The organism is Kitasatospora sp. NPDC059973 (genome assembly GCF_042737525.1).
GTDB lineage: Bacteria > Actinomycetota > Actinomycetes > Streptomycetales > Streptomycetaceae > Kitasatospora.
Genome location: NZ_JBHWUI010000028.1, coordinates 1 through 55633, shown reverse-complemented (window position 1 = coordinate 55633; position 55633 = coordinate 1). Strand labels below are relative to the sequence as shown.

The window sequence follows — 55633 nt, the reverse complement described above, 5'->3', positions numbered from 1 at the left end:
CGGGCCGTAGAGCAGCACGCCCTTCGGGATCTTGGCGCCGACCGCCTGGAACTTGGCCGGCTCCTGCAGGAACTCCTTGATCTCGTGGAGCTCCTCCACCGCCTCGTCCGCACCGGCGACGTCCGAGAACGTCGTCTTCGGCGTGTCCTTGGTGAGCAGCTTGGCCTTCGACTTGCCGAACTGCATGACGCGGGACCCGCCGCCCTGCATCTGGTTCATCAGGAACAGGAAGACCAGAACGATGATCACGATGGGCAGCATCGACAGCAGGAGGCTGACGAAGGTGCTCTGCTTCTCCGGGCTGACGGTGTAGCCCTCGGAGAGCGAGTTCTGGTCGTTGTCGTTGATCTGGGCCTGGAGCTTGTCGGCGAGCGCGACACCCTGGTCGCCGATGTACGAGGCCTGGAACTTGCTGCCGGACGGGGTCTTGCCCGTGCCGGCGTTGGACAGCGTGGCGCCGTCCTTCAGTTGGATCTTGATCGTGTTCGAGTCACCAGTGGTGATCTGCGCCGACTTGACCTGCTTGGCGTCGATCGCTGCGACGACCTGCCCGGTGTCCACCGTCTTGTAGCCGTTCGAGTCAGAAACGACCTGCATCAGCACGATGACGGCGAGGACGGCCAGCACGATCCACATGATCGGCGCACGGAAGTATCGCTTGACGTCCATCCATGCGGGGCGTTGCCGCCCCGTCCCTCCTGCCACTCGACGGCGCCGCGGGGCCTGGGCCGCCGGCGCATCCGGTTCTGCTCATGTGAAGAGCGGTTTTATTGGACCGTACCGCAGTCCGACCCGCCGGTGGCGGGAGCACAGCGACACGACCTACTTCTATTTCCCCCGATGCAACGGGCGGGAACGGTCCACTGTTCCCGTCCGTAGCCCGAACGGGCCCCGAAACCCTCAGCCGCCGTAGACGTGCGGGGCGAGGGTGCCGATGAAGGGGAGGTTGCGCAGCTTCTCCGCGTAGTCGAGCCCGTAGCCGACCACGAACTCGTTGGGAATGTCGAACCCGACGTACTTGACGTCGATCTCGACCTTGGCCGCGTCGGGCTTGCGCAGCAGCGTGCAGACCTCCAGCGAGGCCGGGCCGCGCGAGCCCAGGTTGCCCAGCAGCCAGGACAGCGTCAGCCCGGAGTCGATGATGTCCTCGACGATCAGGACGTCACGGCCGGCGATGTCGGTGTCGAGGTCCTTGAGGATCCGCACCACACCGGAGGACTTGGTGCCCATCCCGTACGAGGAGACGGCCATCCAGTCCATGGTCACCTGCGAGTGCAGGGCCCGGGCGAGGTCGGCCATCACCATCACGGCACCCTTGAGGACGCCGACGATCAGCAGGTCCTTGCCTGCGTAGTCCCGGTCGATGCGCTCGGCCAGCTCCAGGAGCTTGGCGTCGATCTCGTCCTTGCTGATGAGCACCTTCGCGAGGTCAGCGCCCATGTCGTTCTGGTCCACCGGGGATACGTCCTCAAACGTTCGGGGTCTGGATGGCCGGCGGCCCGGCGCCCCGGGAGCATGCCTGCCCGTCAGTCGCCCTGCCGCCGAAAGACCAGCGTGCCACACCTACGGGTGGCTTCGACGCCCCCGGGTAGGTGCAACGGCCCCTGGCCGCGCCAACCGGTGACCAGCAGATCGATCGTTTCGAGGTGGCGCGCGAAGAGGTCCCCGGCCGGGCAGCCCGCCCGCAGCGCGGCCCTGCGCAGTACCCGGCGGCGCACCGCGGGCGGCAGCTCGGCCAGCTTCCCGACGTCCAGGGTGCCCTCGCCGGTACGGAGATCGCGCTCGGCGAGCGCGGCCCACTGGTCCAGCGCGTCGGCGTCGTCGCGGAACAGCCGGGCGGTCCGGGCCAGCGCCTCGACCACGCCGCCGCCCAGGTGCTTCTCCAGCACCGGCAGGACCTCGTGCCGCACCCGGGAGCGGGTGTAGGCGGGGTCACAGTTGTGCGGGTCGTCCCAGACCGGGATCGCCTGGGCGGAACAGGCCTGGCGGGTGGCGGCCCGGTCGAGCTCCAGCAGCGGGCGGCGGTAGCGGCCCTTCTGGGCCGGCATGCCGGCCAGCGAGCGGGCACCGGAGCCGCGGGCGAGGCCCAGCAGGACCGTCTCCGCCTGGTCGTCGCGGGTGTGGCCGAGCAGGACGGCCACGGCGCCGTGGCGCTCGGCGGCGGCGTCCAGGGCGGCGTAGCGGGCGTCCCGGGCGGCGGCCTCGGGGCCGCCGGCGCGGCCGACCCGGACCGGCACGGCCTCCACCGGGTCGAGCCCGAGCGAGCGGAGCCGCTCGGCGACCTGGGCGGCGCGGTCGGCGGAGCCGTTCTGGAGACCGTGGTCGACGGTGACGGCGCCGACCCGCAGGCCCAGCTTGGGGGCCTCGAAGGCGGCCGCGATGGCCAGCGCCATCGAGTCGGCGCCGCCGCTGACGGCGACCAGGACCAGCGGCGAGCCGGGCGCGGCCGGGGTGCGCGGCAGACCGGACGGGTGGCGGTGGGCGTTGCCGATCAGGGTGGTCCCGACGGCGGCGCCGACCAGAGGCGCACCGCTGGGGCGCTCGCGGGGCTCGCGGGGTGCGGCGAAGGTGGTGCCGGCCTCGGCGGCGAGGTCGGTGAGCGTGCGGCGTACGGCCAGGCGTATCGCGGCGACAGCGGGGTGTGGGCCCACGGCGGACGACTCCTTGACGGAGGGGACGGGACGGCGGTGGGCGCGGCGGGGGCCGCGCATCTGTGAGCGCCGTGTTACCGGGCGCTCACAGATGGTGGCAGAAAGGAGGCACCCGCTACGCCACCCGCGCCACCGGTACGACCACCGTCCCACGTACGGGTGAATGGAGAAACGTATCTTCACCCGCCATCTGCACGATTGGACCACTCGTACGAACGGCTTTGACCGCTGCCGACCGCCCCCGGCCCCGCCCGAAGTGCGTGCACGGAGAGCGACCGCGCGAGTCCCCGGCCACCCCGGGCCGAAGGGACGCTCCGGCGGGCGAGTCACCTCGCGACGCGGGCCACCCAGGCGGCGGGGTCGTGGATCTCGTCCTTGGTGGGAAGGGTGTTCGGGGACGTCCAGACCCGGTTGAAGCCGTCCATCCCGACCTGCTCCACCACGCCCCGCACGAAGACCGCGCCGTCCTGGTACTGGCGGAGCTTGGCGTCCATGCCGAGCAGTCGGCGCAGCACCAGGTCGAGCCGGTTGGCACCGCGGTCCCGGCGCTGCTGGAACTTCTCCCGGATCTCGGCCACGCTCGGCACCACGGCCGGGCCCACGCCGTCCATCACCACGTCCGCATGGCCCTCCAGCAGCGACATCACGGCCGTCAGACGGCCGAGGATCTCGCGCTGGGACGGCGACTGGACGATCTCCAGCAGTCCGGTCGACCCGGACGCCTCGCCCCGCCCGCCGAGGCCGGGCAGGCCGCCGAGCGTGCCCGCCGCGTCCCGCAGCCGGTCCAGCAGCGCCCCCGGGTCGACGTCCGTCTCGGCCAGGAAGGACTGCACCTCGGACTGGATGTGGTCGCGCAGCCACGGCACCGCGGTGAACTGGGTGCGGTGGGTCTCCTCGTGCAGGCAGACCCAGAGGCGGAAGTCGGCCGGGTTCACGTCCAGCTCCCGCTCGACGTGCACGATGTTCGGCGCCACCAGCAGCAGCCGGCCCGGGCCGGGGCCCTCGGGGCCCAGCCGGGGCTTGTCGAAGAGCGCGGCCGGGCTGTCCGGCGCCTCCAGCGAGGGCTCGGCCGGGGCGAAGGTCTCGTACTGGCCGAGCACCTTGGTCGCCAGGAACGCCAGCAGGGCGCCGACCTCGATGCCGGTGGCCTTCTCCCCCACCGCGCCGAGGACCCCGGCCGCGGCGCTGCCGCTCCGGCGGGCCTGGAGCTTCTCCACCAGGGGCTGGACCACCGTCCGGAAGCCCGCGACGTTGGCCCGCACCCAACCGGGGCGGTCCACGATCAGCACCGGGGTCGCGGTGGCCGCACCGAGGCTGCTGGAGCGCATGCCCGTGAACGCCCGGACGTGCTCCTCCGCCTCCAGGGCGTGCCTGCGCAGTTCGGCGACCACGGCCGCCGCCTCCGCGCGACTCACCTCCGGCCCCGGCCGTACCAGCCTGGTCGCGGTTGCGACCGCGAGATTCCAGTCGACCATGTCAGCACCGCCGCTCGCGCTCGTCATGCCCTCACCGTACGTGCTCCGGCCCATCGGGGGGAGCCACGGGAGCCCACGTCCTGCCGGACGGGTGCCCGGACGGCCGGACTCCGGGCGGCGGCCGTGCGGGGCCGAACCCCCCGCCGGTGTACGGGGATCGGCCCCGGTCGGCGTCGCCGAGGGTGACTCAGTGGCAGCCGCAGGCCGCCAGTCTGGCCACGACGCGGTCCATCGCGGCGCGGGCGGTGTCGGCGGCCGCGGTGGTCTTCGTCATCACGGCGAAGGCGAGCAGCCGGCCTTCGGCGTCCACCACCGTGCCGGCCAGGGTGTTGACGCCGTTCAGGCTGCCGGTCTTGGCCCGGACCAGGCCGGCCGCCTCGGCCGCGCCGGAGCCGGCGCCGAAGCGCTTGCCGAGGGTGCCGGTGAATCCGGCGATCGGCAGGCCGGTGAGCACCGGACGCAGCGTCGGGTGCTGCTCCGAGGAGGCCAGCGCGAGCAGTTGGACGAGGACGGCGGGCGGGATCGCGTTGCCCGTGCTCAGCCCGCTGCCGTCGCCCAGCACCACCCCGGTCATCGGCACGCCGAGCCGGGCGAGCTCCTGGGTGACGGCGGTGGCGGCGCCCTCGAAGCTGGCCGGCTGGTGCGCGGCGAGCGCGGCCTGACGGGCGATCGCCTCGGCGAGGGTGTTGTCGGAGGTGGTGAGCAGGCGCTCGACCAGCCGGGCGACGGTCGGCGAATCGACCCGGCCGAGGACCGGCGCGGTGGCGGCCGCGGGGGCGGCGGCGGGCTTGGCCTTGCCGTCCACGGTGATGCCCTGGGCCTTCAGCTGGGCGGCGAAGGCGTCGGCGGCCTGGCCGGCCGGGTCGGCCACCCGGGCCGGCGCGTCCTCGCGGCTCTTCGGGTCGACCTTGCCCTCGTCGATCATCAGCGGGGTGACCAGCGCGATGTTGGCGGCGTCGTAGTTCTTGTGCTGGGGGCTGCCCGCGTAGAGCGAGAGGTCGTAGTCCAGCTTGACGGCGGTGGTGCCGGCCGCCTTGAGGGCGGCGGCGGTCTGCCGGGCCAGGGCCTCCAGGGAGGCGGGGGCGGTGTCGGCGTCGGCGGGCGCGCCGCCGATCTGCACCTGGTCGGCGGGCAGCGCGGTGAGGGTCGGGTCACCACCACCCACGAGGGTGATCTCGCCGGGGTTCGCACCCTTGACGACCCGGGTGGCCAACCGGGTGTCCCCCGGGATCAGCGAGAGCGCCGCGACGGTGGTCGCCAGCTTGGTGGTGGAGGCCGGGGTGGCGGGCGCGTTCTCCCCCGAGCCGTAGAGCACCCGGCCGTCCGCCGCGTCCGCGACGGCGAAGCTGACGGTGCCCAGGTTGCGGTCCGCGAGCGCGGCGGCGAGCGCCTGCTGGAGCCCCTGGGCGGTCGGCAGCGCGGCGCCCGGTCCGGCCTCGGCCGAGGCCAGGACGGCCCCCGCGACCGGGGCCGGGCGGCCGGCGGCCGGGGTGGCGGACGTCCCCGTGGGCGAACCGGCGGGCCCGGCGGGCGGGGTGCCGGGCGGCGGGGTGGTGGACGGCCCGGCGGCCCCGGTCGGGCCGGTCGGCTCCGCCGCTCCCACCCGGTTCCGGCCCTGGTCGCCGCCGCGGTCGTGCCCGCGGTCGCCGCCGCGGTCACCGTCCCCGCCGTCGTGCTTCTTCCCGTCCTCGCCGTGGCCCGCGCTGTGCCCACCGGCCGGAGGGGAGGGCTGGGCGTACGCGCCGCCGCCCGAGCCCAGCACCGTGCCGGCGACCAGTAGTGCCGCCCCGAACAACCCTGCGGCCGTCCCCCTGCGGCGGTCTCCCGCCCCGACCACTGCTCCCACCGACCGGCCCCTTTCCTGAGCACCCGCTCCCGTAGGAGACACTTGGATTCTGTCAGTCCCTACCTTGGAGGAACCGTTGGAGTTCGACGTCCTTATCGAAATCCCTAAGGGCTCGCGCAACAAGTACGAGGTCGACCACGAGAGCGGTCGCCTTCGTCTTGACCGGATGCTGTTCACCTCGACGCGCTACCCGGCCGACTACGGCTATGTCGAGGGCACCCTGGCGGACGACGGCGACCCCCTGGACGCCCTGGTCATCCTGGAGGAGCCGACCTTCCCCGGTTGCCTGATCAAGTGCCGCGTCATCGGCATGTTCAAGATGACGGACGAGGCCGGCGGCGACGACAAGCTGCTCTGCGTCCCGGCGACCGACCCCCGCTGGGAGCACCTGCAGGACATCCACCACGTGTCGGAGTTCGACCGTCTGGAGATCCAGCACTTCTTCGAGGTCTACAAGGACCTGGAGCCCGGCAAGTCCGTCGAGGGCGCCAACTGGGTCGGCCGCGCCGAGGCCGAGGCCGAGGTCACCGCGTCGATCAAGCGGCTTGCGGAGCAGGGCGGTCACTGAGCCCTCGTACCGATCTCGTTCGCAGGGCGGTTCGAGGTAGGTCGGGGCAGTCGGAGGCCGGGGTTCGCGGATTCGTCCGCGACCCCGGCCTTCGCCGTTCCCGGACGCGCCCGGAGGCTCCCGCGCCGCTCCCGGACCGACTTTGCCGACACTCTGTCGGTATGACGGCCACTTAGGTTAGGCTAACCAAAAAATCGGGGCCCGTTCCGATCCCTGGAGGCCGCATGCCCACGCCCGAGCAGCCCGTCCCGTTCTCCACCGTGCTCCGCACCGCCAGCAGCGAGGAGCACGAGGCCGCGGAGCAGTCGTCCTTCATGAGCCGCCTGCTGGGCGGACGGCTCGGCATCGACGCCTACGCCGACCTCACGGGCCAGCTCTGGTACGTCTACCGGGCCCTGGAGGGCCGGACCCCCGAGCTGGCGGACCACCCGGTGGCCGGACCGTTCATCGACCGGGCCCTGCTGCGCACCGCCGCCATCGAGCGCGACCTGGAGCACCTGCGCGGGCCCGGCTGGCGCGAGGGGCTGGCGCCGCTGCCCGCCACCGCCGCGTACGTGGCCCGGGTGGAGGAGCTGGCGGCCGAGTGGCCGGCCGGGTACATCGCGCACCACTACACCCGCTATCTCGGCGACCTGTCGGGCGGTCAGATCATCCGCGGCATCGCCGAGAAGACCTGGGGCTTCGAGCGCAAGGGCGACGGCGTGCGCTTCTACGTGTTCGAGGAGGTCGACAACCCGGCCGCCTTCAAGCGCGACTACCGGGCCAAGCTGGACGCCGCCGGGCTCGCGCTGGACGACATCGAGCGCCGCCGGGTGGTCGAGGAGTGCAAGCGCGCCTTCGTGCTCAACGGCGCGATCCTCCACGACCTGGACGGGCGTTACCCGCTGAGCGCCTGACCACCGCCGAGCGGGAACGTCCCCGCACCGGTGCGCCCGCGCCCGACCGGACGGCGAAGCACCGGGCCCCGGGGAGCGGTTGCTCGCCGGGGCCCGGTGCTTCCTGGGTGCCGGATCAGGCCTGCGCGGCGGTCCGGCGGCGGACCAGCACCGTGGCGCTGCCACCGAGCAGCAGCAGACCGGCCGCGGTGGCCAGCAGCGGCACCACCGGGGTGTCCGCGCCGGTGGAGGCCAGCGAGGCGCCGCCACCGGTGGTCAGCGAGGCGCCCACGCCGCTCCCCGCGGCGCCGACGGAGCCACTGCCCGCCCCCGTACCCGTCCCCACGCCCGTGCCGGCACCGGCCGCCGGGCCGGTGGGCAGCTGGGCACCCTTGTCGAAGGACAGCGCGACGGTGACCGGGTCGAGGGCCTCGCCGGCCGGGTAGCTGCCGAACGCGGGCACGCCCTCGGCGGTCAGCGTGGCCGGCACCCCGGAGAGCGTCACCACGCCGTTGACCGGGGCGAAGCTCGCCCCGGAGAGGTCCAGCCTGGCGATCCGGACGCCGGTGAGCGCGGTGTCGCCCCTCCCGTCCCGGGACTTCGCGTTGACGTCGGCGGTCAGGTAGGCGCCGTCCTTGTCGATCTTCAGGCCGAACCCGGCGAGGGTGGTGTCCAGCTGGTAGCCGCCGCCCTCCGGGTGGCCGAGGAAGCGGACCGAGCCGTTGAAACCGGCCGACACCGCGTGGGTCGCGGTGTCGTAGCTGCCGGTGCCGCCGCCGAAGCGGTAATCCGCGGCGCCGCCACCGAACTCCACTTTGCCGTTGGCCATCGTCGTCAGGTACTTGCGGAAGCTCTCCTTGACCGACCAGTCCAGGGTGGCGTTCACGATGGCGAGTTCGCCGTTCGGCGCGGCGGTGGCCGACGGCGAGCCCGGGGCGCTCGGCGACTTCGAGACGGACGGCGAACCGCTCGCGGAGGGCGAGCCCGAGGCGGACGGCGAGCCCGAGGCGCTCGGGGACTGCGAGGCCGACGCCGAACCGGTGGCGCTCGGCGACCGGGTGGCGGAGGGCGAACCGGTCGCGGACGGCGACCCCGTGGCGGACGGGGACTGCGAGGCGGACGGCGAGGCCGAGGGCGCGACGGTCGCCGTGGCGGTCGGCGACGGCGTGGCCGGGCTCTGCTTCAGCAGCAGCGCCAGCGGGTCCATCGCGGTCCCGGCCTGGTAGAAGCCGGCGAACGCCTTGGCACCCTGCTCGGTGAGCGCGGCCGCCGTCGGCACGCCCGTGGTGGTGTCCCGGCCGACCGTGAACGTCACCAGCGGCACGTCGTCCCGGCGGGTGACCTCGGTGGCACCCATCGACTCCTTGGAGGCGGTGTCGGCGGTGAGCGTGCCGGTCGTCCCCGAGGTGGAGATCTTCAGGTCGCTCAGACCGACGTCCAGCGCGCCGTGGTGGGCGGTGAACCGGACGCCGCCGCTGAAGGCCGAGGTGAGCGCGTGGGTGGTGAGGTCGTAGGACGCGCTCGCCAGGCCGAAGTGGAAGCTGCCGTCGGCGTTGGTGGTGGCGCCGCCGGTCAGCTCCACGCTGCCGCCGCCGACCGGGCCGGTGACGTAGCCGCGGAAGCTGCCCTTGACCCCCCAGTCCAGCGCGCCGGTGTCGTACGTGACGCTGCCGGGCCCGCCGGCGCCGAAGGCCAGGGCGGGAGCCCCGAAGGCGGTCAGGCCGAGGCCCGCGGTGGCGGCGGCGAGGGCGGCCAGCCGGGTGCGGTTGCGGCGGCCTGCGGGCATGGCGGAACTGCGGGACATGGTGGGACTCCGTTCGGTGGGCGGGGGACGGGAACCGACGTCAGGCCGCGTCGGCGGGGGTGGCACGGCGCCGGCGCCGGGCGAGCACCGCGGCGGTCGCGCCCAGTGCGACCACCAGGGCGCCGCCGGCCACCGCCACCGCCGGGACGCCGCCCGAGGAGGAGGACGCGGCGACGGGGGCGGCGGAGGCCGTGGTGGCGGCGGGGCCCGGCGCGGCCGGCGGTGCGCTGCCGATGTCGGGCAGCGGGGGGAGCGCGGCGGCCGGGTCGAGGGCGACGGCGAAGCTCAGCGGGTCCATCTCGGTACCCGCCGGGTAGAGCGTGCCGAAGGCCTTGGCGCCCGCCTCGGTGAGCTTGAGCGGGAGTTCGGCGGCCTTCAGCAGGCCCGCCTCGGACGTGAGCCCGGCCGGATCGAAGGCGGCCAGCTCGACCCCGGTCAGCGCCTGCGAACCGCCGTCCGGCGTACGGCCGGAGACGTCCGCGACCAGCCGGCCCCGACCGCCGGCCACCGTCACTCCCGGGTTGGCGAGGGTGAGGTCGAGCCCGTAGCCGTCGCCGCTCCGCAGGCCGGTGAAGCGGACGCTGCCGGAGAAGGCGGCGGTGAGGGTGCCGGCCGCCGGGTCGTACCCGCCCTTGGCGGGGGTCCAGCGGAAGAACGCGCCGCCGTCCGCCGCGCCGCCGGCGAGCTCCCAGCGGCCCTGGGCGATCGCGCCGGTGACGTAGTCGCGGAAGGTCCGGCGCACCCCCCAGTCGAGGGCGCCGTTCGCGAACTCCGTCCGGGCCGGAGCCGCGGGGGCGGCCGCCGACGGGGGCGTCGACGCCGGGGCGGCCGTCGGCTGTTCCGGCGTCGCGGCCGGCCGGTCGGTGGTCGGGGCGGCGGCCGGCGCGGACGGCGACGGGGCCGCCGGGGTCGGCTGGGCCGCCGGCAGGTTGACCGAGAGGTTGACCGGGTCCAGCGCCGTCCCGGCGGTGTAGAAGTTGCCGAAGGCCTTCGCCCCGGCATCGGTCAGCGTCGCGGGCACGTTGCCGAGCGTCAGGGTGCCGGCGGCGCCGCGCAGGTCGACCCCGGCCAGCGAGAGGTCGGCGAGCTTGGCCTGGCTCACGCTGCTGACCCGGCCGGTCTCCTTGGACTTGCTGCTGACGTCCGCGTACAGCCCGGCGCCACCGCCGGCGGCGGCCCGGAAGGTGAGCCGGCCGATGCTCAGGTCGAGCGCGTCGACGCCGTTCTCCTGGTGCCCGGTGAACCGGACCCCGCCGGAGAACGCGGCGCTCAGCGCGCCGGTGGCCGGGTCGTACGCGCCGGTGGCCGAGTGGAACCGGAAGGTGCTCCCGCCGACCGTGGCGGCGCCCCCGGTGAGCGCCCAACTCCCCTTGGCGATCGGGCCGGTGACGTAGGTCAGGAAGGACTGCCGGATCCCCCAGTCCAGCCGGCCGCCGGACACCCGACCCTCCGCCGCCCCGGCCTGGACCGGCAGCAGCGCCACCGTCAGGAGGGCGGCGAGGGTGGCCACCAGGGTGGCGGCCAGGCGACGGAGCCGTCTTGGCAGAGGCACGGCGGATCACTCCTCGGCACGACTGGGGAGGGGTCGGCGCGGCGCCGACCCCCTTGCGAAACTCAGGTAAGGCTAACCTAATATATGAGTCAAGAGTCTCGCCGATCTCCCCGGCCCGCCGCCGATGGCGACGACAACTCCCAGCGAAGGGACGCATGTTGAGCAGCAGCACGATCCGACCCCGGGTGACCCGCGGCCCCCTCCTGCTGCTGCTGGCCCTCGGCATGCTGCTCGGGCTGACCGCCTGCGGATCGGGCGCCGGCGCCACCGGAGCGGCCGGCCGGGCCGCCGCCACCCGCGCCCCGGACACCGTGGAGCCACTGGCCGAGACGCCCGCTCCCCGGCTCCCGGCCACCGCCGCCTCCGCCGACGGCCGCCAGGTCACGGTGACCAGCGCCGAGCGGATCATCCCGCTCAACGGGAGCCTCGCCGAGATCGTGTTCAGCCTCGGCCTCGGCCCCAGGGTGGTCGCCCGGGACGTCTCCACCACCTTCCAGCAGGCCGCCGCGCTCCCGGTGATCACCCAGGCGCACGACGTCTCCGCCGAGGGCGTGCTCTCGCTGCACCCGACCGTCGTCCTCGCCGACCGCTCCACCGGCCCGGCCGAGGCGATCGCGCAGATCCGCGCGGCGGGCGTCCCGCTGATCGTCCTCGACGACGCCAAGAAGCTCGCCGACGTCGGCCCCCGGATCGACACCGTCGCCGCCGGCCTCGGCGTCCCGGACGCCGGACGGCAGCTCAAGGAGCGCACCGAGCAGCGGATCACCGAGGCGAAGGCCGGGCTGCCCACCGCCGGCCGGCACCCCAAGGTCGCCTTCCTCTACCTGCGCGGCAGCGCCTCCGTCTTCCTCCTCGGCGGCCCGGACTCCGGCGCCGGCTCGCTGATCGAGGCCGTCGGCGGCGCGGACGCCGGCCAGGGCGCCGGGCTCACCGGCGACTTCACCCCGCTCACCAGCGAGGCCCTGGTCAAGGCCGCCCCCGACGCGATCCTGGTGATGAGCAAGGGCCTGGAGTCGGTCGGCGGCGTCGACGGCCTGCTGAAGCTGCCCGGCGTCGCCCAGACCCCGGCCGGGCTGGACCGCCGGATCGTCTCGATCGAGGACGGCCAGCTGCTCAGCTACGGCCCGCGCACCCCGCAGGTGCTCCGCGAGATCGCCGACCAGCTCTACCCGACGGCCGCCAAGTGAGCACCGCCGTACGGAAGAAGGCCCTCGCACTGCCCGGACCCCGGCGCACCGCCGTGATCACCGCCGGTCTGGCCGCCGCCCTGGTGCTCTGCGCCCTGCTCGCGGCCGGCATCGGCGCCTACCGCATCCCGCTCGGCGACATCCTCGCCTCCTTCGGCCACCGGCTCGGCCTCGGCGGCCACCCGCTCGACCGCGTCCCGGAGTCGGTGCTCTGGAACGTCCGCCTCCCCCGGGTGGTGCTCGCCCTGCTGGTCGGCGGCTCGCTCGGCTGCGCGGGCGCGCTGATGCAGGGCGTGTTCGGCAACCCGCTGGCCGAGCCCGCCGTGATCGGTGTCTCCTCCGGCGGCGCGGTGGGCGCGGTCGGCTGCATCGTGCTCGGCCTCGACGCCTTCGGCAACTGGACCGTCACCGCCTTCGCCTTCGCCACCGGCCTGCTGACGGTCTTCGCGGTGTACGCGATGTCCCGCTCCGGCGGCCGCACCGAGGTGGTCACGCTGATCCTCACCGGTGTCGCGGTGAACGCCTTCTGCGGAGCGCTGATCGGCCTCTTCCTGTTCACCGCCGACTCCGCCGCGATCAGCCAGGTGACGTTCTGGCAGCTCGGCTCGCTCTCCCAGGCCACCTGGGGCAAGGTGCTGGCGGTACTGCCGTTCGCACTCGTCGGCCTGGCCCTCGCCCCGCGCTACGCACGGCAGTTGGACCTGCTGGCGCTCGGCGAACGGCCGGCCCGCCACCTCGGCGTGGACGTCGAGCGGATGCGCCTGGTGCTGATCACCCTGGTCGCCCTGCTCACCGCCGCCGCCGTCGCGGTCAGCGGCATCATCAGCTTCGTCGGCCTGGTCGTCCCGCACCTGCTGCGGATGCTGGCCGGCCCGGGCCACCGGTTCCTGCTGCCCGCCTCCGCCCTCGGCGGCGCGCTCGTCCTGGTCGTCGGCGACCTCGCCGCCCGCACCCTGGCCGAGCCCGCCGAACTGCCGCTCGGCGTGCTCACCGCACTGATCGGCAGCCCGTTCTTCTTCTGGCTGCTGCGCCGCACCAGGACCAAGCAGGGAGGCTGGGCATGAGGCTGCGGACCCGGCCCGAGGTACCCGGACGCCCCGCCCCGGGCACCGAGCTGCTCGCCGCCGAGGGCGTCCGGCTGACGGTCGGCGGGCGCGAGCTGCTGGCCGGCGCGGACGTCCGGGTGACGGCCGGCGAGGTGGTCGCCCTGCTCGGGCCGAACGGCGCCGGCAAGTCCACCCTGCTCTCCGTACTGGCCGGCGACCTCGCGCCGACCGCCGGCACCGTCCGGCTGCTCGACCGCCCGCTGGCCGGCTACCGGCCGGCCGAACTCGCCCGGCACCGCACGCTGCTGCCGCAGTCGGCCGCCCTGTCCTTCCCGTTCCCCGCCGACGAGGTGGTCCGGATGGGCCGGGCCCCCTGGGCCGGCACGGCCGCCGCCGCGGAGGACGACGCGGTGGTCGCCGGGGCGATGGCCGCGACCGAGTCCGCCGCCTTCGCCGGGCGGCCGTTCACCGCGCTCTCCGGCGGCGAGCGGGCCCGGGTGGCGCTGGCCCGGGTGCTGGCCCAGCGGACCGCGCTGCTGCTGCTCGACGAGCCCACCGCCGCCCTCGACCTGCGTCACCAGGAGCTGGTGCTGCGGGTCGCCCGGGCGCGGGCCGCCGCCGGGGACGGTGTGGTCGTCGTGCTGCACGACCTGTCGCTGGCGGCGGCCTACGCGGACCGGGTGGTGCTGCTGACCGCCGGTGCGACGATCGCCGACGGCCCGGTGGCCGAGGTGCTGCGCGCGCCGCTGCTCAGCGAGGTCTACGGGCACCCGGTGGAGGTGCTGGCGCACCCGCGCACGGGCGTCCCGCTGGTCCTGCCCGAGCGCGACCGCTGAGCAGGGGACGGGCGCCGGGCACGGGCGGGCGCCGAACTCCGGCGACCGCTGGACACGGCCGACCCCCGCGCACCGGGGCCCGGCGCGCGCCGGGCCCCGGTCAGGCGTCGTCGTCGAGCCGGAAACCGACCTTCAGACCGACCTGGTAGTGCTGGATCCGGCCCTCCGCCAGGTGCCCCCGGACCTGCGTCACCTCGAACCAGTCGAGGTTGCGCAGCGTCCGGGAGGCCCGCTCCACCCCGTTGCGGATGGCGGCGTCGATGCTCTCGGTCGAAGACCCGACGATCTCGGTCACCCGGTAGACGTGCTCGCTCATGACGGACTCCCTCACCTGTGCGACGGCCCCCGTCCACCGTGCACCGCCACCGGCCGGTCCGCACTCCGGCGCCCGCCGGGCGGGCCCCCGGCCCCGTCCTCGGGCGCGCGGCGCCGCCCGTGCCGGGGAACCCGGGCGCGGGCCTAGAAGGCCGCCCGGATCCCGCCCACCGGCACCCCGCCGCCGAGCAGCGGCGCGGCCGCGATCCGCTCCACCGTGCCGTCCGCCGTGGTCACCCCGAGCCGGCGCAGCGCGGCCGCCAGGACCGGCCCGCGGGCCCGCTCGCCACCGTCGTCGATCTTGAAGGCGAGAGCCCGGCCGTCCGGCAGCGCCACCGCCTGCACGGCCTCGGCCCCCATCTTGGACAGCGCGCCCGGCACCGCCCGCATCAGCCAGGTGTCGGCCCGGCGGGTGCCGGCCACGTACTCGGGGTGGGCGCGCATGGCGTCGGCCACCCGGCGCTGCGGCGTCCCCGGCTCGGCGCCCAGCAGCGCCCGGTAGCCGCGGGCCAGGCCGGTCAGGCTGACGGCCAGCAGCGGGGCGCCGCAGCCGTCCACCCCGGCGTGCGCCGCCGGCTCGCCGGTGGCCTCCGCCATGGCCTCGCGGGCCAGCACCTGGAGGGGGTGCACCGGGTCGAGGTAGCTCTCGGTCGGCCAGTCGTTGGCGACGCAGGCGGCCAGCCAGCCGGCGTGCTTGCCGGAGCAGTCCATCAGGATCGGTGCGCGCCCGCCGCCGGACCGCAGGCGCAGCTCGGCCTCGGTCTCGTCGAGCGGCAGGTCGGCCGGGGTCCGCAGGGCGGACTCGTCCAGCCCCGCGTCACCCAGGATCCGCCGTACGCCGTCCAGGTGAAACGATTCCGCGGAGTGGCTGGAGGCGGCCAGCGCCAGCAGCTCGCCCTCGATCGCCAGGCCCGCCCGCAGGGTGGCCACCGCCTGGAACGGCTTGGCGCACGAACGCGGGAAGACCGGGGCGTCGGGGTCGCCCAGCGCGAAGTCCACCGAGCCGTCGGCGGCGAGCAGGACCAGCGATCCGTGGTGCCGGCCCTCGGTGAAGCCGGAGCGTATGACCTCGGCGAGCACGGGCAGGGCGACGGAGTGGGACATGGCGGAAGCCTTCCGGGGTGAGGGTGGGCCGGGGGCGAGCCGGACCGCACGCACCCGCCCCGGACACCTCACCCGGTCAGAGCGGGCCGCCCGCGAGCAGGTCGTCGACCCGCGCTTCCCCATCACGGTACCTGCGGGTGATCTCGGCACTGCAGCCGTCCGCCGTCCGCAGCAGCAGCTGCCGCCGGCCGGACACCTCGCGCTCGTGCGCGCGCAGCCGGTCCAGCGCGGCCAGCAGCTCCTCGGGCGGGTGCGCGGCCAGGTCGGCCAGCTGGACATCGCCCATCAGGGCGTCCGCCTCCAGCTGGGACTGCTGGCCACGGGGCGGCCCCAGGGTGACGTGCCGGGCGGAGCGGCGGACCGTCGACGGGGCATCGGTGAGGATGGCCGGCAGCCGGTCCAGCAGCGCGCCGCCCGCCGGGCTCTCACCCCCGGCCGCCACCAGGAGCGCGCCCGGCCGGCGGTCGAGCTCGGCCCGCAGGATGTCCATCCGACCGTGCAGCAGGCGCCGCAGATAGGAGAGGTCCGCCTCCTGCTCCAGGGTCTCCCGGCGCAGGGTGCGCAGCTGCTCCAGGCCCAACCGCCCCAGATCGGGCTCACCCTCCGTACCCGCTGCCGGGCCGGAGGAGCCCCCCACCGGCTCCGGCCCCTCGGGCGTCTGCCCGGACCGGCCCCGTGCCGTGCTGCTCGCGTCCATCAACCAACCACCTGCCGTCGTCCGATCCCGCCCGCTCGCGGCACCCCGTCGCCTGCCGCCGGTCCGACCCGTCCCCCGGGCGGGCCGTCGCGCGTACCCGCCGCGCACACCCGTCCGATGGCACGCGCGATCGCCCCCGAAAGGTTCCCGCCCTCGCCGATGCCACCCCACGGGGCGACACCACCAGAACGCCTGACCTACCGACTCGACCACCCGGCCGAACGGACCCGGCGCGGCGGACCTCTGGCGCCCCGGACCCTCGTACCGCCCCAGCGTGCCACCCCGCCCACCGCCGGTGCACCGCCCGTGCACCCGAACGGCCCCCTGGCGAACGGGGGTGGCTGATATGACCGGGGCTTTTCGCAGCGAGAGCGGCATCCCCTGGCGCGCAGGCGCGCACCACCCGGCGCGTACTCGCCTGCCGCACGCTCCCCAGGGGGCCGCCGGAACGCGCCGCCCGCTCCGGCACAATGGCCGCATGCGAGCAGTGGTGCAGCGAGTGACCGAGGCCAGGGTGACGGTGGCCGGCGAGACCGTCGGCGCGATCGAGGGACCGGGGCTCTGCGTCCTGGTCGGCGTCACCCACGAGGACACCCCCGCCAAGGCGGCCCAACTGGCCCGCAAGCTCTGGACGCTACGACTGCTGGAGCCGGACGGGGCCCGGGCCGACGGGGTCGAGCGGTCCTGCTCGGACCTGGGCGCGCCGCTCCTGGTGATCAGCCAGTTCACCCTCTACGGGGACGCCCGCAAGGGCCGCCGCCCCACCTGGAACGCCGCCGCCCCCGGCCCGGTCGCCGAGCCGCTGGTGGACGAGGTGGTCGCCCAGCTGCGCGCCCTGGGCGCCAAGGTCGAGACCGGCCGCTTCGGCGCGGACATGCGGGTCGCACTGGTGAACGACGGCCCGTTCACCGTCCTGGTCGAGGTCTGACCGGACCGGGGCCCGACCGGCCCGGCTACTGCGGGACGATCACGTCCTGCGTCCCCGGCACCGTCCCGGCCAGCAGCACCGCGTCCACCGGGACGTTCCGCTTGACGATCGCCAGCGCGATCGGCCCCAGCTCGTGGTGGCGCGCCGAGGACGTCACGAAGCCCAGTGCCCGGCCGTCCGGGTCCGAGGCGAGCCGCACCTCGGTACCGTGCGGGGGCAGCGTCTCCTCGGTGCCGTCCAGGTGCAGGAAGACCAGCCGGCGCGGCGGCCGGCCCAGGTTGTGCACCCGGGCGACCGTCTCCTGGCCGCGGTAGCAGCCCTTCTGCAGGTGGACGGCGGTCGTCAGCCAGTCCACCTCGTGCGGGATGGTCCGGTGGTCGGTCTCGAAGCCGAGCCGCGGCCGGTGGCCCTCGATCCGCAGCGCCTCGTACGCCCAGATCCCGGCCGCCGGGCCGTAGCCCCCGGTCAGCGCCGCCAGCTCGGCACGCGGCAGGAAGAGGTCCCGCCCGTAGGCCAGCTCGCGGACCGCCGCCGCGCCGTCCGCCGCGGCGGTGGAACCGGCCGGCAGGTGGACCACCGCGTAGTCGGCGGTCGCGTCGGCGACCTCGACCCGGTAGAAGAACTTCATGCTCTCCAGGTAGCCGAGCAGCGCCTGCGCCGTGCCCGGCTCGACGTGCGCCCAGGTGGTGGTGCCGTCGTCGACCAGGTACAGGGCGTGCTCGACGTGTCCGTTCGGGGAGAGCACCAGCGCCTCGGTGGCCTGCTGCACGGGCAGCTCGCTGACGTGCTGGGTGAGCAGCAGGTGCAGCCAGGCCAGCCGGTCGTCGCCGGTCACGGTGATCACGCCGCGGTGCGAGAGGTCCACGAAGCCGCTGCCCCGCGCGAGGTTGCGTTGCTCGCGGAAGATGTCGCCGTAGTGGGCGGCCACGCCCTCGTCGGTTCCCTCGGCGGGGACGGCACCGGGCAGCGCAAGCAGCGGGCTCTTCATACCGGCCAGCTTACGGCCGGTCCTCGGCGAGCTTGGCGGTGCAGTCGGCGCAGCGGCCGAAGATGGCGAAATGCTTGAGGTCGGTGTCGAAGCCGTGCTGCTCGCGCAGGCTCTCGATCAACGGGCGGGCGATCTCGGTACCGGTCTCGGTGACCTTCTCGCAGTCCCGGCAGACCAGGTGCAGGTGGTGGTGACGGCCCGCCAGGTGGTACGTCGGAGCACCGTGGCCGAGGTGCGCGTGCGACACCAGGCCGAGCTCCTCCAGCAGCTCCAGGGTCCGGTAGACGGTGGAGATGTTGATGCCGCTGGCCGTCCGGCGGACGTGCCCGAGGATGTCGTCCGGGGTCGCGTGGTCGAGCACGTCGACCGCCTCCAGGACGAGCTGGCGCTGGGGCGTGAGGCGGTAGCCGCGCTGACGCAGATCGGCCTTCCAGTCGCCGGAGAGCTGCCAGTCTGTGGTGCCGGTGTCCGCCACGGTGCTGTCCCTGCCAAGGTCGGGGGTCCTGATGCAAGTGTAGGGACCGGCCGTCGGCCGGTCCCTACCTCGTGCGCGGTGGGCTGTGGGCTGTGCCCGGCGGTGCGCCGTGCTCAGCGGTGCGCCGTGCTCAGCGGAAGAAGGCGATGCCGTCGTCCGGCAGGTCGTTGATGTCCTTGATCAGCTGGGCCGGGCTGAGCACCTTCTTCAGCTGCGCCGACATGTACGGGCGCAGCGGCACGTTCGGGGCGGCCTTCTCGCCGACCCAGAGCAGCTCCTCGTTGACGAAGCCGAAGAGACGCTTGCCGCCCGAGTACTCCGGCGAGCCCTCGATCCGGGCCACCGCGTCGGTGGAGACGTCGATCTGCGGCTTGCCGTCGGCCAGCTCGCCGTACCAGATCTCGACGGCGCCGTCGTCCCGGACGGAGGAGATCTCGATCCCGCGGGCACCGCTGGTGCCGTGCTGGTTGCTGGTCACGCGCCAGAACGCGTGCTCGTTCTCCAGCGGGCGGACCTTCTCGCCCTCGCTGTCCAGCACCCAGGTGCGGGAGCGGAACTCCAGGAACGGCCGGCCGTCGTGCCGGAAGACGATCTCCTGGCCGAAGTTGCACTTCTCCGCACCGGCGGCCTCCTCGCCGGGCAGCGGCGCGTAGACGCCCGCGCCCTCCCAGGTGCCGAGGAGGAAGGCGAGCGGGACGACGTCCTTGTGGAGGTCAGAGGGGATCTCGATCATGTTCCTGGTCGCTGTCGTCGACGATGTGGGGCAGCTTCAACCGTACGGCAGCCGGACTCAGCGCTGGCCCTGGTACAGCTTCATCACCGAGAAGATGGCGAACCAGGTGATCAGCACGGCCATGAGGGCCAGCAGACCGTCGAAGAAGATTTCCAGACCGGACACGGGGGGCTCCCAGGGCGGCGACAGTGTGGTGGATTTTGCTGGCGCTCACTCTATCCGCCGGGTGACGACGGGTCTCGGTGAGCCCCACCACGTCGGCATTTCGCCGGGATCTAGGGTGGCGGCATGTCCTCCGATACGAAGTCCGGCTCGAAGAAGCTCGTCATCAAGGTCACCGCCGGTGCGGACGCGCCGGAGCGCTGCTCGCAGGCCTTCACGGTGGCGGCGGTGGCCGTCGCCAGCGGGATCGAGGTCTCGCTCTGGCTGACCGGCGAGTCGTCCTGGTTCGCCCTGCCGGGGCGGGCGGCGGAGTTCGAGCTGCCGCACGCGGCGCCGCTGCCGGACCTGCTGGAGTCGATCCTGGCGGCCGGCACCGTCACCCTCTGCACGCAGTGCGCGGCCCGGCGCGGGATCGAGCAGAAGGACACCGTCGAGGGCGTCCGGATCGCGGGCGCGCAGGTCTTCGTCAGCGAGATCATGGCGGACGGCGTGCAGGCCCTCGTCTACTGATCCGGCCCCCGCCGCCCCTCGTGGTCCGGGTGGTCCCGGTCGTGACCGGGGTCGTCCCACTTCGGGTCCTCCCAGCGCGGGTCGTTCCACCAGTCGTCCTCGGGGTCCCGCTTGTTCGCGAACACCGCGGCGGCGGGCGGGATCACCATCGCGACCACGCACATGCCGATCGCGGCCGGGACGGACCAGAACCGGACCACGCCCCAGGCCAGGACGAACAGCCCCAGGCAGACGCCCATCATGGCGAAGTAGTAGCGATGCCGCCGGCTCCCCTGCACGCTTCCACCGTACGACCGAGGGCCCCTGCGGAAGCAGGGGCCCTCGGGATCGGATCCGGCAGTTTCGGGCCGGATCCGGCGCACTCGGTCACCCGGAGCGCTCGGCGTGCGAAGCGCACGCGGGGCGCTCGGAGCGGGGTCGGAGCGCTCAGACGGCGATGGCGACCTCGGTCAGGTTGCCCTGGGAGGCGACCACCTGGCGGTCCACGGTCTGCCCCGGGACGAGCGCGCGCAGCGTCCACTTGCCCGGGCGGGCGAAGAACCGGAACTGGCCGGTCGCCGAGGTGGGAACCTCGGCCGTGAACTCGCCGCCCTCGTCGAGCAGCCGGACGTAGCCGTTCACCGGCTCGCCGTCTCGGGTCACGGAACCCTGGATGATCGTCTCGTTCGCCACGTCAACTCCTGCCAGGTCCGGCCCACCGGCCTTCGCACCGCACATGTCTTGTCTTCCCTTCAGCCTTACAGGTGGAGCCGGCGGTTCAGTTGCCGAGCTCGATCGGCACGCCGACGAGGCTGCCGTACTCGGTCCAGGAGCCGTCGTAGTTCTTCACGTTCTCCTGGCCGAGCAGCTCGTGCAGCACGAACCAGGTGAGCGCGGAGCGCTCGCCGATGCGGCAGTAGGCGATGGTGTCCTTGGCCAGGTCGATGCCCTCGGCCTCGTACAGGGCCTTCAGCTCGTCGTCGCTCTTGAAGGTGCCGTCGTCGTTGGCGTTCTTGGCCCACGGGATGTTGCGGGCGCTCGGCACGTGGCCGGGGCGCTGCGACTGCTCCTGCGGGAGGTGGGCCGGGGCGAGCAGCTTGCCGGAGAACTCGTCGGGCGAGCGGACGTCGACCAGGTTGAGGGTGCCGATGGCGGCGATCACGTCGTCGCGGAAGGCACGGATCGAGGAGTCGACGGCCTGCGCCTTGTACTCGGTCGCGGGGCGGGCCGGCACCTCGGCGACCAGGTCGCGGGAGTCCAGCTCCCACTTCTTGCGGCCGCCGTCCAGCAGGCGGACATCGCCGTGGCCGTACAGCTTGAAGTACCAGTAGGCGTACGAGGCGAACCAGTTGTTGTTGCCGCCGTAGAGCACCACGATGTCGTCGTTGGCGATGCCCTTGGCGCTCAGCAGCGCCTCGAAGCCGGCCTGGTCGATGAAGTCGCGGCGGACCGGGTCCTGGAGGTCGCTCTTCCAGTCGATCCGGACGGCGTTGCGGATGTGGTTCTTGTCGTAGGCGGAGGTGTCCTCGTCGACCTCGACGATGACAACCTTCGGGTCGTCCAGGCGGGCCTGGACCCAGTCGGCGTCGACCAGGACGTCGCTGCGGCTCATGGTGGTGTTCTCCATCCGAGGGCGGTTTGCGGAAGGTGCTGCTGCGGGTGCTCGTCGGCGGCCGTTCCGAATTCATGTCCGAATAATGGGACGAACCAGGGAGGCGCACTGTTCCGAGCGGTGGTCTGCGGTGTGCAGCGGGAACGGCCGGTACGGGGCACCGGGCCAGATCACCGGGAGAATCGGCGGCGGGCGGGAAATGCCCTGCAAAGACGCCGAGTTAGCGCATTCGACACAGACAGGCGGCCACGCGGCACAGGTCTACCGCCCGCCGCTTCGTGAGGTCCGTCTGTCGCTTCATGCCGACGATGCTAGGGACACGGGGCACCCGCTGTCACCAGCGTATCGAATATTGAGACCAGATGGCTCATATAACGAGATTTGACCTTCTCATGGTGGGCGGGAACCGGCCAGCCGCCGTTCGGGGCCTCCCCGGGGGACGGCCGGGGGCGGGAAGCACACCGCTCCACGGTCGGCGCTGGACAGCGCGTCTCGCGGAGCGGAACAGGGGCAAGGAGTGCGGGGTACGGCGGTACGGCGGTACGGGGTACGGCGGTGCGGGCCGGTGGCGCGGCAGGCGGTGCGGGCCGGCGCTGCGGCCGGCGTCACCCGATCAGGGTCACGCCGTCGCCCTGGAAGGACAGCTGGAGGCCCTCCTCCTTCGGGGTCACCCCGGACAGCTTCAGCCCGGCCGGGAGCTGGTCGAGGGTGAAACTGACCGGATCGACCTTCTGGTTGGTCAGGCCCGCCACCATCGCGGCCACCCCGCTGAGCTGGAACCCGTCCGTCGTGACGGTGTTGCCCTGGCTGTGCACCGAACCCTCGCCGACCGCGAGCGGGCCCAGCGCCGCCTTGATCCTGCCCGGCCCGCCGTACGACAGGCTCAGCCGGGCGTTGGGGGCCACCGGCAGCTTCCCGGCGGCGGGCACCATCTCGGCGGCGGGCGGCAGCAGCTGGGCGAGGTCGGCGTAGGAGATCAGGCCGCTGCCGCTGCCTTTGGCCACCGTGGCGCTGCGCAGGCTGTCGCTCACCGCGACGCCGGACAGCCGGGCCTCGAAGGAGTGCAGCGCCACCTGGCGGGTGCCGTCACCGACGGTCAGCCCGTCGGCCGAGATCCGGAGGTCGTCCACCTTCTTCGACAGCAGATCGGTGAGGAACGGGACGTCGCCGATCGACACGTCCGGCCGATGGCTCATCCGGCCGCTCTTCACCAGTTGCTCGGCGACCTCGTCCTCGGCCAGGCCCACGGCGATCCGGTCCGCGCCCACCAGCAGGCCGGAAAGGACCACCAAACCGATCGTCGCCTTCAGCCAACCGCGCATCGCTCTCCCCCGTCGTCGCCCGCCGCTGTCGTCGTACGCGTCGTTCTCTTCGTCGATCTCGTCTTACCGGTCGTCTCGTCTTACCGGTCGGTCCGGTCCTACTCGTCGGTCCGGTCGGCGCCACCGGGCCCGCGAGCGCCCCGCCCGGCCGGCCGCCGCGACGGCCGCGCTCGCACGACCGTACGACGCCCGGCTCCGGACCATGGTTCCGGAGCCGGGCGTCGCGGGGCGTGCCGCCGGACCTCAGCCCGCCAGCAGCCGGGTGGCGAGCCAGATCAGCGGCGAGGCCACCGCCAGCGGCAGGGCCACGCCCGCCGTCATGTGCACGAAGCGGGACGGGAAGTCGTACCCGGCCACCCGGCGGCCGACCAGGGCGCCCAGACCCGCCAGCACGCCCAGCGCCAACGGGGCGCCGAGGACCAGGCCGAACACCACGGCCGCCAGCAGTCCGAGCACCGGGCCCAGCTGCTTCGGCCCGGGCAGTGGCGCCGCGGCCAGCACGGTGGCCAGCGCGACCGCGCCGACCGCCGCCGGCACCCAGTCCGCCAGCAGCAGCGCGGTGCAGAGCACCGTCACCACGCTGGCCGAACCGAGCACGGTGAGCGCGTAGAACCGCTCCTTCGGGTCCGAGGGGCGGAACGTCTGGAGCACCAGGACCAGCAGGAAGAACCCGCCCAGGGTGCCGACGACGGCTGCCGCCCCGCCGTCCGAGTCGGCCAGCAGCACCGCCACGTCGGCGGTGAGACCGGCCAGCACGGCGAGGGCGATGCCCTGACGGGCCGGCCACATGCCGTTCAGCCGGAACCAGCCGGCCGCGGTCAGCACCTGGAGCAGCGCGACGACCAGCGCCAGCGCCGGCTGCCCGATCGCCGCGCCCCCGGCCAGCAGCGCGGCCGCACCGGCGGTGATCAGGGCGGGCTGCAGGCCCGGGTCGATGATCGGCGAACCGGTCCGGACGGGCGCGGCGGAACCGGGCGCCACCGGTCCGGGCGCGGCGGTGCCTGGCCGACCCGGCACGGCGCCGTGCGGGGCACCGGCGCGGCGGCGGCCGGTGGGGGCACCGGGGCCGTCGGCGGGGGCCGTCGGGCGCTTGAGCGTCATGGTCGGCGAGTCGAGGACGTGCGCCGGGGCCGGGGCGGGGGCCGGGTTCGCGGCCGGGGCCGGCGCGGGCGGCATCGTGCCCGACACCACCACCGGTGGGAGCAGCGTCGTCGCCGCGTCGTCCATCGGCGGGACGGGCGGGAGCAGGGCCGTCGCCGCGTCGTCGACGGGCGGCTGGGCGTACGGCTGCTGCCCGTACGGCGGCTGCCCGAGCGGCGGCTGTCCGTACGGCTGCGGCTGCTGCCCGTACGACGGTCCGGCCTGCTGCGGTCCGGCCTGCCGCTGACCGCCCGGCCGGGCCTGCGGACGCTGCTGCCCGTACGGCTGCTGCGGAGGCCGGGGCTGTCCGTACGGCGGGGGCTGCGGGGGCTGCTGCTGCCCGTACGGCTGCTGGGGCGGCTGCCCGGGAGCACCGGCCGGCGGCCGGCTCCCCGGGTGCTCCGGCTGCCCCGGTGCCCGGCCCGCGGCGGGGGCGGGAGCGGGAGCGGGAGCAGGGGCGTACGGCCGGGCCACCTGCTCCTGCGGCTCCGGCGCGTACCCCTGCTGGGGGGCGTACGGGTGCTGGGACTGCGCCTGCGGATGCGGCGGCTGCTGCGGCTGCTGCTGCCAGCCGCCCGGGCCGGTCCCCTGCGGGCCGCCGTTCACGTTGTTCGGGTCCGTCACGCCGCTCACCCTCCCGCGAACGGCGGGAGCACCTCGACCGTGCCGCCCTCGGTGAGGGACACCGTCGCGTGGTCACGGCCGCCGACGGGAGAGCCGTCGACCAGGTAGGAGCAGTGTCCGAGCAACCGGACGAGCTTCGGCCGGTCGGCGTGCCGCGTCCTGGCCGCCGCGAGCGCCTCCGCCAGGGTCGCCGCCTCGTACGGCTCCTCGGCCAGCCCGGCCTCCGACTTCGCCGCCGCCCAGTAGCGGATCGTCCCGCTCACCCGAGCGGCGCCCGCTGGTTCGGTGGTCGCGCCCATGGCAACCCCTTCTCGTCGTCCTCGCCCGGGCCCGGTGCCCCGGGCGGGTCCCCACCGGCGGCCGAACACCACTCGAAAGAGGTACGCGCACGGTGCCGCCGATACGCGTCCCATGATGGCGTGTCCGCCGACCCGACCGGCAATCGCCCTGGCCGTGCGGGTGCCGGCGCCCGCACGACGCTGTGGTCAGGCTCACCCCCGGCGTGCCCGAAAAGGCCGAACGGCCGCTTTCGAGCCCTCCCGGCGAGAGAGCAGGTCGGCTATCCTCGACCCCTGAGGGATCCGGGCAGAGTCGCCCCCGGATCCTTTCGTGCTTTCAGGACGCCAGTACGGACGTTCTTGCGATTCGTCGGTCCACCCCCGGCGCGGAGCAGGAACCGCCCCGCCATTCCCGGCACAACGACGTACCGGGACCAGGACGGGGTGTCGGATCCCGGCTCCGGGCCGCCGCCCGGTACGGGACAGACCGGAAGGTTCACGGGATGGGCAGGGCAGAAACGGTGCACCAGGGGTTGCGGGACCTCCGACGCACGCCTCGTTCTGCCGTGCACGCCGGTGAATCCTCCGGTGAACGCCTGGCCTCCTCCCCCACCTCCCTCGCGTCGCCCGCCGCCGCCCCACCCGGGGCCCGCGCGCGACACCTCCTCGCACGTGCGCCAACCGGCTGTGGCGGCAGCCGTCACGCGACCGCGACGACCCGGAAAGGGGACTACCGGGTATGAGTTCTCTGCTCCTCCTCACCAACGCGCTGCAGCCCTCCGCGGAGGTACTGCCGGCCCTCGGCCTGCTGCTCCACAACGTCCGGGTGGCGCCCGCCGAGGGCTCCGCCCTGGTGGACACCCCCAGCGCGGACGTCATCCTGGTCGACGGCCGGCGGGACCTGCCGCAGATCCGCAGCCTCTGCCAGCTGCTCCGCTCCACCGGCATCGGCTCACCGCTGATCCTGGTGGTCACCGAGGGCGGCCTGACCGCCGTCACCGCGGAGTGGGGCATCGACGACGTCCTGCTGGACACCGCCGGCCCCGCCGAGGTGGAGGCCCGGCTGCGGCTCGCCCTCGGCCGCCTCCAGGTGACCACCGACGACAGCCCGATGGAGATCCGCAACGGCGACCTCTCGGTCGACGAGGCCACCTACTCCGCCAAGCTCAAGGGCCGGGTGCTCGACCTCACCTTCAAGGAGTTCGAGCTGCTCAAGTACCTCGCGCAGCACCCCGGCCGGGTCTTCACCCGGGCGCAGCTGCTCCAGGAGGTCTGGGGCTACGACTACTTCGGCGGCACCCGGACGGTCGACGTCCACGTCCGGCGCCTGCGGGCCAAGCTCGGCGTCGAGAACGAGCAGCTGATCGGCACCGTGCGCAACGTCGGCTACCGCTTCGTCGTCCCGGAGAAGCCGGACAAGGGCGAACGGCCGGACCTCGCGCAGCGCTCCGCGGCCTCGCTGGAGGCCTGACCGCCGGCCGGGCGGCCGCCCGCCGCCCGGCCTGTCCGGATTCGCCCCGCGCTGTCCTGCCGGCATCCGCCGAGCAGCCGAGCTACCACTGCCCGGGCGGACGCCACACGCGTAGACTCCTCCCGTGGCCAAAGTGACGCGCGACGATGTAGCCCGACTGGCTGGTACCTCGACCGCGGTCGTCAGCTACGTCATCAACAACGGGCCGCGCCCGGTCGCGCCCGCGACCAAGGAGAAGGTGCTCGCGGCGATCGAGCAGCTCGGCTACCGGCCGAACAGCGTCGCCCAGGCGATGGCCTCCCGCCGCACCAACCTGATCGGCATGGTCGTCCCCGACGCCCGCCAGCCGTTCTTCGCCGAGATGGCGCACGCCGTGGAACGCGCCGCCTCCGAGCGCGGCAAGCTCGTCCTGATCGGCAACTCCGACTACGTGGACGACCGCGAGGTGCACTACGTCCGCGCCTTCCTCGGCATGCGGGTCTCCGGCCTGATCCTGGTCAGCCAGGGCCCCTCGCAGCGGGCGGCCGAGGAGTTCGCCGCGATGGAGGGCGCCAAGGTGGTGCTCCTGCACCGCCGGCCCGAGGCGATCGACGACGTCGCGGTGGTCACCGACGACGTGGCCGGCGCCGAGGCCGTCGTCCGCCACCTGCTGGAGGAGCACGGGCACCCGTACGTGGCCTGCTTCGGCGGCCCGGTCGAGTCCCCCGCCCCCGGCGACCCGGTCATCGACCACGTCGAGGGCTGGCAGCGCGCCATGGACGCCCACGGCCTGCCCACCGAACCGCACCTGATCGACGCGCCCTTCCACCGCTACGGCGCCTACGAGGTCGCGCTCGGCCTGCTGGGCTCGGCCGAGCGGCCGCCCGCCGTCTTCTGCTCCACCGACGACCAGGCGATCGGCGTGCTGCGGGCCGCCCGCGAGCTCGGCCTGCGGGTCCCGGAGGACCTCGCGGTGGCCGGCTTCGACGACGTGCCCGAGGCCGCCTTCGCCGACCCGCCGCTGACCACCGTCGCCTCCGACCGCGACGCGATGGCCCGGGCCGCGGTGGACCTCGTCCTCGACGACTCGCTGATGGTGCCCGGCTCGGACACCGAGCGGGTCCGGAAGTTCCCGTCGCGCCTGGTCATCCGCCGTTCCTGCGGCTGCCGGCCGAGCGCGCCGCAGGAGACTCGGCCGTCCTAGCGGCGGTCCCGGCCTGACCAGGCTTTATGAGAAGTCAACGGGCTTCTCGGGGGCTTCTGACCCCGTTCTCATCGGATCCTCATCCGGCGGGCGGACGTTGGTCGGCATGAGCGATCAGCAGCACGGCAGCGAGCAGTACGACCCGTACCGGGCCCCGCACGGACACCCGCACCCCGCCGAGGGACAGGTCGTCCGGGGCACCGTCCTCGACAGCACGACCACCGGGTACCCGGCCGCCGGTCACCCCTCGGTCGGCACCCCGCCCCCTCCCCCGCCCGCGGCCCCGCCGATGCCGCCGGCGCCCCCGGCCGCCGACGGACCGACGTCCCACGGCGGGCACGGCGGCCGGGGCAGGCGCGGCCTCCTGCGCGGCCGGGTCGCGCTGGTCACCGCCGTCGCGGCGGTCGCCGCCGTCCTCGGCGGGGTGACCGGCGGTGTGGTCGCCGCCCAGGAACACGGCTCGGCCACCCGCACCGGCACCATCGCCAGCCCGGTCTCCGCCCGCTCGGACGGCAGCGCCGACGTCGCCGCGATCGCCTCGGCCGTCTCGCCGAGCGTCGTCCAGATCACCGTGAAGACCGCGAACGGCACCGCCACCGGCACCGGCGTGGTGCTCGACAAGGACGGCCGGATCCTCACCAACTACCACGTCGTCTCCGGCGCCTCCGACGGCGGCCAGGTCACCGTCACCTTCAAGGACGGCTCCACCGCCAAGGCCACCGTCACCGGCACCGACAAGTCCCTGGACGCCGCCGTGATCACCGCGAGCGGCGCCAAGAACCTCAGCCCCGCCACCCTCGGCGACTCCTCCACCGTCGGGGTCGGCGACGCGGTCGTCGCCATCGGCAACCCGGAGGGCCTCACCGGCACCGTCACCTCCGGCATCATCAGCGCCGAGAACCGCGAGGTCACCGTCCAGGTCGACGAGGGCACCACCAGCGGCAACGGCGGCTTCGGCTTCCCGAACCTGCCCGGTCTGCGCGGCAGCACCCCGCAGCAGAACAGCGGTGAGACCGCGACCTACAAGGCCTTCCAGACCGACGCCGCGCTCAACCCCGGCAACTCCGGCGGCCCGCTGATCAACGCGAACGGCCAGGTCATCGGCATCAACTCGGCGATGTACTCGGCCGGCGGCTCCAGCTCCACGGCCGGCGGCGGCACCGCCGGCAGCGTCGGCCTCGGGTTCGCCATCCCGATCAACGACATCAAGCAGGTGCTGCCCGAGCTGCAGGCCGGGCAGAACATCTAGACGGACAATTACTCCGAGCAGGTCACCTCAGCACCCGAGCAGCGCCCCGGCAGTTCCGCAGCACCCGAGCAGCACCCCAGCAGGCTCCCGACAGGCTCTCCGCCGAGGAGAGACGACGAGAAAGGGCAACCGCCCATGACCCCGGCCGCCGACGACCGCACCCCCGCCGAGCCCGGACCGGCCTCCGCCCGGCTCCTCGTGGTCGACGACGAACCCGCCCTCCGGGACGCCCTGGAGAGCAGCCTCGCCTTCGAGGGCTACGAGGTCGTCACCGCCACCGACGGCTACGAGGCGCTGGAGACCGTCGAGCGGGAGAAGCCCGACCTCGTCCTGCTGGACATCATGATGCCCCGGATGGACGGCCTCACCGCCGTCCGCCGGATGCGCTCGCGCGGCGACACCGTCCCGGTCCTGATGCTGACCGCCCGCGACGCCGTCGGCGACCGGGTCACCGGCCTGGACGTCGGCGCCGACGACTACCTCGCCAAGCCCTTCGAACTCGACGAACTGCTCGCCCGGGTCCGCGCCCTGCTCCGCCGCAACGCCCTCGCCACCGAGGCCGCCGCCCGCGCCGCGGCCGTCGAGGACGACAGCGAGGTCCTGGCCTTCGCCGACCTCCGGATGAACACCGCCACCCGCGAGGTCACCCGGGCCGGCAGGCCGGTCGAGCTGACCCGCACCGAGTTCATGCTGCTGGAGATGTTCCTCTCGCACCCCCGCCAGGTGCTCACCCGCGAGCAGATCCTCAAGGCGGTCTGGGGCTTCGACTTCGAGCCCTCCTCCAACTCCCTGGACGTCTACGTGATGTACCTGCGCCGCAAGACCGAGCAGGGCGGCATGCCCCGGATCATCCAGACCGTACGCGGCGTCGGCTACGCCCTCCGCCCGGCCGCCGGCACCACGGCGTGAGCGACACCGCCACCCCGCCCCCGCCCCTGCTACCGCCCCGCGTCCACCGCCGGCAGCGGCTCGCCCGCTGGTACCGCGCCCAGTCCCTGCGCCGCCGGCTCACCTTCCTGACGGCGGCGGCGGTGGCGGTGGCGATCGCCCTGTCGGCGCTGGCCTGCTGGTTCATCGTGGAGAAGCAGCTGTACGGGCAGGTCCGCAACGACCTGCAGAACGTGCCGCCTCCCCGCGCGGCCCCGCTGAGCCTTCCGTGCGCCACGACCCCGGAAGCCGCCCTGAAGATGGTCCAGCAGGCCAAGGAGGCCGGGACCCTGCCGGAGCCTCCGGGCGGTGGCCCCGCCGCCCGGGACACCCAGTTCGTCTGGGCCGACCCGGCCTGCGTCACCCTGCCGGCGAGTGCCACCAGGGCGATCGTGATCCAGCCGGAGGACGCCCGGGCGTTCGCGCTGAAGCCGAATCAGTCGATCATCCGCGACGGCCGCTTCACCAACGGTGATCCCGCCACGGTCAAGATCACCACAGCCGTCGCCACCAACCACTCCTCCGTGCTCATCATGGTCGCCTCCCCGACCAAGTCGACCGAGGAGTCGCTGCAGAACCTCGCCCTGATCCTCGGGGGCGTGGCCCTCGGCGGCATCATCCTCGCCGGGGTCGCCGGCCGGTTCGTGGCCCGCTCGGCGCTCAAGCCCGTCGACCGGCTCACCGACGTGGTCGAGCACATCGCCCGCACCGAGGAGGTCGGCAGCACGATCCCCGTGCACGGCAGCGACGAGATCGCCCGGCTCTCCGCCTCGTTCAACTCGATGAGCACCGCGCTCGCCAACTCCCGCGACCGCCAGACGCGGCTGATCGCCGACGCCGGGCACGAGCTCCGCACCCCGCTCACCTCACTGCGCACCAACGTCGACCTGATGATCCGCAGCGACGACACCGGCCGTCCGCTGCCCGCCGCGACCAGGACCAAGCTGCTCGGCAACATGAAGGCGCAGATGCAGGAGCTCACCGTCCTGATCGGCGACCTGCTCCAGCTCTCCCGCCCCGACACGCCGAAACCGGGCCGGATCCTGGCGGTGGTCGCCCTGCACGAGCTCGCCGACCGGGCCGTCGCCCGGGCGAAGCTCCGCGGTCCGGGGCTGGTCTTCGAGACCGACGTCGAGCCGTGGTTCGTCCAGGGCGACGCCGCCGCGCTGGAGCGCGCCGTGATCAACCTGCTGGACAACGCGGTCAAGTACAGCCCGCCCGGCGCCGCGATCGACGTCCGGCTCCACCAGGGCGTGCTGACCGTCCGGGACCACGGCCCCGGGATCCCGTCGGACGAGCTGCCGTACGTCTTCGACCGCTTCTGGCGCTCGCCGTCCTCGCGCCAGCTCCCCGGGTCCGGCCTGGGGCTGTCGATCGTCGCGCAGAGCGTGCGGGAGGCGGGCGGCGAGGTGTCGCTCGGCCCGGCGCACGACGGGGGCCCGGGCGCCCTGGCCACCGTCCGGCTGCCGGGCGGCCCCTCGGCCGGCTAGCCGCCGGGCCCGGACGGACGGAACGGGCGGGGCGCCCCGACAGCGCCCCGCCCGTTCCTCCGTCGGCTCCGGTCAGTCGTTGTCGACGCCCGGGCCGATGACCTTGATGCGGTCCTGCGCCGGCGCCTTCAGCGGCGCGGCCGCCGAGCTGTTGGCACCGAGGTAGGCGGCGAAGACGTCCAGGTCGGAGGCGCCGACCAGCTTGTCGGTGCCGGCCGCGAAGGCCGGGAAGCCGTCGCCGCCGCCGGCCAGGAACTCGTTGGCCGCGACGCGGTACTTGGCGGCCGGGTCGATCGCCGCACCGTTCAGCCGGATCGAGTCCACGAGCACCCGGTCCGCACCGGCCTTGCGCATGTCCAGCGTGTAGGTCAGGCCCTTGGAGGACTGCAGGACCTTCGGCGAGGCCGCGTTGGCACCGCTCACCTGCTGCTGGAGCAGCTGGACCAGCTGGGCGCCGGTCAGCGTCTTGACCTGCATCATGTTGGTGAACGGCTGGACGGTGAACGCCTCGCCGTAGGTCACCACGCCGTCGCCCTCGGCCCCACTCGCCTTGTAGACCAGGTCCGAGCGGATGCCGCCGGGGTTCATGAAGGCGAGCTGCGCGCCGCCCTTGTCGGCGGGCGCCAGGCCGGCCAGCTGGGCGTCGGCGATCACGTCACCGAGCGGCTTCTCCAGGTCGCTGTTGCCGCGGCCGTTGATGTCCGAGGCGATGTAGCCCAGCGGGCGGTTGGCGATCGGCGCGGCCAGCTTGGAGTAGTGGTCGATCAGCGCCGTCATGTCCGGGGCCTTCTCGACCGTGCGGCGCACGATGTGGTTCTCGGCCTTGACCGAGGGGCGCACGATGGTGCCCGTGGTCTTGTCGAGCTTCAGGTCGATCTCGGTGTAGAGCCGGCCGAACGAGGCGGCGCTGGTCACCGAGCGCGGCACGCCCTGCGGGTCGGGGATGGTGCAGGCGTAGGCGTTGTGGGTGTGACCGGTGACGATGGCGCCGATCGCCGGGTCCAGGTTCTTGGCGATGTCGACGATCGGGCCGGAGATGCCCTCGCCGGCGGCGCCGCAGTCGTAGTTGTAGGTGCTGCTGGCCGGCAGCCCGCCCTCGTGGATCAGGGCGACGATCGAGTTCACGCCCTGCTTCTTCAGCTCGGCCGCGTACTTGTTGATCGTGTCGACCTCGTCGCCGAACTTCAGGCCCTTGACGCCCTCGGCGGTGACGATGTTCGGCGTGCCCTCCAGGGTCGCGCCGATGAAGCCGACCTTGACGCCCTGCGACCTGGTCACCCAGTACGGGGCCAGGATCGGCTTGCCGGTCTTCTCGTTGGTGACGTTGGCGGCCAGGTAGTTGAAGTTGGCGCCCTTGAACTTGCGCCCCTCCTCGTAGCAGCCGTCCACCGGGTGGCAGCCGCCGTCCTGGAGGCGGATGAGCTCCTTGGAGCCCTCGTCGAACTCGTGGTTGCCGACCGCCGTGACGTCCAGGCCGAGCTTGTCCATCGCCTCGATGGTCGGCTCGTCGTGGAAGAGCGCCGAGGTCAGCGGGGAGGCTCCGACGATGTCACCGGCGGCGACGGTGATCGAGTCGTCCGCCGGGATCCGGGCCTGGCGCAGCGCGGTGGCCAGGTACTCGATGCCGCCGGCCGGGGTGCTGACCGGCTGACCGGTCGCCGGGTCGATCTCCCGGATGGTGCCGGACGAACCGGCCGGGGGCTCCAGGTTGCCGTGGAAATCGTTGATCGCCAGCAGCTGGAGGTTGACGGTCTTGTGACGCTTGGCGTCCGCGGCCTGGGCGGCGGTCGGCATGGCCACGGTGCCGACGAGGCCGGCCGCGGCGACGGCGGCCAGAACGGCACGTCGGGATCTGACGGTGAGCATGAAGGTCCCCTGCACCTTGAGAGAGCGCCCGGCGGTCGACATGCGTGGACGGGCGACGGGAGGCGTTGCGCCAGTGCAGCCTAGAGTCAACGCGCGTAGCTGTCAGGACCCTGGACGTAACGACAGGGTTACCTGCTGACGAACCGTCGCCGCACGGCGGGCCGCCGGACGGGCGCGCCGCAGCGGCCCGGAGCCGGACCGGACTGACGCGGCGGGGGCTCCGGCGCACGCCGGAGCGGGGTTCAGAGACCTGGTTCGGACGCCAACTGGCGCTCCGCACGGGTCCGCTCGGCGACCGTGTCCTCCGTCATCGCGCGGTCGGTGTAGACCAATGGCCGCTCGGCCTCGGTGATGATGTGCTTCACCACCTGGACGTTGCCGTTGACGTCCCAGACCGCGATGCCGGGCGAGAGTGTGGGGATGATCTCAACCGCCCAGCGCGGCAGACCCAGCACCCGGCCGGTGGCTCTCGCCTCCTCGGCCTTCTGCATGTAGATCGTCCGGGTGGAGGCCATCTTGAGGATCGCCGAGGCCTCCTTGGCGGCCGCGCCGTCCACCACGTCGGACAGGTGGTGCACCACCGCCACGAAGGAGAGACCGAGCCGGCGCCCGAACTTCAGCAGCCGCTGGAACAGCTGGGCGACGAAGGGGCTGTTGATGATGTGCCAGGCCTCTTCCACCAGGAAGATCCGCTTGCGCCGGTCCGGCCTGATCCAGGTGTGCTCCAGCCAGACGCCGACGATCGCCATCAGGATCGGCATCGCGATCGAGTTCCGGTCGATGTGCGACAGGTCGAACACGATCAGCGGCGCGTCCAGGTCGATGCCGTCGGTGGTCGGCCCGTCGAACATGCCGCGCAGGTCACCGTCGACCAGCCGGTCCAGCACCAGGGCCACGTCCAGACCCCAGGACTGCACCTCGTCCACCCCGACCCCGAGCGACTCCACCGAGGCCAGCTCGGGGCTGCGCAGGGTGTCGATGATGTCGTCCAGCACCGGCTGCCGGTCGGTCACCGAGGCGATCACATGGGCGTGCGCCGCCTTCAGCGCGAACCCCGCCCGCTCCTCCAGCCCGCGCCCCATCGCCACCTCGACGATGGTGCGCAGCAGCGACAGCTGGCCGGTCTGGGTGATCGCCGGGTCCAGCGGGTTGAGCTTCACCCCGCCGTCCCGGGCCGCCATCGGGTCGAGCCGGATCGACTTTATGCCCAGCGCGTTGGCGATCAGGTTCCACTCGCCGACGCCGTCCTCGCCCTGCGCGTCCAGCACCACCACCTGCCGGTCGCGGAACCGCAGCTGGCGCAGCACGTACGTCTTCTCCAGCGCGGACTTGCCGTTGCCCGACTCCCCGAGCACCAGCCAGTGCGGCGCCGGCAGCTGCTGCCCGTACAGCTGGAAGGGGTCGTAGACGTAGCCCTTGCCGCTGTACACCTCGCGGCCGATGATCACGCCGGAGTCACCCAGCCCCGGCGCGGCGGTGGGCAGGTAGACCGCCTGCGCCTGGCCGGTGGAGGTGCGCACCGGCAGCCGGGTGGTCTCCACCTTGCCGAACATCAGGCTGGTGAACGCGTCGGTGAGGTTGCCGATCGCCATGCGGGGCCTCCAGGTGGATCAGCGGCGGATGCCGGTGGCGAACGGCAGGGTGTTGACGAACGCCCGGTGGTGCTCGCGGTCGCACCACTCCAGCTTGAGGTAGCTCTTGCCGGCCGAGGCACGGATGGTCCGCTTGTCGCGGGCCAGCGCCTCCGGGTTGCGCGAGGAGACGGTGATGTAGCCGACCAGGTTCACCCCGGCCGCGCCGGACGCCAGGTCGTCACCGCGCTGGTCGACCCGGCCGGTGTGGGCCAGGTCGCGCGGGTCGACCGTCCGGTTCATCTTCGCGGCGCGGCTGGCCTCCGCCTCGTCGTTGGTCTTCTCGGTGAGCATCCGCTCGATCGCGACGTCGGTGGGCTCCAGGTCCATCGTCACCGCGACCGTCCGGATCACGTCCGGCGTGTGCACCAGCAGCGGCGCCAGGAAGTTGACGCCCACCGGGGTCAGCGGCCACTCCTTGATCCACGCGGTGGCGTGGCACCACGGCGCGCGGGTCGCCGACTCGCGGGTCTTCGCCTCCAGGTACTGCGGGTTCGTCGCGTCCAGCTCGGCCGGCCAGGCGTTGCGCCGGGACATCGCCTGGATGTGGTCGATCGGGTGGTCCGGGTCGTACATCGAGTGCAGCAGCGAGGAGAGCCGCGCCTGCCCGAGCGGCTGGCGCACCCGGATGTCGGCCTCCGCCAGCCGCGCGCAGATGTCCGTCAGCTCACGGGCCATCACCGCGGCCAGGCCCTCGTCGTCCCGGGCCCGCCGCCCGGTCGCCGTCCGGCCCATCGCGTGCGCCTCGGCGGCCAGGTCACGGGTGTAGTGCATGCAGGCCACCAGGTACGCCCGGTGCTGCTCGGAGGAGGTCGACACCATCGACTGCAGCTGGTCGTACGAGTCCTTCAGCCAGCCCGGCGCGTCGTGGTCACCGCGCCGCTCCACGTCCTTGGCGTGCGCGTCCGGGTCCGCCGGCAGCGTCCGGGCCAGGATCTGCAGCCGCGTCACGAAGCCGTCGCCGTTGGCGACGTGCTTCAGCAGCGTGCCGAACCGGTCGACCAGGGCCTCCTGGTCCTCCGAGTCGCGCAGGCCGACGCCCGGGCCCTCGATCTCGATCGCGGCCGTCACCGTCCGCCGCTCCAGGTGCATCAGCACCCCGACCTCGTCCGGCCCGAACGGCGCGGCCAGCCAGCGCAACCGCCCCACCCCGGGCGGCGGGCCGACCTCGACCTCCCGCCCGTCCATCCGGGTCCCGGCGTCCATCACGTCCGACTTCCACACCGCCCGGCCGCTGCGGACCGTCCGGCGGTAGGTGCGGTTGATCTCCACCCACTTGTAGAACGTCCGGCGCCGGTACGGCACGTAGACCGCCGCGATCGCCAGCAGGGGCAGACCGACCAGGCCCGCGATGCGCAGCGGCAGGATCGGCATCAGCAGACCCCAGAGCATGCCGAGGAACGCCCCGAAGATGATCAGGACGATCTCGCCGGACTCCCGGTTGCGGCCGATCGGCGCGTTCGGGCGGGCCTTGCCGATCAGGTAGGTGCGGCGCTGGTGCACGTACGGCTGGGCGTACTGGGCGCCGTACTGGCCGAGTGGTTCGCTGCTCACTTACCCGTCACCCTCCCTTCGCTGGATTGCTGTCGCGGGTCGAGGCCGAGGCCGGCGAGGCCTGCGGCGGCGGCGCGGGGGACCGCGTCGCGTGGGCGGCGATGCCCGGCGCGACCGAGCCGCCGCCCACCCCCGGGCTGCCGCCGCCCCCCTGCGCGCCGCGGTCGCCGTGCGTGCTGATGCCCTGCTTCACCAGGTTCGCCGTGCCGTTGATCATCGCCGACCCGGCCGACACCGCGCTGGCCCGGGCATGGCGCATGCTCATGATCTCGTCACCGAAGCCCGGCACGAAACGGTAGACGGAGGCGCTCGCGAAGATCGAGAGGAAGAGGATCGCCAGGCCGGACAGCACCCGGGCGAAGTCGTCGTTGGCCCCGGCGCCGGTGGCCACCGCGCCGGCCAGCCCGAGGATGATCACGATGATCGGCTTCGCCAGGTCCACCGCCAGCATCACCCCGGCCCAACGGCGCACGTGCTTCCAGAGCTGCTTGTCGACCAGCCCCGCGTACACCGCCGTCCCCAGCAGCGCGCCCACGTACAGCATCGCCGCCCGGATCAGCAGCTCGACCCAGAGCACCGCCGCCGCCAGCACGGCCACCAGCGACACGATGATCAGGATCAGCGGGCCGCCGCCCATGTCACCCTTCTCCAAGGTGTCCGCGAACCCGCCCAGGTACGTCCCGGTGTCGGACTTCGTCCCCACCGCGATCGCCGTGGTCAGCCCGTCCGTCGCGCTCACCACGGTGTACAGGATCAGCGGTGTGAACGCGGAGGCCACCACGGTCAGCCACAGGAAGCCGATCGCCTCCGAGATCGCCGTCGTCAGGGGCGCGCCGCGCACCGCCCGCTTCGTCACCGCCAGCAGCCAGAGCACCAGCGTGATGATCGTCGAGGCGGCGAACACCACCGCGTACTGCTGCAGGAACGACGCGTTGGTGAAGTCCACCTGCGTCGTCCCGTCGATGGCCCCCGACAGCTTCCGCACCACCCAGGACGCCGCCTGCGCACACCCCTTCGCGAGCGCCCCGAGCGGATCGGTGACACTCCCGACGGTCCCGGAGCCGGGGAGCGTACCGCTGCCGCCCGGCGCGCAGTAGACGTCGTTGCCGGGAAGCGGCACTCCCGGGCAGCTCGTATTGGTCGGGCCGGAGGTCGGCGAGGGGCTCGGCTCGGCGAAGGCCCGCCCGGCCGTCAGCACGACCGGGAGAACGCTTGCCACCGCACCTGCGGCCAGCCTGCCCAACCCACGGCGTACGGAACCCGGACCAGCGTCAGCGGGCATAGCGGAAGCCTCCGAACTGCTCGACGGCACCAGTGATCTCCTCGGCAGTCGCGGCCTGCTGGTCCGGCGGGACGGGTGCGGGGCCCGCCACCCGGCTGTAGTCGGTGAGCTTCCAGTCCGTACCGGTCCACCGCAGGCTGAGAGTCAGCGTGAACCATTCCTCCGAGACCGGACGGACCGAGCGCTCACCCGCCAGGCCGAACAGACCCGTGCACCAGACCTCGACCTTGACGCTCTCCGAGCTGTACCCACTGCTCTTGGTTCCGACCGGAACAGTCCGGCTGACGAAGGTCAACCCCTTGGGTGCGCGCCCCTGCGCGTCGACACCGAACCTGGCCGCGGTCTCGGGTGTGAACCCCTGGTCCAGGCGGGTCTGGAGGGCCGCGACGGCCGACGGGTCGGCGATGGTGGCCACGATGGTGTGGCGGCTGTCGGTGCGGAACATGTCGGCCGAGCCGATGGCGACCGCGTAGTTGGTGGCGGCCGACTGCGCGCCCTGGTCGGTGTGCGGGAAGCCGCCGGCGATCCCGTTGGTCGTGGTGCCGACGGGCTGGTCCCCGCTGGGCGCCGGCCCGGCGCCGGAGGCGGCCGTGGGGGCGACGCCGTCGGCCGAGCGGGCGGGCCCGGAGCCGGGGTCGGCCTTGCCGCGGTTGGCGATGGAGATCGCCACCACCAGCAGGGTCACGACCACCAGGACGGCCAGCAGGGTCCGCAGCGGCCGGGGCTGACGGGCGGTCGGCTGGGACGAGGGCTGTTCGCCGACCGGCAGCCGCGTACGGGTGTGCGGCTGGTCGTCGGACAACGGCACGGCGGCCCTCCTGGTGCTGGGAGCCGGGGAGGCTCCGGGGGCCCCTCCGCCCGTGGGCGGGCGCGGAGGGAGGGGTGGTGGGGTGGACTCCCGACGGGGGCTCCGACGGAACCGGCGGCCGGGCGGGCGGACAGCCGTGCCGCCCACGCGCGCCCGAACTGTCCGATCGTCAGATGGCCATGCCGTACACAATGGTGAACAGAGTGCCAAGTGATCCAATGATGAACACGCCGGTCAGCCCGGCGATGATCAGTCCCTTGCCCTGTTCGGCACCGAAGCTGTCCCGCATCGCGGTCGCACCGATCCGCTGCTTGGCCGCGCCCCAGACGGCCAGGCCGAGGCAGGCCAGGATCGCCACGGCCATGACGACCTCGACCATCACCCGGGCCTCCGACCCGAGACTCGCGAACGGGCCCCAGTCCGGCGCGATCCCGCCGATGATGGTGTCGATATTCGGCTTCTTAGGAGGGTCTTCGGCCAGGTGGCCGATCGCGAGTCTGTCCACGCTGCTCAGGTTCATTTCCATCTCACCGCCCGATCAGGCAAATTCAAGGGCCCAGACCCCGTCCGCGCGAAGGGTCGGTACCTATTCTTGGCCAGATCTGATGTCGACTTGGCTGCTTCTCGCGGATTGGTCGTGCGGCACCGGACACGTACGCGAGGATGTCCACCGTACGAAGGATAGCGCTCACTCTTTGTATCTCTGATGATTGCGGTGAGCAACGCCTTCCGGGACACTTCGACTGACGATTCGTCGGGATGGTGCTGATGGTACTCCGGAAGGCCGGTACGGCCGCCGCCGCTGCGGGAGTTGTAGCGGTCGGCTTCATCGGGCTGGTCACGGTTGCGACGTATGCGGCCAGTGGTGCGCCGCAGCAGTCGGCCAATCGCGCCGCGCTCTCCCCGGGCACCGTTCCGGCGGCCTACCAGGGGCCGATCCAGCAGTGGGGCTCGCTCTGCCCGGAGATCTCCCCGCCGATGCTCGCGGCGCAGCTGTACCAGGAAAGCGGCTTTGACCCCGGCGCCCGATCGCCCGTCGGCGCGCAGGGAATGGCGCAGTTCATGCCGGCCACTTGGGGAACATACGGCACGGACGGCAACAATGACGGCAAGAAGGATGTCTGGGACCCGCTGGACGCGATCGCCTCGGCCGCCACGTTCGACTGCGCACTCGCCGACGACGTCGCCAAGGTCCCGGGCGACCGCCAGGCCAACCTGCTGGCCGCCTACAACGCCGGTCCGTACGCGGTCACGAAGTACGGCGGGATCCCGCCGTACAAGGAGACCCAGGGCTATGTGAAGAACATCCAGGCCATGGCCCGCAGCTTCACCGCGCCGACCGCGCCGGTGGCCGTCTCCCAGCAGTCGGCCGGGGCGATCTACTTCGCCCAGACCAAGCTCGGTACCCCGTACCTGTGGGGCGGCGAGGGCCTGCCCTCGCAGAACGGGCGGTTCGACTGCTCCGGGCTGACCCAGGCGGCGTACGCGAGCGTGGGCATCACGCTCCCCCGGGTCGCCAACGACCAGTGGTACGCCGGGCAGCACCCCTCGCGCGACCAGCTCCGCCCGGGGGACCTGGTGTTCTGGGCGACCGACCTGGGCGACCCGCGCACCATCCACCACGTCGGCATCTACGTCGGCGGCGGTTACATGATCAACGCCCCGCACACCGGCGCGGTGATCCGCTACGACAAGATCGACAGCAAGGAGTACATCGGCGCCACCCGGGTCACCTCGGACGGCGCCGAGGCGCTGCCGGTCCGCAACACCGACGGCAGCATCACCGGCCCCAGCCGCCCGGGCACCCCGGACTCCCCGGCCCCGTCGACCCCCGCCGCCCCGGCCAACCAGGCCGCCCCCGCACCGCCGTCCGCCCCCGCACCGCCGTCCGCCCTCGGCGCGCCCGGCTCCGCGGCGACCCGCCGGACGGTCGCGGCCGGCCCCTCCCCGACAGGTGCAGGTCAAAACGCTGCAAAGAGCTGAACCCTCCGGGCCGCCGGGTGTGAGTGCGCTGTGGACGCTGAGTCAAGTTTCCATAACCGCGCGTTTCCGTGGAACGCTGTGCACCGGTTATGACGTTGTGTTCGTTGGCTCCACGTCAGCTCCCTGAACAGGGCGGGGACGGCGGGCCACGGCCGGATCGAACAGGTGCTGCGGAACCAGAAGGAGGTGCGGCGTGTCGACGCCGCTTGCCGACACGACCAACCCCGACCTCGGACTGCTCTACGCCGTCAACGGCCTGGCCAAGCGCTCCCCGCAGTGGTTGGACCACTCGGTCTCCTGGATCGGCGAGTACGGCATCCTGATCGGCCTGGCCCTGCTGGGGCTGGTCGGCTGGCTCCAGGCGCGACGCCGCCCGGACGCCCCGGTGGCCGTCGCCGGCCTGCTCTGGGCGCCGCTCGCGGTCGCCCTCGCCGAGCTGGCGAACCTGCCGATCGCCGCCATCGTCAACCGCCCGCGGCCGTTCGTCGACCACGCCGGGCTGGACGTGCTGGTGGAGGGCAAGGAGGGCACCCACTCCTTCGTGAGCGACCACTCGACGATGTCGATGGGCATCGCGGTCGCCCTGTTCCTGGTGAACCGGCGGCTGGGCTGGATCGCCGGCGGCCTCGCGCTGCTGCAGGGCTTCTGCCGGATGTACATGGGCGTCCACTACCCCACCGACGTGATCGGCGGCTTCGCGCTCGCCACCGCGGTGGTCCTGCTGCTGGCGCCGATCGCGATGGCCGTGCTGGTCCCGCTCTGCCACGCGCTGAGCCGCACCGCCGTCGCCCCGCTGATCCGGGCACCGCAGTCCGGCAACCGCCCGCGCGGCGGCCGACGGGGGCGGGCGGGCGGCACCGTGACGTCCGGCGAGCAGCCGCCGGAGTCCGACCTCGCGGCCTAGCGGCGGGGCCGCCGAGGCCGACGGGGCCGCGTCCGGCCGGCGCCAGACCGTCGTCCGGCCGGCTCTAGACCGTCGTCCGGCCGGCGCCGGTCCCGGCCAGGTGGTCGGCGGCCTCGCGTCTGGTCAGGTCCCGGGAACGGCGGGCCGGTGAGAACCAGCCGCAGGCGCAGGTCGCGAAGCAGAAGGAACCGCGCTCGCTGATCTCGACGCGGTGCTCGGGCATCCGGGCGGTGCCGGGCTCGGCCGGCAGCTCACTGTGCACGTGCTTCACGGTAACGCGCCCGGGACCCGGCGCGCGACGCCCGCCGTGCGCCGGGTGCCGCGTAACCCTTCGATGCCCAACTCGTTTGCCCGGAAAGAGCTCTGCCCACCCGGTGGTGGTGGCCGGCGGGGCAGTCGGGGCCCGAGGGGGTTGTCGCGAGGATGAAGATGACCGACCAGCAGCGCAGCGGCCGGCGGCACGGTCGCCCACTGCCCCACCTGCGCTCGGCGGCCGGCGCCGCCGTGCTCGCCGCCGCGCTCGCCGGGCTGGCCGGCTGCTCGGGCGCCACCGCCGCCTCCGGCGGCTCGGCCGACCAGAAGGCGGGCGCCGACCGGCTCTCCGCCGACCCGGTGACGGCCGTCCGCAGCGCCGCCGACATCACCGGCCGGACGGGCTCCGCGCACACCGCGACCGAACTGGTCACCGAGTCGGCCGAGAAGAAGGCCGTCTTCACCGGCACCGGCGGCTACGACTACGTGAAGCGGATCGGGCGGCTGGAGGTCGCGGTGCCACCCGGCGCGGCGACCACCGGGAAGATCGTCGAGGTGGTCCTGCCGGGCACCGTCTACCTGCAGAACAGCGGCGCCAAGGTGCCCGAGGGCAAGTGGGTCAAGCTCGACGTGCGCCAGCTGCCGGACGGCAACCTGGTCAGCAGCGGCGCCACCGAACCGGCCTCCGCCGCGGGTGCGCTGCGCGGGGCGCAGAAGGCGGACCTGGTCGGCACCGAGACCGTCGACGGGGTCCCGCTGAAGCACTACCGGGGCACCCTGGACCTCGCCAAGGCCGCGGACGCGACCGGCGGCCGGGGCGGGGACGGCCTGCGGATGGGCTCCCAGACCTTCACGGTCAAGGACGTCCCGTACGACGCCTGGCTGGACGAGCAGGGGCGGCTGCACAAGGTGGTCGAGATCTTCACCTTCGCCGGCGTGGCCGGGTCCAAGGAGGCGAAGGACCAGGTGAAGGTGACGTCGACCACCACGCTGTCGGACTTCGGCAAGCCGGTGGAGGCGGCCGAGCCGCCCGCCGCCGACATCTACGCGATGAAGCCCACGGAAAGCCCGAAGTAGCCGGCGGCGGGGACGCCGCCGGAACGGGTGGGCCACCCCGGGCAGCGCGGCCCACCCGTTTCGGCGGCGCCGAGATGGCCCGTCCGTGCCATGTGGACGGGCTGCGAAGTGCCTAGGCTGGACATCGGGTGGCTGCCGCCCGGGCTGGCGAGGCGCTGAAGGGGTGGTGCAGGTGGTGTCGTCCACGGGCGGCCGCAGCGGCGGCCACGAGGACGCGGCCCTCGACGAGATCGACCTGGCCGGCGAGCTGATGATCGCCGCCACGGCCAGCGACGGCGACCGGCTCCCGCCGGAGCGGATCGACGAGGTGCTGCTGCTGGACCGGCCCGACGGCGCCGCGGCCGCCGACCGGCCGCCGGAGGCGGGGCACCGGACGCCCCAGGAGCGGGCGCCCGGCCGCGCCGGCCGCCGCCCCGGAGCCGGGCCCGCGGCGGGCCCGGGAACCGGCCGCCAGGGCAGCTCCTAGGCGCCCGGCCGAGGGCCTAGCTGCGCAGCAGCCGGCCGATCGCGGCGGTGGCCTCCGCCACCTTGGCGTCCAGCTCGGCGCCGCCCTCCTCGGCGGCCGCGGCGACGCAGTGCCGCAGGTGCTCCTCCAGCAGGGACAGCGCGAAGGACTGCAGGGCCTTGGTACCGGCCGACACCTGGGTCAGCACGTCGATGCAGTAGACGTCCTCGTCGACCATCCGCTGGAGGCCGCGGATCTGCCCCTCGATCCGGCGCAGGCGCTTGAGGTGGGCGTCCTTCTGGGCGCTGTACCCGTGCGGCCCGTGTCCGCCGTGCCCACCGTGCTGTGCGGGCGCCTCCGGAGCGGCCGGCCCGGCGGCGCCGTGCGGCTCGCCCCCCGGCGCCTGGTCCGGGTCGGTGCGCGCTTCCGTCGTGGTCATCGGCCCGCCTTCGTCTGGATGCCTGGGTGGCTGCGTCGGCCTCCAGTGTCCAACACCGGGGCCGGTCGTGGTGTTCCTCCGGCGCGGTCGACGGCCCGGAGCGGCCCCGGAGCGGCCCCAGAGCGGCGCCGGACGGGCTCCGGGCGGGGTCCGGCCGGGCTCCGGGGCCGGCCCGGAGGGTGGTTCCCCCGTCCGGGCCACACCCCGCTGTTCCGCGCGCACGACAGGGGCAAACCGCGCGAGGTTCCGTCAGACTGGGGGCTCACGTCCGCACATGGGTGTGCGGGCCGGGTGCACCACTACGGCGACCAAACGGAAGCGGAGGATCCGCCTCCCCTCGCACCACCCCGTTTGCGCAATTGCGCTTGGTTGCACCTAGCATCGTTCAGTCCCTACCCCGCACATCGGAGATTTCCGTGCGTTTTAGCCTGACCCCGAAGGAGACGAGTTTCTACGACATGTTCGCCGCGGCAGCGGAGAACCTCGTCGTGGGATCGAAGCTCCTGCTGGAACTGCTGGGATCAGACGTGTCGGCCCGCGCGGAGATCGTCGAGCGCATGCGCGCCGCCGAGCACGCCGGGGACGACACCACCCATGCGGTCTTCCACCAGCTGAACTCGTCGTTCATCACGCCCTTCGACCGCGAGGACATCTACAGCCTCGCCTCGTCGCTGGACGACATCATGGACTTCATGGAGGAGGCCGTCGACCTGGTCGTCCTCTACGACATCCAGACCCTGCCCAAGGGCATCGAACAGCAGATCGAGGTGCTGGCGCGCGCCGCCGAGCTCACCGCCGAGGCGATGCCGAACCTGCGCACCATGTCCAACCTCACCGAGTACTGGATCGAGGTCAACCGGCTGGAGAACCAGGCCGACCAGATCCACCGCAAGCTGCTCGCCCACCTGTTCTCCGGCCAGTACGACGCCATCGAGGTGCTCAAGCTCAAGCAGGTCGTGGACGTCCTTGAGGAGGCGGCGGACGCGTTCGAGCACGTCGCCAACACGGTGGAGACCATCGCCGTCAAGGAGTCCTGACCCTCGTGGACCTGGCTGCACTCATCGCCGTCCTCGGCGTTGCGTTCTTCTTCACCTACACCAACGGCTTCCACGACTCCGCGAACGCCATCGCCACCTCGGTCTCCACCCGGGCCCTCACCCCGCGGGCCGCACTCGCGATGGCCGCGGTGATGAACCTGGCCGGCGCCTTCCTCGGCAGCGGCGTGGCGCACACCGTCTCCAAGGGCATCATCGCCACCCCGACCGGCAACCAGGGCATGGCGATCCTGTTCGCCGCCCTCGTCGGCGCGATCGCCTGGAACCTGGTCACCTGGTACTTCGGCCTGCCGTCCTCCTCCTCCCACGCGCTGTTCGGCGGCATGGTCGGGGCGGCCCTGGCCGGCGGCACCGAGGTGATCTGGAGCGGCGTCCTCGACAAGATCGTCATCCCGATGATCGTCTCGCCGATCGTCGGCCTGGTCGGCGGCTACCTGGTCATGCTGGCGATCCTGTGGATCTTCCGGCGGGCCAACCCGCACCGCGCCAAGCGCAACTTCCGGGTCGCGCAGACCGCGTCGGCCGCCGCCATGGCCCTCGCGCACGGTCTGCAGGACGCCCAGAAGACCATGGGCATCGTGGTCATGGCGCTCACCATCTCGGGCCACCACGACAGCAGTGACATCCCGGTCTGGGTGAAGATCTCCTGCGCCACGATGCTCTCGCTGGGCACCTACGCGGGCGGCTGGCGGATCATGCGGACCCTCGGCCGCAAGATCATCGAGCTGGACCCGCCGCAGGGCTTCGCCGCCGAGGCCACCGCCTCGACGGTCATGTACATCACCTCGTTCGTCTTCAAGGCGCCGATCTCTACCACCCACGTGATCACCTCGGCGATCATGGGCGTGGGCGCCACCAAGCGGATCCGCGCGGTCCGCTGGGGCGTCGCGAAGAACATCGTGCTCGGCTGGTTCATCACGATGCCGGCCGCCGCGATCGTCGCGGCGCTGATGTACTGGTTCGTCCACCTGTTCTGGGGCTGACCCCCCGGGCCGGGCAGGACGCGCCGGCGGACATGGCAAGGGCCCGCCCCCACGTCTCGGGGGCGGGCCCTTCCTCATACTTCGCGGCGGCACCGCCATGCAGCACCACGAAGCAGCTCTGGCTCCGGGCGGTCTAGCCGAAGCGGCCGGAGATGTAGTCCTCGGTCGCCTGCACGGACGGGTTGGAGAAGATCCGCTGGGTGTCGTCCAGCTCGATCAGCTTGCCCGGCTGGCCGACCCCGGCGAGGTTGAAGAAGGCGGTGCGGTCGCTGACGCGGGCCGCCTGCTGCATGTTGTGCGTCACGATCACGATCGTGAACTGGGACTTCAGCTCGCCGATCAGGTCCTCGATGGCGAGGGTGGAGATCGGGTCGAGCGCCGAGCAGGGCTCGTCCATCAGCAGGACCTGCGGCTCGACCGCGATGGCGCGGGCGATGCAGAGGCGCTGCTGCTGACCGCCGGAGAGGCCGGCACCCGGCTTGTTCAGCCGGTCCTTGACCTCGTTCCACAGGTTGGCGCCCTTGAGGGACTTCTCCACCACGCCGTCCAGGACGGACTTCTTGCGGACGCCCGCGAGCTTCAGCCCGGCGATCACGTTGTCGTAGATCGACATCGTCGGGAACGGGTTCGGCCGCTGGAAGACCATGCCGACCGCCCGGCGGACGGCGACCGGGTCGACGTGCGAGCCATAGAGGTTCTCGTCGTCCAGGAGCACCTTGCCCTCGACACGGGCGCCGGGGATCACCTCGTGCATCCGGTTGAGGGTCCGCAGGAAGGTGGACTTGCCGCAGCCCGAGGGGCCGATGAAGGCCGTCACCGAGCGGGGCTCGATGCTCATCGAGATGTCCTCGATGGCCTTGGTGGTGCCGTAGAAGGCGGACAGTCCGCTGACGTCGATGCGCTTGGCCATGATCGTTACTTCTCTCGCCCGCGGCCGGGGGCCGCTAATGAATTCTGGGTCGTACGTCAGTCGGGCGCTCAGCGTCCGCCCTTGGGCGAACGCCAGCGTGCGATGCCCCGGGCGATGAGGTTGAGCCCCATCACGAAGGCGATCAGCACCAGCGCCGCGCCCCAGGCACGGGCGTAGCCGTAGTCGTTGTTCACCACCGCGTACTGCTGCCAGATGTACATCGGCAGCGACTGCTGCGGCCCGTTGAACGGGTCACTGTTGATGAAGTCCGCGCCGAAGACCAGCATCATCACCGGGGCGGTCTCGCCCGTGATGCGGGCGACCGCGAGCATCAGACCGGTGGTGATGCCGCCGATCGCGGTGGGGAGGACGATCCGCAGGATGGTCTTCCACTTCGGCACGCCGAGGGCGTACGACGCCTCGCGCAGCTCGTTCGGGACGAGCTTCAGCATCTCCTCGGTGGAACGGACCACGACCGGCATCATCAGGATCGCCAGCGCGAGGGAGCCCGAGAAGCCCGAGTAGGAGAAGCCGAGGGCGATGTTCCACAGGGACAGGATGAACAGACCGGCGACGATCGACGGGACACCCGTCATGACGTCGACGAAGAAGGTGACCGCCTTGGCGAGCCGGCCCCGGCCGTACTCGACCAGGTAGACGGCGGTCAGCAGACCGATCGGCGCGGCCATCGCGGTGGCCAGCAGGACCTGCTCGATGGTGCCGATCAGCGCGTGGTAGATGCCGCCGCCGGGGCCCGAGTAGCGGACGCCCTTCATCGAGTGCGTCAGGAAGTTGCCGTTCACCACCTCCGCGCCCTGCTGGACGGTGTAGATGGTGAGCGCGGCCAGCGGCACCACGGCCAGGATGAAGGCGACCCAGACCACCGAGGTGGCGAAGCGGTCCTTGGCCTGGCGGCGGCCCTCGACCCGGGCGGCGAGCCCGTAGCTGATCCCCAGGAACAGCAGCGCCGAGATGAGGCCCCACTGCAGGTGGCTCTCCAGCCCGCCGACCGCGCCGATCCCGCAGCCGAGCGCGATCGAGCCGGCGGCGACGGCGGCCGGGGTCCACCTGGGCAGGCGGTTGGAGGTCAGCGGGCGGCCGACCGGGCGGGTGTCCGCCGGAACGGACGTGGTCGCGGCGCTCATGCGTTGGCCCCCGAGTACTCCTTGCGGCGGGCGACGATCAGCCGCGCGGCACCGTTCACCACGAGGGTGATCACGAACAGGACGAGGCCGGAGGCCATCAGCGCGTCCCGGCCGAAGGGCTGGGCCTCGGCGAACTTCAGCGCGATGTTCTGCGCGAAGGTGCCACCGCCCGGGTCGAGTAGGTGGAGCGAGAGGACGTTGTTGGAGGAGAGCACCACCGCGACCGCGATGGTCTCGCCGAGCGCACGGCCGAGGCCGAGCATCGAGGCCGAGATGATGCCGGGGCGGCCGAACGGCAGCACCGCGGTGCGGATCATCTCCCAGCGGGTCGCGCCGAGCGCGAGCGCCGCCTCCTCGTGCATCCGCGGCACCTGCCGGAAGACCTCCCGGGTCACCGCGGTGATGATCGGCAGGATCATGATGGCCAGCAGGATGCCCACGGTGAACAGCGTGCGCGGCACGGTGCCGACCCGGGACTGGTCGAAGACGTACGTCCAGCCGAGGTACTCGTCCAGCCAGCTGGTCAGCCCGTAGAGGTGCGGCACCAGGAAGAGCGCACCCCAGAGGCCGTAGATGATGCTGGGCACGGCGGCCAGCAGGTCCACCAGGTAGGCGAACGGCTGGGCGATCCGGCGCGGCGCGTAGTGCGAGATGAACAGCGCGATCCCGATGGCCACCGGGACGGCGATCGCCATCGCGAGCGCCGCGCTGATGATGGTGCCGAACGCCAGGACGGCGATGCCGAAGACGGGCTTCGCGGCGTCCGGCGTCCACTCGAAGGTGGTGAGGAAGTTGCCCTCGTTCTTGCTCAGCGCGATGCCCGCGCGCCAGGTCAGGAAGCCTGCGATGGCGGCCATGATGACCAGCAGCAGGATGCCCGACCCACGGGCGGCGTTCATGAAGATCTTGTCGCCGAGCCGGCTGTCACGCTTGCGGCGTTCCCTGCCTCGCGGGGCGGCAGGGGAGGATGAAGTCATGTGGTCTACTCCGGTCTGGTGGTGCTGCCCCGAGGGGGCGGCACCCTGGCGGCGGTGCCCCGGACGTGCTCATGGCGAAGTCGTGCTGTCCGGCGGAGCGGCCCCGGCCCCCTCGTCCACGGGGCCGCTCCACCGGAGGTCGGGCTGGATCAGGCCAGGGTCGGGATGACCGCGTTGACCTTGTCCGTCAGCTCCTTCGGGAGCGCGACGTAGCCGGTGTCGCCGACCGCCTTCTGACCGGCGTCGCTGGCGGCGTAGGTCAGGAACGCCTTCAGCGCGTCGAGGGTGTCGGCCTTGTTGCCCTTGTCGCAGACGATCTCGTAGGTGACCAGGACGATCGGGTAGGAACCCTCCTCCTTGGTGCCGTAGTCGAGGGTCAGCGCCAGGTCGCTGCCGGTGCCCGCGATCTTCGCCTTGGCGAAGGTGGTGGCGGCGTTGGCGGCGGTGGCCTCGACCGGCTTGGAGGCGCCGGTGGCGATCGCGGCGCTCTTCAGGTTGTTGCTCTGCGCGTAGGACAGCTCGGCGTAGCTGATCGAGTTCTTGACCTGCTTCACCTGGGCCGCGACACCGGCGGAGCCGTTCGCGCCCTGGCCGCCCTTGCCGGCCCAGGCCTTGGCGGCCGGGTAGCTCCAGGCGCCGTTGGAGACCTTGGCGAAGTACTTGGTCAGGTTCTCGTTGGTGCCCGAGTCGTCCGTGCGGTGGACGGCCTGGATGTCGGCGTCCGGCAGCTTGGCGCCCGGGTTCAGCGCGGCGATCGCCGGGTCGTTCCACTTGGTGATCTGCGAGTCGAAGATCTTGGCGGTGGTCGCGCCGTCCAGGACCAGGTTGTCGACGCCGTCCACGTTGTAGACGATCGAGATCAGACCCGCGACGAGCGGCAGGTTGATGCCCTGGCCGCCGGTGCAGACCTTCTTGCTGTCCTCGACCTCGGCCGGCTTCAGCGGCGAGTCGGAACCGGCGAACTGGATCTTGCCCTGGTTGAACTGCTGGACACCCGCGCCCGAGCCGCCGCCGCCGTAGTTGATGCTGGAGCCGGAGCACGCGGCGCCGAAGTTGTTCTTCCAGACGTCGATCGCGTTGCCCTGCGCGGTGGAACCCGCGGAGATCAGGGCGGCGGGCTTGCTGCCACAGGCGATCGCGGGAGCCGAGGCGGAGCCGCTGCCGCCGGACGCGTTGGTGTTGTTCTCGTCCGAACCGCAGGCGGCGAGCGACAGCGAGCTGACGAGCGCCATGGCACCGATGGCGAGGGCCTTGGAGCGGCCGTTCCGCTGGAGCTTCACAGGGGTGTCCCTTTCTGTGGCATTGCCCGGCACGCGGACCGTACGAGGACGGCGGGGCGCGGGTTTTGCTGTGGTCCGGGGCCCGTGCGGCCCTCCGGTAACCCCGAAGTTAAGCCGGGTAAGTGACACGTCAGCCGGTCGGAAGTGAACGGGGAGTGAACCTCGGACGGATGACAGGAAACTACGTCAGGTAGTAACGGTTGCGTCACGAGCAGGGCGCGGGAAGATCACTGCCGACGTTCCGTCACCGGTCCGGCCAGGAGGGCGGGCCCGGCTACGAGGACCGGACCGGCCGCGCGCCGAGCATCCCGAGCAGCGCGTCCACCAGCACCCGGTCGCGCTCGTGGGTCAGCCTGGCCCTGGCCTTCCCCGCCGGCAGCCACTCCAGCCGGTCCACCTCCCGGTTCGGCCGGAACTCCCCGGCCGCCGGCACCGCCGCCCAGTACCGGACCTCCTTCGGCCGCCCCTGCGCCAGGTAGTGCTGCGTCGGCAGCTCGTCCCCCAGCACGCAGGAGAACCCGGTCTCCTCGCGCACCTCGCGCAGCGCCGCCTCGACCACGCCCTCCCCCGGGTCGAGCTTGCCCTTCGGCAGGCTCCAGTCGTCGTACTTGGGGCGGTGGATCAGCGCGATCCGCGGCCGCCCGAGCCGGCCGCTCTTCTTCGGGCGCCCCGGCAGCCAGAGCACCGCGCCGGCGGCCAGCACCACCGGCCCCCGCCCGGGCCGCGGGCTGCTGATGGTCGAGCCGTGGGCCCGCTCGGTGCTCAGGCGGTCGTGCACGTCATGCCGTCCGGGGTGCGGGGGTGTACCCCCAGCCCTCGGCAGGGGGGATCTCCAGCCAGCCGTCCAGGCCCGGCGGGAGTTCGGGCCACCGGCGGCCGAAGGCGTACCGTGCCGCCTCCACCTCCAGTCGTTGATCAGCATGCACCACGCCGAGCACGTAGGCGGTCGCGGGTGTGATCCTCGGCGTCCGCGCCGCCGTGGCCGCGGTGACCGCCGCGTCGGCCGCCTCCTGGTGCCGGCGCAGCACCTCGTCCAGCGCGTCCAGCTCGGCGGCCGGAAGGCCGCACACCTCCAGCGCGTAGCGGGCCCGCTTCACCAGGATCCGCACCCGGTGCCACGGCGCGTCGTCCGCCGCCAGCGCCGCGTCGGCGTCCATCGCGCCCCGGGCCGCCGGCACCGCGCCGAGCCGGCGCAGACCGTCCCCGCCGTACGGGGTGGCCGCCCGCCGCAGCGGCAGCTGCTGGGCGCTCGCCGTCAGCGCGCCGAACGCCGTCGCCGCCTGCGGCAGCAGCACCGCGCCGGCCCGGCCGTCCGCCGTCTCCAGCAGCGGCGCCTCGGCGACCAGCAGCGTCATCCGGTCCGCCAGCGCGTGCAGCCGCGCCGACCGGAGCTCCTGCAGCACGGTCGAGTGCGCCCTGGTCCGGGCCAGCGTCAGCTGGCGGTCGAGCAGCGCCCGCGCCTTCGGCGCCCCGGCGTGGCCGGCCAGCATGCCGGGACCGTCCGCCTCGCTGCCGGTCAGCGCGTCCAGCGCGCCCAGCAGCCGGGCCGACCGGCGGACGTACCCCGGCTCCAGCGCCAGCAGGTTCAGCAGCCAGCGCAGCTCGGTGCGCGACTCCTGCGCCCAGGCCTGGTCGAAGGACCCGCCGAAGGTGTGCAGCAGCCCGCCGATCCGCCGTACCGCCCGCAGCAGTCCGGCCGTACCGGTGGACGGGACGACGGCCGCCCCCGGTCTGGCGCCGACCTCGCCCACGGCCATCGGCAGGGCCCGCAGGAACGCCCCGGCCTGGGCCGTGAGATGGCTGGAGAGGATGTCCCCGGCGGTCGCGGTGGAGGCCGTCTGGGCCGTCATCGGCGCATCGGTCATGACTAGGTAGATCCCCGTTCCCCCGGAGCCGTCCCCCGGGGCTGGTGGCCGACCGCCGCAGCGGATCCCGACGCTGGGCGGCCCGTGTCGGCGGCTCGCCCCGGTGGGTCGCTCCATGGGTCGTGGCGGCGGCTCGCGGTCAGCGGGCGGTGGCGGCGCGGCGGCGCTGGCGCGAGTCGATGAGCAGGTCCTGGACGTGTCGCAGCGGCTTGCCCTCGGCGTCCTGGGCGTGCCGGGTCCAGGCGCCGTCCGGCCCGAGGTGCCAGGACTCGGTCTCGTCCGACACCCCCAGGTCGATCAGCCCGGACAGCTCGGCCCGGTGCGCCGGGTCGGTGATCCGCATCAGCGCCTCGATCCGGCGGTCCAGGTTGCGGTGCATCATGTCGGCGCTGCCGATCCACACCTCCGGGTCCCCGTTGTTGCCGAAGACGAAGATCCGCGAGTGCTCCAGGAACCGCCCGAGGACGCTGCGCACCCGGATGTTCTCGCTCAGCCCCGGCACACCCGGGCGGATCGCGCAGATCCCGCGCACCCAGACGTCCACCGGCACCCCGGCCTGGGAGGCCCGGTAGAGCGCGTCGATCACGGCCTCGTCGACGATCGAGTTGACCTTGATCTTCACGAACGCCGGACGGCCGGCCCGGTGATGGGCGATCTCGTTGTGGATCCGGGAGATCAGTCCGTCCCGCAGGCCGCGCGGCGCGGTCAGCAGCCGCCGGTAGGACTCGCGGCGCGAGTAGCCGGAGAGCCGGTTGAAGAGGTCCGAGAGGTCCGCGCCGACCTGCGGGTCCGAGGTCAGCAGCCCGATGTCCTCGTACAGCCGGGCCGTCTTCGGGTGGTAGTTGCCGGTGCCGACGTGCGAGTAGCGGCGCAGGGTGTCGCCCTCCTGGCGGACCACCAGGGACAGCTTGCAGTGCGTCTTCAGCCCGACCAGGCCGTAGACCACGTGGCAGCCGGACTCCTCCAGCTTGCGGGCCCACTTGATGTTGGCCTGCTCGTCGAAGCGCGCCTTGATCTCGACCAGCACCAGCACCTGCTTGCCCGACTCGGCGGCGTCGATCAGCGCGTCCACGATCGGCGAGTCACCGGAGGTCCGGTACAGCGTCTGCTTGATCGCCAGCACGTCCGGGTCGCCCGCGGCCTGCTCCAGGAAGGCCTGCACCGAGGTCGAGAAGCTGTCGTACGGGTGGTGCAGCAGGACCTCCCGCTCGCGCATCGCGGCGAAGATGTCCGGCTGCGAGGCCGACTCGACGTCGGTCAGACCGCGCGCCGTGCCCGCGACGAACTTCGGGTACTTCAGCTCGGGGCGGTCCAGGTCGGCGATGCCGAACAGACCGGTGAGGTCGAGCGGACCGGGCAGCGGGAAGACCTCCGCCTCGGTGATGTTCAGCTCCCGCACCAGCAGGTCCAGGATGTAGGGGTCGATCGACTCCTCGACCTCCAGGCGCACCGGCGGGCCGAAGCGCCGCCGCATGAGCTCCTTCTCCAGGGCCTTGAGGATGTTCTCGGTGTCGTCCTCCTCGACCTCCAGGTCCTCGTTCCTGGTGACCCGGAAGGCGTGGTGCGCGAGCACCTCCATCCCTGGGAAGAGCTCCTCCAGGTGGGCGCCCATGACGTCCTCCAGCGGCACGTAGCGCTGGGGGGAGGCCTCCAGGAAGCGGGCCAGGGACTGCGGCACCTTCACCCGGGCGAAGTGCTTGTGCCCGGAGACCGGGTTGCGCACCACCACGGCGAGGTTGAGGGAGAGTCCCGATATGTAGGGGAACGGGTGGGCCGGGTCCACCGCCAGCGGGGTGAGCACCGGGAAGATCTTCTGCCGGAACAGGGTGTGCAGGCGGGCCTGCTCCTTCTCGGCCAGCTCGGGCCAGCGGACCAGCTCGATGCCCTCGCTCGCGAGGTCCGGCAGGACCTCCTGCTGGCAGGCGGCGGCGTGCCGCGCCATCAGCTCGCGCGAACGGGTCCAGATGAGGTCCAGCACCTCGCGCGGCTGGAGGCCGGAGGCACTGCGCTGGGCCACCCCGGTGGCGATCCGGCGCTTCAGGCCGGCCACCCGGACCATGAAGAACTCGTCCAGGTTGCTCGCGAAGATCGCGAGGAACTTGGCCCGCTCCAGCAGCGGGATCTGCGGATCCTCCGCCAGTTCCAGCACCCGCTCGTTGAACGCGAGCCAGCTGCGCTCGCGGTCCAGGAAACGGCCCTGGGGCAGTTCGTCGAACAACTCGTCATCCGCGGCCGGAAGCTCCGGCGGTATCCCCAGCGCACTGGACATCCGGGCCGGAGGGGACAGCGGGGCAGAGACAGGGCGGGGGATGCTCATGGGCTCCAGCTCCTCCAGCAGGACGGCGTCCGGACGGGAAAGGCTCTGCGGGCCGTCGTCCTCGCCCAGCGCCAACGCCCACCCGCCCGGCGCGGTCAACACGGGACCGGCCGGCAGGCGTCGCCGACGCTGCACGAGCGAGACACTACGGACTTCATCCTGTGATCTTCGCGGCAGCAATTGAATCCACGGTAAACACCGCATGGCCAGGAGGAAAGCTGAATCGGTCGGAGCCGGGGCTTGGCGGCCCACCCGTTGCTTCGGCCCCGACTGTCCGCTATGCCGTCCCGGCGCCGCGCCGGACCGTGGTTCCGTGCCTGCCGATAGGTACCCGCGCGCGATCAACCCTACTGCGATCGGGTGGCGGCCCGGTCGCGGTACGACACCGGCGCGCGGGGTCGCTCGGCCGGTCTCGTTCGGCCGGTCTCATTCGGCCGCTGCGGGCCCGCGGTACTGGACGCGGTACATCAGGTCGACCTCGTGGACGGTGAACCCCAGTCGTTCGTAGACGCGCACGGCGGCCGGGTTGTCCGCATCCACGTAGAGCAGGACCGTCTCCAGCCCTCGCTCGCCCGGTCCGCCGCCGGTCAGGTGACGCAGGCCGGCCGCGGTCAGCGCCCGGCCGAGGCCGCTGCCCTGCTCCGCCGGGTCCACGCCGACCACGTACACCTCGCCGAGGGCCGGCTCGGTGGCGGTCGCCGGGTGCACCTTGGTCCAGTGGAAGCCGACCGCCCGGCCGCCGCGGGTCGCGAGGAAGAAGCCGGCCGGATCGAACCACGGCTCGGCCAGCCGGTCCGCGAGGTCCTGCTCGGTCCAGGAGCCCTGCTCCGGGTGGTGCGCGAAGGCCAGCGCGTTCAGCCGCAGCCACTCGGCGTCGTCCTCGCCGGGGCGGAAGGTTCGCAGCTCGATGCCGTCCGGGAGGGCGACCGCCTCGGTCTGCGGGCCGGTGCGGCGCATCTGCCGCAGCTCGCGGACCAGCTCGGCGCCGTACTTCCCGGCCAGGTGGCGGGCCGCCGGGTGCCCGCCGTGCACCCAGACGTCGACGTGGTCGCGGCCGGCCCGATGCGCCTCGGTCAGTACCGCGTCCAGCAGCGGGCGGCCGAAGCCGCGGCCCCTGGCGGCCGGCGCCACCACGAGCTCGGCCGACGGGTTGGCCCCGGCCGGGTCGCCCTGGGGGAGTTCCAGCTGCGCGTAGCCGACGACGTCGTCCACCGGCTGTGCCGGATCTGCTGCCCGCTGGACGAAGTGGACGACTCCCGGGCGGGCCGCGTCCGAGGAGCGGAGCCGCAGACGCCCCTGCTCGGAGACCGCGGCGCGGCCGTCCACCGCCTGGGCCTCCGTCAGCACGCGCAGCGCACCGTCGCGCGCCTCCGGCCGGAGCGCCTCGCGAGCGACGACCGCCCCCTCGCCGGTCGCCGGCGTTCCCTCGTAGACCCGTTCCTGCTGCGCGTCCTGATCGTCCATGCTCTGACGATACGTCAAGGAAAACGCAAAGAACCCCCCGATCCGTAAGGATCGGGGGGTTCTTTGGAATGATTGTTCGGCGGCGTCCTACTCTCCCACAGGGTCCCCCCTGCAGTACCATCGGCGCTGTGAGGCTTAGCTTCCGGGTTCGGAATGTAACCGGGCGTTTCCCTCACGCTATGACCACCGAAACACTATGAAACTGTCAACCGCACCCACGACAGGCCATGTCATGGGGGTCGTTGTTTCAGAACAACACAGTGGACGCGAGCAACTGAGGACAAGCCCTCGGCCTATTAGTACCGGTCAACTCCACCCCTTACGAGGCTTCCATATCCGGCCTATCAACCCAGTCGTCTACTGGGAGCC

The 55633-nt window shown here is 72.9% G+C and carries 54 protein-coding genes and 2 rRNA genes (1 of these 56 cut by a window edge); 18 read left to right on the top strand and 38 right to left on the bottom strand.

The genetic code is table 11. The features are described 5' to 3' along the window. The 5 genes from ftsH to dacB form a co-directional block, all read right to left on the bottom strand. Positions 1 to 669: the beginning of an ATP-dependent zinc metalloprotease FtsH gene (gene ftsH / locus ACFWA9_RS10870; protein WP_329489122.1), read on the bottom strand. Its footprint begins 1383 nt before the window's first position; the window shows 669 of its 2052 coding nt (coding positions 1–669); its start codon is at positions 667 to 669; its stop codon lies beyond the left edge, outside the window. A gap of 231 nt (positions 670 to 900) precedes the next feature. Next, positions 901 to 1455, bottom strand: a complete 555-nt coding sequence (hpt, locus tag ACFWA9_RS10865) for a hypoxanthine phosphoribosyltransferase (RefSeq protein ID WP_030059589.1) — start codon at positions 1453 to 1455, stop codon at positions 901 to 903. Positions 1456 to 1526: 71 nt separating this feature from the next. After that, the gene (gene tilS, locus ACFWA9_RS10860; protein ID WP_329489121.1) at positions 1527 to 2651 is read right to left on the bottom strand and encodes a tRNA lysidine(34) synthetase TilS; all 1125 of its coding nucleotides are present in this window, start codon (positions 2649 to 2651) and stop codon (positions 1527 to 1529) included. A gap of 326 nt (positions 2652 to 2977) precedes the next feature. Beyond that, on the bottom strand, positions 2978 to 4153 hold the full coding sequence (locus ACFWA9_RS10855; protein WP_352293634.1) for a zinc-dependent metalloprotease: 1176 nt from the start codon (positions 4151 to 4153) through the stop codon (positions 2978 to 2980). A gap of 160 nt (positions 4154 to 4313) precedes the next feature. Continuing rightward, the gene (gene dacB, locus ACFWA9_RS10850; protein WP_380385508.1) at positions 4314 to 5972 is read right to left on the bottom strand and encodes a D-alanyl-D-alanine carboxypeptidase/D-alanyl-D-alanine-endopeptidase; all 1659 of its coding nucleotides are present in this window, start codon (positions 5970 to 5972) and stop codon (positions 4314 to 4316) included. Positions 5973 to 6048: 76 nt separating this feature from the next. On the opposite strand from dacB, the gene ACFWA9_RS10845 reads away from it, so the two are divergent. Beyond that, a complete protein-coding gene (locus tag ACFWA9_RS10845) occupies positions 6049 to 6540 on the top strand; it encodes an inorganic diphosphatase (RefSeq protein ID WP_329492202.1) in 492 nt (163 codons plus the stop codon). A 224-nt stretch (positions 6541 to 6764) separates the two neighbouring features. Then, the gene (locus ACFWA9_RS10840) at positions 6765 to 7436 is read left to right on the top strand and encodes a heme oxygenase (biliverdin-producing) (RefSeq protein ID WP_380385506.1); all 672 of its coding nucleotides are present in this window, start codon (positions 6765 to 6767) and stop codon (positions 7434 to 7436) included. 115 nt (positions 7437 to 7551) lie between these two features. Here ACFWA9_RS10840 and ACFWA9_RS10835 read toward each other — a convergent pair whose 3' ends face one another. Continuing rightward, complete coding sequence (locus ACFWA9_RS10835; RefSeq protein ID WP_380385503.1) at positions 7552 to 9219, bottom strand: HtaA domain-containing protein; 1668 nt, start codon at positions 9217 to 9219, stop codon at positions 7552 to 7554. A gap of 40 nt (positions 9220 to 9259) precedes the next feature. Next, positions 9260 to 10771, bottom strand: a complete 1512-nt coding sequence (locus tag ACFWA9_RS10830; RefSeq protein WP_380385500.1) for an HtaA domain-containing protein — start codon at positions 10769 to 10771, stop codon at positions 9260 to 9262. Between the two features lie 224 nt (positions 10772 to 10995). Here ACFWA9_RS10830 and ACFWA9_RS10825 point away from each other — a divergent pair, with 224 nt between their 5' ends. From ACFWA9_RS10825 to ACFWA9_RS10815, 3 genes are read left to right on the top strand one after another with little or no spacing between them, the layout of a single operon-like run. Beyond that, complete coding sequence (locus ACFWA9_RS10825; RefSeq protein WP_380385533.1) at positions 10996 to 11958, top strand: hemin ABC transporter substrate-binding protein; 963 nt, start codon at positions 10996 to 10998, stop codon at positions 11956 to 11958. Beyond that, the gene (locus ACFWA9_RS10820; RefSeq protein WP_380385497.1) at positions 11955 to 13022 is read left to right on the top strand and encodes a FecCD family ABC transporter permease; all 1068 of its coding nucleotides are present in this window, start codon (positions 11955 to 11957) and stop codon (positions 13020 to 13022) included. The genes ACFWA9_RS10825 and ACFWA9_RS10820 overlap by 4 nt, the downstream gene beginning before the upstream one ends. Beyond that, complete coding sequence (locus ACFWA9_RS10815) at positions 13019 to 13840, top strand: heme ABC transporter ATP-binding protein (protein ID WP_380385494.1); 822 nt, start codon at positions 13019 to 13021, stop codon at positions 13838 to 13840. Before ACFWA9_RS10820 ends, ACFWA9_RS10815 begins: the two co-directional genes overlap by 4 nt. 100 nt (positions 13841 to 13940) lie before the next feature. Here the strand turns inward: ACFWA9_RS10815 and ACFWA9_RS10810 are convergent, their stop codons facing one another. The 3 genes from ACFWA9_RS10810 to ACFWA9_RS10800 form a co-directional block, all read right to left on the bottom strand. After that, on the bottom strand, positions 13941 to 14156 hold the full coding sequence (locus ACFWA9_RS10810; protein WP_329489112.1) for a dodecin: 216 nt from the start codon (positions 14154 to 14156) through the stop codon (positions 13941 to 13943). A 143-nt stretch (positions 14157 to 14299) separates the two neighbouring features. Next, a complete protein-coding gene (locus ACFWA9_RS10805) occupies positions 14300 to 15259 on the bottom strand; it encodes an asparaginase (RefSeq protein WP_380385491.1) in 960 nt (319 codons plus the stop codon). Positions 15260 to 15335: 76 nt separating this feature from the next. Then, on the bottom strand, positions 15336 to 15956 hold the full coding sequence (locus ACFWA9_RS10800; RefSeq protein ID WP_380385488.1) for an ABC transporter substrate-binding protein: 621 nt from the start codon (positions 15954 to 15956) through the stop codon (positions 15336 to 15338). Positions 15957 to 16434: 478 nt separating this feature from the next. Here ACFWA9_RS10800 and dtd point away from each other — a divergent pair, with 478 nt between their 5' ends. Next, on the top strand, positions 16435 to 16884 hold the full coding sequence (dtd, locus tag ACFWA9_RS10795) for a D-aminoacyl-tRNA deacylase (protein ID WP_380385485.1): 450 nt from the start codon (positions 16435 to 16437) through the stop codon (positions 16882 to 16884). A 25-nt stretch (positions 16885 to 16909) separates the two neighbouring features. Here dtd and ACFWA9_RS10790 read toward each other — a convergent pair whose 3' ends face one another. From ACFWA9_RS10790 to ACFWA9_RS10780, 3 genes are all read right to left on the bottom strand, one after another. After that, complete coding sequence (locus tag ACFWA9_RS10790; RefSeq protein ID WP_329489108.1) at positions 16910 to 17872, bottom strand: folate-binding protein; 963 nt, start codon at positions 17870 to 17872, stop codon at positions 16910 to 16912. A 10-nt stretch (positions 17873 to 17882) separates the two neighbouring features. Further along, complete coding sequence (locus ACFWA9_RS10785; RefSeq protein WP_329489107.1) at positions 17883 to 18347, bottom strand: Fur family transcriptional regulator; 465 nt, start codon at positions 18345 to 18347, stop codon at positions 17883 to 17885. A gap of 130 nt (positions 18348 to 18477) precedes the next feature. Beyond that, positions 18478 to 19080, bottom strand: coding sequence for an FABP family protein (locus ACFWA9_RS10780; protein WP_329489106.1), 603 nt, complete (start codon positions 19078 to 19080; stop codon positions 18478 to 18480). 288 nt (positions 19081 to 19368) lie between these two features. Between ACFWA9_RS10780 and ACFWA9_RS10775 the strand changes: the two genes are divergently transcribed. Next, a complete protein-coding gene (locus ACFWA9_RS10775) occupies positions 19369 to 19752 on the top strand; it encodes a DsrE family protein (RefSeq protein WP_380385480.1) in 384 nt (127 codons plus the stop codon). Here the strand turns inward: ACFWA9_RS10775 and ACFWA9_RS10770 are convergent. The 7 genes from ACFWA9_RS10770 to ACFWA9_RS10740 all read right to left on the bottom strand — a co-directional run bounded on the left by ACFWA9_RS10770 (position 19746) and on the right by ACFWA9_RS10740 (position 24728). After that, complete coding sequence (locus ACFWA9_RS10770) at positions 19746 to 19994, bottom strand: hypothetical protein (RefSeq protein ID WP_380385530.1); 249 nt, start codon at positions 19992 to 19994, stop codon at positions 19746 to 19748. The two genes, ACFWA9_RS10775 and ACFWA9_RS10770, sit on opposite strands and share 7 nt — an antisense overlap. A 184-nt stretch (positions 19995 to 20178) precedes the next feature. After that, positions 20179 to 20469, bottom strand: a complete 291-nt coding sequence (locus ACFWA9_RS10765) for a DUF1416 domain-containing protein (RefSeq protein ID WP_093861460.1) — start codon at positions 20467 to 20469, stop codon at positions 20179 to 20181. 40 nt (positions 20470 to 20509) lie between these two features. Then, positions 20510 to 21343 (bottom strand): sulfurtransferase, encoded by an 834-nt coding sequence (locus tag ACFWA9_RS10760; protein ID WP_352293668.1) that lies wholly within the window; start codon positions 21341 to 21343, stop codon positions 20510 to 20512. Positions 21344 to 21563: 220 nt separating this feature from the next. Then, positions 21564 to 21644 carry an Ms5788A family Cys-rich leader peptide gene (locus ACFWA9_RS10755; protein ID WP_350517234.1) on the bottom strand — a complete coding sequence of 27 codons (81 nt, stop codon included), beginning with the start codon at positions 21642 to 21644 and terminating at the stop codon, positions 21564 to 21566. 304 nt (positions 21645 to 21948) lie between these two features. Then, the gene (locus ACFWA9_RS10750) at positions 21949 to 22632 is read right to left on the bottom strand and encodes a DUF2993 domain-containing protein (protein WP_380385477.1); all 684 of its coding nucleotides are present in this window, start codon (positions 22630 to 22632) and stop codon (positions 21949 to 21951) included. A 276-nt stretch (positions 22633 to 22908) separates the two neighbouring features. Then, a complete protein-coding gene (locus ACFWA9_RS10745; protein WP_380385475.1) occupies positions 22909 to 24429 on the bottom strand; it encodes a hypothetical protein in 1521 nt (506 codons plus the stop codon). Positions 24430 to 24434: 5 nt separating this feature from the next. Continuing rightward, on the bottom strand, positions 24435 to 24728 hold the full coding sequence (locus tag ACFWA9_RS10740) for a MoaD/ThiS family protein (protein ID WP_329489100.1): 294 nt from the start codon (positions 24726 to 24728) through the stop codon (positions 24435 to 24437). 718 nt (positions 24729 to 25446) lie between these two features. On the opposite strand from ACFWA9_RS10740, the gene ACFWA9_RS10735 reads away from it, so the two are divergent. From ACFWA9_RS10735 to ACFWA9_RS10715, 5 genes are all read left to right on the top strand, one after another. Beyond that, the gene (locus tag ACFWA9_RS10735) at positions 25447 to 26178 is read left to right on the top strand and encodes a response regulator transcription factor (RefSeq protein WP_380385472.1); all 732 of its coding nucleotides are present in this window, start codon (positions 25447 to 25449) and stop codon (positions 26176 to 26178) included. A 124-nt stretch (positions 26179 to 26302) separates the two neighbouring features. Continuing rightward, positions 26303 to 27361 (top strand): LacI family DNA-binding transcriptional regulator, encoded by a 1059-nt coding sequence (locus ACFWA9_RS10730; RefSeq protein WP_359803847.1) that lies wholly within the window; start codon positions 26303 to 26305, stop codon positions 27359 to 27361. A 106-nt stretch (positions 27362 to 27467) separates the two neighbouring features. Next, positions 27468 to 28610 (top strand): S1C family serine protease, encoded by a 1143-nt coding sequence (locus tag ACFWA9_RS10725; RefSeq protein WP_380385469.1) that lies wholly within the window; start codon positions 27468 to 27470, stop codon positions 28608 to 28610. A gap of 135 nt (positions 28611 to 28745) precedes the next feature. Further along, the gene (locus ACFWA9_RS10720; RefSeq protein WP_380385466.1) at positions 28746 to 29519 is read left to right on the top strand and encodes a response regulator transcription factor; all 774 of its coding nucleotides are present in this window, start codon (positions 28746 to 28748) and stop codon (positions 29517 to 29519) included. Beyond that, positions 29516 to 31027, top strand: a complete 1512-nt coding sequence (locus tag ACFWA9_RS10715; RefSeq protein ID WP_352293686.1) for a HAMP domain-containing sensor histidine kinase — start codon at positions 29516 to 29518, stop codon at positions 31025 to 31027. Before ACFWA9_RS10720 ends, ACFWA9_RS10715 begins: the two co-directional genes overlap by 4 nt. 72 nt (positions 31028 to 31099) lie before the next feature. On the opposite strand, the gene ACFWA9_RS10710 is transcribed toward ACFWA9_RS10715, so the two are convergent. From ACFWA9_RS10710 to ACFWA9_RS10685, 6 genes are all read right to left on the bottom strand, one after another. Continuing rightward, positions 31100 to 32893, bottom strand: coding sequence for a bifunctional metallophosphatase/5'-nucleotidase (locus tag ACFWA9_RS10710; RefSeq protein WP_380385463.1), 1794 nt, complete (start codon positions 32891 to 32893; stop codon positions 31100 to 31102). A 242-nt stretch (positions 32894 to 33135) separates the two neighbouring features. Next, complete coding sequence (locus ACFWA9_RS10705; RefSeq protein WP_329489094.1) at positions 33136 to 34485, bottom strand: ATP-binding protein; 1350 nt, start codon at positions 34483 to 34485, stop codon at positions 33136 to 33138. Between the two features lie 18 nt (positions 34486 to 34503). Then, positions 34504 to 36078, bottom strand: coding sequence for an SCO6880 family protein (locus tag ACFWA9_RS10700; RefSeq protein ID WP_329489093.1), 1575 nt, complete (start codon positions 36076 to 36078; stop codon positions 34504 to 34506). Positions 36079 to 36085: 7 nt separating this feature from the next. Continuing rightward, a complete protein-coding gene (locus ACFWA9_RS10695) occupies positions 36086 to 37360 on the bottom strand; it encodes a hypothetical protein (protein WP_380385460.1) in 1275 nt (424 codons plus the stop codon). Further along, a complete protein-coding gene (locus tag ACFWA9_RS10690; RefSeq protein WP_329489091.1) occupies positions 37350 to 38168 on the bottom strand; it encodes a hypothetical protein in 819 nt (272 codons plus the stop codon). Before ACFWA9_RS10690 ends, ACFWA9_RS10695 begins: the two co-directional genes overlap by 11 nt. Before the next feature lie 169 nt (positions 38169 to 38337). After that, a complete protein-coding gene (locus tag ACFWA9_RS10685) occupies positions 38338 to 38688 on the bottom strand; it encodes a hypothetical protein (RefSeq protein ID WP_329489090.1) in 351 nt (116 codons plus the stop codon). 248 nt (positions 38689 to 38936) lie between these two features. On the opposite strand from ACFWA9_RS10685, the gene ACFWA9_RS10680 reads away from it, so the two are divergent. Continuing rightward, positions 38937 to 40151 (top strand): NlpC/P60 family protein, encoded by a 1215-nt coding sequence (locus tag ACFWA9_RS10680; RefSeq protein WP_380385527.1) that lies wholly within the window; start codon positions 38937 to 38939, stop codon positions 40149 to 40151. A 193-nt stretch (positions 40152 to 40344) separates the two neighbouring features. Next, the gene (locus ACFWA9_RS10675) at positions 40345 to 41055 is read left to right on the top strand and encodes a phosphatase PAP2 family protein (RefSeq protein ID WP_380385456.1); all 711 of its coding nucleotides are present in this window, start codon (positions 40345 to 40347) and stop codon (positions 41053 to 41055) included. A gap of 64 nt (positions 41056 to 41119) precedes the next feature. Here the strand turns inward: ACFWA9_RS10675 and ACFWA9_RS10670 are convergent, their stop codons facing one another. Continuing rightward, positions 41120 to 41317, bottom strand: a complete 198-nt coding sequence (locus tag ACFWA9_RS10670) for a hypothetical protein (protein ID WP_380385454.1) — start codon at positions 41315 to 41317, stop codon at positions 41120 to 41122. Between the two features lie 167 nt (positions 41318 to 41484). Here ACFWA9_RS10670 and ACFWA9_RS10665 point away from each other — a divergent pair, with 167 nt between their 5' ends. Continuing rightward, on the top strand, positions 41485 to 42384 hold the full coding sequence (locus ACFWA9_RS10665) for a hypothetical protein (protein ID WP_380385451.1): 900 nt from the start codon (positions 41485 to 41487) through the stop codon (positions 42382 to 42384). Positions 42385 to 42556: 172 nt separating this feature from the next. Beyond that, positions 42557 to 42850, top strand: a complete 294-nt coding sequence (locus ACFWA9_RS10660; protein ID WP_380385448.1) for a hypothetical protein — start codon at positions 42557 to 42559, stop codon at positions 42848 to 42850. Between the two features lie 16 nt (positions 42851 to 42866). Here the strand turns inward: ACFWA9_RS10660 and ACFWA9_RS10655 are convergent, their stop codons facing one another. Next, the gene (locus tag ACFWA9_RS10655) at positions 42867 to 43268 is read right to left on the bottom strand and encodes a metal-sensitive transcriptional regulator (protein ID WP_352293701.1); all 402 of its coding nucleotides are present in this window, start codon (positions 43266 to 43268) and stop codon (positions 42867 to 42869) included. A gap of 416 nt (positions 43269 to 43684) precedes the next feature. Here ACFWA9_RS10655 and ACFWA9_RS10650 point away from each other — a divergent pair, with 416 nt between their 5' ends. After that, positions 43685 to 44305, top strand: coding sequence for a DUF47 family protein (locus ACFWA9_RS10650; RefSeq protein WP_329489086.1), 621 nt, complete (start codon positions 43685 to 43687; stop codon positions 44303 to 44305). A 5-nt stretch (positions 44306 to 44310) separates the two neighbouring features. After that, positions 44311 to 45306: an inorganic phosphate transporter gene (locus tag ACFWA9_RS10645; protein WP_352293704.1), complete on the top strand. Its 996-nt coding sequence runs from the start codon at positions 44311 to 44313 to the stop codon at positions 45304 to 45306. Positions 45307 to 45439: 133 nt separating this feature from the next. On the opposite strand, the gene pstB is transcribed toward ACFWA9_RS10645, so the two are convergent. From pstB to ACFWA9_RS10595, 10 genes are all read right to left on the bottom strand, one after another. Further along, entirely contained in the window at positions 45440 to 46216 is a 777-nt protein-coding gene (pstB, locus tag ACFWA9_RS10640) for a phosphate ABC transporter ATP-binding protein PstB (protein ID WP_329489084.1), read from the bottom strand. A 68-nt stretch (positions 46217 to 46284) separates the two neighbouring features. After that, entirely contained in the window at positions 46285 to 47361 is a 1077-nt protein-coding gene (pstA, locus tag ACFWA9_RS10635) for a phosphate ABC transporter permease PstA (RefSeq protein WP_329489083.1), read from the bottom strand. Next, a complete protein-coding gene (gene pstC, locus ACFWA9_RS10630) occupies positions 47358 to 48338 on the bottom strand; it encodes a phosphate ABC transporter permease subunit PstC (protein ID WP_329489082.1) in 981 nt (326 codons plus the stop codon). The genes pstA and pstC overlap by 4 nt, the downstream gene beginning before the upstream one ends. Positions 48339 to 48487: 149 nt before the next feature. Beyond that, on the bottom strand, positions 48488 to 49618 hold the full coding sequence (gene pstS, locus ACFWA9_RS10625) for a phosphate ABC transporter substrate-binding protein PstS (protein WP_329489081.1): 1131 nt from the start codon (positions 49616 to 49618) through the stop codon (positions 48488 to 48490). Between the two features lie 274 nt (positions 49619 to 49892). Then, the gene (locus ACFWA9_RS10620) at positions 49893 to 50354 is read right to left on the bottom strand and encodes an NUDIX hydrolase (RefSeq protein ID WP_380385525.1); all 462 of its coding nucleotides are present in this window, start codon (positions 50352 to 50354) and stop codon (positions 49893 to 49895) included. A 43-nt stretch (positions 50355 to 50397) separates the two neighbouring features. Further along, the gene (locus ACFWA9_RS10615) at positions 50398 to 51483 is read right to left on the bottom strand and encodes a CHAD domain-containing protein (RefSeq protein WP_359803857.1); all 1086 of its coding nucleotides are present in this window, start codon (positions 51481 to 51483) and stop codon (positions 50398 to 50400) included. Positions 51484 to 51622: 139 nt separating this feature from the next. Further along, positions 51623 to 53800 carry an RNA degradosome polyphosphate kinase gene (locus tag ACFWA9_RS10610; protein ID WP_359803871.1) on the bottom strand — a complete coding sequence of 726 codons (2178 nt, stop codon included), beginning with the start codon at positions 53798 to 53800 and terminating at the stop codon, positions 51623 to 51625. 426 nt (positions 53801 to 54226) lie between these two features. Continuing rightward, the gene (gene mshD, locus ACFWA9_RS10605; RefSeq protein WP_380385441.1) at positions 54227 to 55264 is read right to left on the bottom strand and encodes a mycothiol synthase; all 1038 of its coding nucleotides are present in this window, start codon (positions 55262 to 55264) and stop codon (positions 54227 to 54229) included. A 74-nt stretch (positions 55265 to 55338) separates the two neighbouring features. Continuing rightward, positions 55339 to 55455: ribosomal RNA gene (gene rrf, locus ACFWA9_RS10600) — 5S ribosomal RNA — on the bottom strand. A gap of 85 nt (positions 55456 to 55540) precedes the next feature. Continuing rightward, a 23S ribosomal RNA gene (locus ACFWA9_RS10595) occupies positions 55541 to 55633 on the bottom strand; the annotation flags it as partial.

What these genes read in the sequence shown, in the direction of transcription:
- ACFWA9_RS10720 (WP_380385466.1), top strand. Translation starts at nt 28,746, where the DNA reads ATGACCCCGGCCGCCGACGACCGCACCCCCGCCGAGCCCGGACCGGCC.
- ACFWA9_RS10740 (WP_329489100.1), bottom strand. Translation starts at nt 24,728, where the DNA reads ATGGGCGCGACCACCGAACCAGCGGGCGCCGCTCGGGTGAGCGGGACG.
- ACFWA9_RS10815 (WP_380385494.1), top strand. Translation starts at nt 13,019, where the DNA reads ATGAGGCTGCGGACCCGGCCCGAGGTACCCGGACGCCCCGCCCCGGGC.
- ACFWA9_RS10770 (WP_380385530.1), bottom strand. Translation starts at nt 19,994, where the DNA reads ATGATGGGCGTCTGCCTGGGGCTGTTCGTCCTGGCCTGGGGCGTGGTC.
- ACFWA9_RS10765 (WP_093861460.1), bottom strand. Translation starts at nt 20,469, where the DNA reads ATGTGCGGTGCGAAGGCCGGTGGGCCGGACCTGGCAGGAGTTGACGTG.
- ACFWA9_RS10610 (WP_359803871.1), bottom strand. Translation starts at nt 53,800, where the DNA reads ATGAGCATCCCCCGCCCTGTCTCTGCCCCGCTGTCCCCTCCGGCCCGG.
- ACFWA9_RS10725 (WP_380385469.1), top strand. Translation starts at nt 27,468, where the DNA reads ATGAGCGATCAGCAGCACGGCAGCGAGCAGTACGACCCGTACCGGGCC.
- ACFWA9_RS10755 (WP_350517234.1), bottom strand. Translation starts at nt 21,644, where the DNA reads ATGAAGCGACAGACGGACCTCACGAAGCGGCGGGCGGTAGACCTGTGC.
- ACFWA9_RS10790 (WP_329489108.1), bottom strand. Translation starts at nt 17,872, where the DNA reads ATGAAGAGCCCGCTGCTTGCGCTGCCCGGTGCCGTCCCCGCCGAGGGA.
- ACFWA9_RS10710 (WP_380385463.1), bottom strand. Translation starts at nt 32,893, where the DNA reads ATGCTCACCGTCAGATCCCGACGTGCCGTTCTGGCCGCCGTCGCCGCG.
- ACFWA9_RS10775 (WP_380385480.1), top strand. Translation starts at nt 19,369, where the DNA reads ATGTCCTCCGATACGAAGTCCGGCTCGAAGAAGCTCGTCATCAAGGTC.
- ACFWA9_RS10825 (WP_380385533.1), top strand. Translation starts at nt 10,996, where the DNA reads ATGCTGCTCGGGCTGACCGCCTGCGGATCGGGCGCCGGCGCCACCGGA.
- ACFWA9_RS10855 (WP_352293634.1), bottom strand. Translation starts at nt 4,153, where the DNA reads ATGACGAGCGCGAGCGGCGGTGCTGACATGGTCGACTGGAATCTCGCG.
- ACFWA9_RS10685 (WP_329489090.1), bottom strand. Translation starts at nt 38,688, where the DNA reads ATGAACCTGAGCAGCGTGGACAGACTCGCGATCGGCCACCTGGCCGAA.
- ACFWA9_RS10705 (WP_329489094.1), bottom strand. Translation starts at nt 34,485, where the DNA reads ATGGCGATCGGCAACCTCACCGACGCGTTCACCAGCCTGATGTTCGGC.
- ACFWA9_RS10780 (WP_329489106.1), bottom strand. Translation starts at nt 19,080, where the DNA reads ATGATCGAGATCCCCTCTGACCTCCACAAGGACGTCGTCCCGCTCGCC.
- ACFWA9_RS10655 (WP_352293701.1), bottom strand. Translation starts at nt 43,268, where the DNA reads ATGACCACGACGGAAGCGCGCACCGACCCGGACCAGGCGCCGGGGGGC.
- ACFWA9_RS10760 (WP_352293668.1), bottom strand. Translation starts at nt 21,343, where the DNA reads ATGAGCCGCAGCGACGTCCTGGTCGACGCCGACTGGGTCCAGGCCCGC.
- ACFWA9_RS10735 (WP_380385472.1), top strand. Translation starts at nt 25,447, where the DNA reads ATGAGTTCTCTGCTCCTCCTCACCAACGCGCTGCAGCCCTCCGCGGAG.
- ACFWA9_RS10810 (WP_329489112.1), bottom strand. Translation starts at nt 14,156, where the DNA reads ATGAGCGAGCACGTCTACCGGGTGACCGAGATCGTCGGGTCTTCGACC.
- ACFWA9_RS10680 (WP_380385527.1), top strand. Translation starts at nt 38,937, where the DNA reads ATGGTACTCCGGAAGGCCGGTACGGCCGCCGCCGCTGCGGGAGTTGTA.
- pstB (WP_329489084.1), bottom strand. Translation starts at nt 46,216, where the DNA reads ATGGCCAAGCGCATCGACGTCAGCGGACTGTCCGCCTTCTACGGCACC.
- mshD (WP_380385441.1), bottom strand. Translation starts at nt 55,264, where the DNA reads ATGGACGATCAGGACGCGCAGCAGGAACGGGTCTACGAGGGAACGCCG.
- pstC (WP_329489082.1), bottom strand. Translation starts at nt 48,338, where the DNA reads ATGACTTCATCCTCCCCTGCCGCCCCGCGAGGCAGGGAACGCCGCAAG.
- ACFWA9_RS10665 (WP_380385451.1), top strand. Translation starts at nt 41,485, where the DNA reads ATGACCGACCAGCAGCGCAGCGGCCGGCGGCACGGTCGCCCACTGCCC.
- ACFWA9_RS10805 (WP_380385491.1), bottom strand. Translation starts at nt 15,259, where the DNA reads ATGTCCCACTCCGTCGCCCTGCCCGTGCTCGCCGAGGTCATACGCTCC.
- dtd (WP_380385485.1), top strand. Translation starts at nt 16,435, where the DNA reads ATGCGAGCAGTGGTGCAGCGAGTGACCGAGGCCAGGGTGACGGTGGCC.
- ACFWA9_RS10840 (WP_380385506.1), top strand. Translation starts at nt 6,765, where the DNA reads ATGCCCACGCCCGAGCAGCCCGTCCCGTTCTCCACCGTGCTCCGCACC.
- ACFWA9_RS10695 (WP_380385460.1), bottom strand. Translation starts at nt 37,360, where the DNA reads ATGCCCGCTGACGCTGGTCCGGGTTCCGTACGCCGTGGGTTGGGCAGG.
- ACFWA9_RS10615 (WP_359803857.1), bottom strand. Translation starts at nt 51,483, where the DNA reads ATGACCGATGCGCCGATGACGGCCCAGACGGCCTCCACCGCGACCGCC.
- ACFWA9_RS10800 (WP_380385488.1), bottom strand. Translation starts at nt 15,956, where the DNA reads ATGGACGCGAGCAGCACGGCACGGGGCCGGTCCGGGCAGACGCCCGAG.
- ACFWA9_RS10835 (WP_380385503.1), bottom strand. Translation starts at nt 9,219, where the DNA reads ATGTCCCGCAGTTCCGCCATGCCCGCAGGCCGCCGCAACCGCACCCGG.
- pstA (WP_329489083.1), bottom strand. Translation starts at nt 47,361, where the DNA reads ATGAGCGCCGCGACCACGTCCGTTCCGGCGGACACCCGCCCGGTCGGC.